This window comes from Metabacillus sediminilitoris (genome assembly GCF_009720625.1).
In the GTDB taxonomy this organism is placed as follows: Bacteria; Bacillota; Bacilli; order Bacillales; family Bacillaceae; genus Metabacillus; species Metabacillus sediminilitoris.
This window is the reverse complement of record NZ_CP046266.1, coordinates 490515-548185: the sequence shown is the minus strand read 5'-3', so window position 1 is coordinate 548185 and position 57671 is coordinate 490515. Positions and strand designations below refer to the sequence as shown.

Here is a 57671-nt window from a genome sequence, read left to right as displayed (position 1 = left end):
GGTTGTCCCTTATTTAAACGTTGAAGGGCAAACCATTCATAGAGAAATTGTAGAAGAAATCACTTCACGCGGCGGAATAAGCCGAAATGAAGCCGATTATACACATGGTTCAAAAATGCAATATGATTAAGTTCCAATCTGCCCTCTATACATTGAGGGCAGACCCTTTAAATATTTGATATATTTTCTGATGTGATACTGGAAATGCATATTTGTTTAATTCCTCTTCTGTTAAAGAAACGAGCATTTGATTTGGAGTATTTTTTAACTCTCCAAAATAAATAGAGATGTTCCAAATTAAATGTGAAAAAATATGTTCTACTGTCCCGGCTAATTCAGACAACTCAACCTTTGCATGATATTCTGATTGCAAATAATCTGAAAGTTGTTCCCGATATGGTTTTCCTACTTCAGCATTTACTTCAACATTTGGATGTTCCCAAAGATTGGCGAGCAATCCTGTTGATGGCCGTTTATGAATATAGACATTCCCATTTGCATCATATAAAACAGCGGCTGTTATTTGTAACGGTTTCGGTTTCTTTTTCTTACTTTTTATCGGCAGTTCAGTCTGAACTCCTTCTTCAAAAGCAGAACAATGCTCTCGTACCGGACATAATAAGCACGATGGCGAAGTTGGCGTACAAATTAATGCCCCAAGCTCCATTAGCGCTTGATTAAAGGAAGATGGATCATCTTTCGAAATGAGTTCATATGTTATATCTTCAAAAATCTTCCTTGTTTTTGGTTTAGCAATATCTTCCCATATTGATAAGATTCTTGATAGAACCCTCATGACATTTCCATCAACGGCAGGCTCGGGAATATTGTAGGCAATACTTAAAATGGCCCCCTTTGTATATGGTCCAACCCCTTTTAATTTTGAAATTTCTTCTGGAGATTTCGGTACTACTCCCCCATAGCTTTCTTTTACTTCTTTTACAGCCGCTTGAAGATTTCGTACCCGTGAATAGTATCCAAGTCCTTCCCATGCTTTTAGTACTTCTTCCTCATTTGCATCAGCTAATGCATCGATTGTCGGAAATTTGTTTATAAATGAAGTAAAATAGGGAATAACCGTATCTACACGAGTTTGCTGAAGCATAATTTCTGACACCCAAACTTTGTAAGGATCCTGATCTTTACGCCATGGCAGATCTCTTTTTTCAGCTAAATACCAGTGGATCAAATCTTGTTGAAATGCCTGTATTGGAAAGCTTTTAAGCTTATTTTTTTCTTCGTAAACCATGTTGTTTTTTCCTCCGGTAGTTAATTTCCATGATAATTGGGAAAATAGAGAATAAGGATATAGAGTTCAAGTTGCTTTTATTAGGATAGTACATGACTCACGATTAATAAAGCAGAGAAACTAAAAATGTTACATTTAAACGAATGCTCACATATAAATACAATTGAATTTTATTTCATTCGAGTAAATACAAGGAGGTACATTTCTTGGATACTGGAACACATGTCGTGATGGGTATTGCATTAGGTGGATTATCAACATTAGATCCAGCTGTAGGATTAGATAATCCAACAGCACATGCCGTGATGCTTGGTGCACTCATTGGATCGCAGGCACCTGATCTTGATACCATTTTAAAACTTAGAAATAATGCGAAATATATTCGAAATCATCGAGGAATCACCCATTCCATCCCAGCGATCTTTTTATGGTCAATTTTAATAACAGGTATGATTACCATTTTTCTACCTGAAAGTAATTTGCTCCATTTATATTTATGGACATTACTTGCTATTGTCCTCCATGTTTTTGTTGATATCTTCAATGCATATGGTACCCAAGCTTTAAGACCATTTACAAAAAAATGGATTGCGCTGGGCATTATTAATACATTTGATCCATTTATTTTTATCGCACATCTCGTTGGTATTTCCATTTGGTTGATAGGTGGTCACCCTGGTTATACTTTTTTAGGTGTATATCTCGTGCTAATTGGCTACTACGTGGTTCGAATCATGATGAAAAGGAATATCGTTCATAAGCTGCATAAGCTACTGCCTCACATTGAACAAGTAATCATTTCACCAACAATGAGATTTCGCAAATGGCATATTGCGATCATGACAAAGACAAGTTTTCATGTAGCAAGATCAGAAAATGGGGAAATCATCCTTTTAGATGAATTTGAACGTATACCTGTTCCCCAAACAGACATTATACGAGCAGCAGAAAAGGATGACAACATTTCCGCTTTTCTTTCCTTTTCACCTGTCTATCGCTGGGAAGTCGATGAGTATACAGATCATTATGAAGTTCGCTTTATTGACTTACGTTACCGCAGCAAAGGTTACTATCCTTTTGTCGCAATCGTACAGCTTGATCAGGATTTAAACATTGTAAGCTCATACACTGGCTGGATCTTTAGTGAAGAAAAACTTCGTAAAAAGCTTGAATTAATACCAGAGTAAATGTAAAGGCTGATCCTTAAGGAATCAGCCTTTTTTCGAAACATGATTAATGAATACATCCAGCATTGTCATGTCGGGCGTGTATAAAGCCAATTTAAACAAACGTTTATTTAATGCTTTACACCATCATCACTATTTAATAAATGACTATATTTTGGATTTGTAGCAATAAATTCGTGAAGCTTATCACCGTAATGTGTGATCAACTGTCTTACGACTTGTTCTGTTACTTCTTTCCCACGATATTCTTTGCCTGTTTTTGCATGAGTGGATTCAAAATCTTCCCAAAGTAATTCAATCCATGTTCTTGCTTGAGTATAAGACATGCTTTTGTTTTTACTTAATAATTCATTCGTTAATCGTTCAAAGTAGATTTCCATTATTCTCACCTCTAGGAAGGATTCGCTATTAATATTTTACCTTAAAGCAACCATACTATAAGTACGCTTCTTTTTAAGAAGCTAATGATGATTTGGAGGGATTGTGTTGCGCAATAAAGCTAAAGGATTTCCCAATCTGAACAACAACAAGTTGGAAGGCGAACCAAGAGCTAAAGCAGAATATGCTTCTAAACGAGCAGATGGTACCACTAATACTCATCCGCAGGAACGGATGAGAGCGTCTGGTAACCGTGAAAATCCTTACTCTTAATACGCTTCTACAAACTTGCGGAGGTGCTTTCGAATGGGTTCAAATCAGAAAAAAAGTTTTTATGATAATCTCTATTCTAATCCATTTAATCAGCCTTGGGCTAATCCGAAGCATGCGCAGTCTCAAGTTAATGGGCAAACACAACTAACTCAGCATAACATCATTCTAAAAAGACAAACTAGAAAGCAAGCGTAATTTTTAAAAGAGACTGTCCCTATTTAGGGCAGTCTGCTTATTTTACTTTTCCTTCATTAACATTGCAATTGGTAAGGCTTCTTCCACATTTGGGCTTGATAAACGATAGCCCCATGCAAAGATCCCGTTCATATAATTAATTTTAAATGATTCGCCTGGTGCTCCTTCGATCTCATATACTTCTTCTGGTTTATAGTGATTTGGATTCAGCGTATATGATTTAGCCATTGTAATTTTTCGTTCTAATACAGCAAATTCATTAACAATACCAAGCTGTTCCGCTTTACGTGCCTTCTCTTTAAGAGTAGCAATTTCATTCGTTAATTCAAATTCTGACATTTCACTATAACGTTTTTGATTCACTTTCATTATCCCCCTGCTATCCTTTAATGTTCGTCTAAATATCGTTCAATTAATTCGATCTCAAACCCTTTTCTGTATAAAAACTGCTTCATTTTCATTTTATATTGATAAGGTTCTTCATTCTGATATTTCTTTTTTGCCTTTTCAGCATGTTTTTGCAGGGCCATCCATTCTTCAGATTCATCCTGTTCAACGGACACTTCTTCTAAGGCAATAGAAATCACCGAATAAGAAAAACCTTTCCTCATTAAATGCTGCTCGATCTTTTGCTTTAGCTGTACTGTTGAAAGATTGTTGTTTTTTTTCAGTACTTTTTCAGCATGATTGATTGCTTCTTCTATTTGAGCCTCTTGATCATATTGGACTAAGGCTTGTTCGATCATTGCTTGTTCAATGCCTTTGCCGGCAAGCTCCCGTTTAATTACACTTGGCCCTTTTCCATTTGTTTGCCAATGTGTTTTCACAAAAGCTTTTGCAAACTCTAGATCATCCACATATTTATATTCTTTCAGCTTTAAAATGACTTCGTGAATAATCGCGTCATTGTATTCTTTTTTACGTAAATGGTCTTCCACTTCCTTAATGGAGCGCATGCGATAGCTCAAATATTCTATAGCTTTATTATACGCCTTCTTTACCGCATCCCCATATTGAATATCAAGAATCTCGAATTCATCAAGCTCTTTACCTTTTTTAAGCTGAAATCGTATGAGAACGTCCTGATCAACACTAAAAGCAAATTTTTCTCCCTTACCATCATCTATAAAAATATTATATCGATCATCAGTGTGTTTTTGAGAAGTAATTTTTGTAATAATCGCCATTTTTTCACCTGCTTCTATATATGAAGTTAGTCCGATCATAACATTAAAAGTGCTGCAGTTGAATTAGGAAGTGCGGCGGAGGATGTATATCGGCGAAATTCTGAATATATCAGCGATTTTATAATTATATCAGCGAAATTCCGAAGATATCAGCGATTTTTTTGAATATATCAGCGAAGTTCAAAATATATCAGCGTTCGCTGATATATCAAGTCGATCTTCCCTTTTCTAACAGACTATTCAGCACTCCTATACTCAATTTATACTTCCTTCCTTTGTTCATTCCTACAGTCTCTAAACCGATTGTCTGAAATAATCTTTTAACCACATCATGTGAAAGAACATGTAAATACTCCCTTGCCTCTTTGTTGCTTATTGTAGAATGAATCAAAAGAGAATAATCTTTTAAAGCAAGAAGGTGCGCATTCTCTGATTTCACCTCACATTTCATGCACAGCCATTTTCCATGAATTCGATTCATTGGGAACTTTAAACAAGATGGACACTGTACACCTTTTACAAGATCTAATGATGGTTGAATTTGATACTTTTTCAAAGGATTAGGAGTGAGAGGAACATGATCTTCAAGTAGAGCACCTATGATCATATCTAGCTCGTCTATCTTTTCATTAGAATATTTCTTCTCTAGCTCGAATATTTTATTTGGAATCATATAGGCTGGAATCACTTGCTTGGGGAATGTATGTTGGTTTGCAGTTTTAATGATGGAGCGTTCATTTGCGATGACAACTAAGGTTTCAATCGGGATCGAGGGGCAATCGTTATTATCAAGCCAATTTTTAAGCTGCATTCGATGACGTAACACTTGATTAACAGGATGGGGAAATGCCTCTTCCTTCTCTTCTGTTGTACGGACTAACTGATGGGAATCTGAATCAAAAGTGAGTGTACCCGCAATATTTTTCACTTCAATAATAAGAAAAAACTTCTTCGAAACAATCAATGTGTCCATTTGAAAAAAATGACAACCATCAAAAAGTCTTACATCATGCAAAATAAAGTATTGGTCTTCGCGAAGAAAGCTTAAAGGATAATTTATCGCTAACTCTCCCTTATATCCGCTTAACTTCTTATTATAATCCTCTAAAACATGCCTACGTTTCTGTTGATCATGATGCAAACGTCTAATCAGTGCCTCTAGATGTTCCAGCAAAATAGGTTTTTCGCGTTCTTTTACAATCATAGCATCACTCCCACATTTGTACTCCTTTTCTACTTCGTCTTCAAGATTGTAATCTCCTCCTTTCAATTGCAATTTCAGCGATATTTCCGATATATCAGCGAAAATCTGAATATATCAGCGATTTTCAAGATATATCAGCGGAATTTTAAATATATCAGCGATATTCGATATACAAGTAATAGCAAGCTAATTATAAAGTCTCACGCTCCTTGAAATTTATGAGATTTTACCTATTTATACAATCCATTTCCATTTGATACCATAATAACTAGACCAAACAAATAATAAGGGGCTGAAAACATTGTCCTATTTATCATATTTGCAATCACAACTAAGTGAAAAAAAGGAACAGTTAATTCGATTACAAAATTGCGTCTCAAAGTTAGACGGTTTGCAATCGGAATTTATTCAACATCAAAAGTTCATTAAAGACCCAGAACTTACCTCAACTACGTGGCAAGGAACATTAGCCACTAAATTTGAAGAGATTCGAGAAGACCTTTCTTTTTCCTACAAAGATATTTCACAAACACAATTGAACAACGCATTAACGACGATTGAAAATAAAATCGAAGCAATTCATGCCGAAATTCAGTCCTTACAAAGTAGTATTGCAGCTGAAAAAGCGCGAATTGAAATGGAAAGAAGAAGAGAAAGGGCTGAACAACGATGAGCCAGGAAATGAAAATTCGTTATGGAGATGTTGAAGATGCGGTCTCTAAAATGGAAGCTGCAGCAGATGCTTTTGAAACTACTTTAGCGAAAGATGTGGCAAGCGGGAATGAATTAGATGTTGTTACAAAATTAAATGAAATAAATAACCTGTTAGAAGAGATTGGTCAGACATATAAAAATGTATTAAAAGACAATAATCAGTCTGTGCTTAAAACCATACAAAACTTAAAAGAGGTTGATCAAGACATCTCCTCCTCTATTAAGTCACGTTAGGACGATTTAACAGCGATATTTGATATATAAGCGAAAATCGAAAATATAGTAGCGAAATGAAAGTATACCAACAAACACCCAAAAACGGCTTCCAACCAGGAAGCCGCCTTACCTATTATTTATCTGTTAAAATCCACATCTACTTTTGTATTATTAGCAAATTGAACTTTAAGATCCGCTTTTGTAATATCTGTTACTTCTACACCTAGTACATCCGATACTTGGTCTAAATATCCATTCCAAGTTGTATCATTTGCTGGGATAAGACCATCTTTTATACGATGAATTTCTTCAAGTGCAGCAGTACCTTTAAATGTTTTTAAGCCCTCTTCAGTCTTTTCCTTCACTAATGCTTGGATACCATTTTTGTTTAATAAAAAGCGAATGTGATAAAAGCTTCCATCTTTCGCTTCAAGTTTAGCGTCTAGCTTTTGAAGCTCATAAGGATTGATTACTTGTGTTTTTTCCCCTTGTTTGTAGGAGAATGATACACTTGCATGATTTGTTAGTGTGATATCTGCATCCGCTTTTTCTACTTCTGAAGGTTCAACACCTAAAGCAGCTGAAAGGCGATTAATCACTTCTTCCTTGCTTAGGTTTTTTGATAAATCAAGGTCTTTTACAAATTCAACGACTTTGTCGCTTGCTTCCTGACCTGTTACCTCTATCTCCTCTTTACCTGTTTCCTTCTTAATTTTCACATGAACGATTCCATCATTGTCATCGTAAGTAACTTTGTACTTTTCATCTTGAAGGACAACTGTTGCTTGAAATGTGTCAATTTGCTTCCAAAGATTATTTACATCAACATTTTGTACAATTGGCGCAGGTTGTTTGATTTCCTCTGCAGAAACTTGTCCAGTTACACTAACAGCTAAAGCAGTTACTAAAAGAGCAGATGTTACTTTTTTCATTATTTACACCCTTTCGAAATTAAGATTTTTTGACTGTATTAATGCTAAATTTTTATGATTAAAAAGATGCAACAAGTGATGTTTTGCTCTCTTTTTTACCATCCGGAATAACAGGTTCCCTGCCGATTGAGATATATTCAACATGGTATTTTTTTGCAGCTTCTACTGTATAACAGTTACGACCATCAAAGATAATCGGTTGATCCATAAAGAGACTTGATAGGATTAATGCTTTTTCAACAATCTCCTTCCAATCTGTTAAAAGGAAGACGATATCTGACTGTTTAATCGCATCTTCAATATAGTTAACATATGTAACAGATTCTGGGAGGACTTTCTTGGCATTTTCAATGGCAATTGGATCATATCCAATCACTTCAGCACCTTCATCTATTAAATTTCTAGCAACACTAATTGAAGCTGCCTCGCGCATATCATCCGTATCCGGTTTAAATGCAAGACCAAGCAGGGAAATTCGTTTTCCTTTAAGTGACCCGAAGCGTTCTTTGGCTTTTTCCACGAGGTTAATCTTTTGTTTTTCATTAATATCGATAACAGATTTAATGAGATGGAAATCATGATCAACTTCTTCGGAAATTTTAAGTAATGCCTTTGTATCTTTCGGGAAGCAAGAACCGCCAAAACCAATGCCGGCATTAAGGAATTTCGAACCGATCCGTTCATCTTGACCAATTCCTTTCGCAACTTCACTAATATCCGCACCAACTTTTTCAGATAGATTAGCAATTTCATTGATGAAAGAAATTTTCGTTGCTAAAAATGCATTTGCTGCGTATTTAATCATCTCTGCGCTACTAATACTTGTTTTTATAATCGGAAGACCAAAAGGTATATTCACTTCTTCTATTAAGTTAGCAGCCTCTGGATTATCTGCTCCGATGACAATCCGATCTCCATTGAAAGAATCATAAACAGCTGACCCTTCTCGTAAGAATTCAGGATTTGAGACGACTTCGACACTGTGATTTCCTTGTAGATTTAATAAAACTAATTCTTTCACTTTATAGTTCGTACCTAGTGGAACTGTGCTTTTTGTCACAACAACAACATCGCGGGTAATGTTTTGGCCAATATCTCGAGCAGCTTGGAAAATATAAGAAAGGTCTGCTGCGCCATCTTCTCCTTGTGGAGTACCTACAGCTATATAAACAACTTCAGCATCCTTCAATCCGATAATATGATTTGAAGTAAATTGAAGATTTCCAATCTCAATGTTTTTTACCATCAATTCCTCTAAACCCGGTTCATAAATGGGTGAAATCCCTTTTGCAAGAAGTTCGATCTTTTCGGGGTTAATATCAATACAAGTGACGTTGTGACCTATTTCAGACAAAGCTACACCTGTCACCAATCCTACATAGCCTGTTCCGATAATCGCAATTTTCATTAAAAACTCCTCCTTTGATAGAATTTCTAAAATGAACTTATTTACGATGCTGACATACTAATTAACCGTTGTTTGTTGCCATCAACGGAGTCTAATCGTTTTTCTTTTAATAAACCGGGTATCTTTAAGAAGGAATAGGATCATTTGCCATTACTACATCTCGTAAGTATGTTTTCACATCCGCACTTAAATCAGGTCTTTCTAATGCAAAATCAATTGTTGCTTTGACGAATCCAAATTTATCTCCGACATCATAGCGCTTTCCAGAAAAATTGTACGCTAATACAGTTTCTTTTTCGTTTAATTTTTCAATAGCATCAGTTAATTGAATTTCATTGCCTGCCCCTGGTGATAAAGTTGCTAAAATATCAAAAATATCCGGTGTAAGGATATAGCGTCCCATAATAGCATAATTTGAAGGCGCCTCATCAATAGCTGGCTTTTCTACAACTGAAGAAAGAGATAGTACACCTTCTTCTAACGATTTATTTGAAAGAGGATTTATAATTCCATACTTGGACACTTCATTACGATCTACATCCTGAACTCCTAGAACAGAGGTTTGATATTTGTCAAAAACGTCAATTAATTGCTTAAGACAAGGAGTTTCTGCTTTCACGATGTCGTCTCCTAGCAGCACCGCAAAAGGTTCGTTTCCGATAAAACTACTCGCACAATGAATGGCATGGCCTAATCCAAGAGGCTCCTTTTGACGAATATAATGGATGTTTGCAAGATTTGAAATTGCCTGGATTTCTGCTAATCTGTCATACTTTTCTTTTTTTAATAGAGTTTCTTCTAACTCATATGATTTATCAAAGTGATCCTCTATCGCTCGCTTTCCGCGACCGCTTATGATAAGGATATCTTCAATACCAGATCGAATTGCTTCTTCGACAATATATTGAATAGTGGGTTTGTCTACAATTGGCAGCATTTCCTTTGGCTGTGCCTTTGTGGCAGGAAGAAATCGAGTTCCCAAACCGGCAGCAGGAATAATTGCTTTACGAATTTTCAAATAAAACATCTCCCATCTTATTAGATAATAGATTGTCTATAGTTATAGCGAGACTTCCATAAAGCAGGGTTTTCTCCATCACCTGAAGATGGTAGTCCGAATTATCAAGCAGTTCCCCCCACCTTTGTTTCATTATTCTTGCTAAAAGGCGGGGATTTACTGTACGTTCATACCGATAAACGATTAACCTCTCGTTCCCCAAGAAGTTGAACGAAGTGTAAGTAACGCCCAAAAACGAAGAGGGCATAACAAGATTAAGAATAACAATCCATATAGCGGGGCCATTAAGAATGTCAGTGGCCTTTTATACGCATAAAATACGTTTCTGGCATAAGCCGAAATGATGACATAAGCTAAATAATAAATACCGATAACCCAGGCCATTGTAGTAGAAGCAATGTAAAAAGCCATAACCAATGAAACACCGAAAGCGATCCAAAGGAACATTTCGAGCAAGACCCAAATAAATACGTTAGGTTTTTTCAAACCGATTTTTAAGGCAATTAAACTTTCTCTAAAAAATGATTTATTCCAACGTGATTGTTGCTTAAGTAATGTTTTTAAACTAGTTGGTGCATCTGTAATACAACGGGCTGTAGATTGATATAATGTTTTTCCTTCTCGGATTGCATAGTTTGTTAAACAGCGATCATCACCTAATTGCACTTGTTGGCCAAGAAAAGTCTGAGTACCGTAATGATCAAGGTTTTTCATTACCACTTCTCTGCGGTAAGCACTTAAAGGACCGCTGCATACTAGTACATTATTTGTAACTGAGTGAGCAGCACGCTCTACACGAAACGCATTATCATAGCGCATATCAATTAAGCGAGTAAGAATATTATCTGTACGATTTCTAATGTTTACATGACCGGTTGTAGCAGTAACTTCCGGGTTATTCATTGGTTTTAATAATTCTCTAATCGCATCTGAGAATACTGTACAATCAGAGTCAACTGTGACAAACACATCACCAGTTGCACGTTCAAATGCCCAGATTTGAGCATGACGTTTCCCTTTATTTTTAGGAAGTCGGTGAACGATCAAGTTTGGCATTTTATATGGAGGTATTAGTGCTGGTGGTTCTCCTGATCCACCCATAAGGTTTTCCTTCAGTTTTAATACTGCTTCATATGCTGATATATCTTTGCTGCCATCATCTACTAAAAAGATCTCATGAATGGGATAATCCTGCTTTAAAATACTTTCGATTGTTCCTAGTACAGCTTCAGGGGCTTCATTGTAAGACGGAATGACAACCGATACCTTTAAATCCGGCGGGTCCATTGTTACTTCCGAATACTTAAATGAAAGAAGCATTTTTCCTAGTAAGTAGGCGATCATAACTGAACCATATAATCCGATAGTTAAATTCAATTTGTCAGATGCGGTCCAGTTAACAAAGAAAAGTCCAGCGACAGTAAAGAAAAATAATGTAATAACAAACGTTTTTTCTCTGTTCGACAACTTCTTCTGTGTACTAATATCTTCGTTGGCCGAAATAGGTACTTGAAGTTCTTGTTCTAATTTTGCCATTCTAGCACTCCTCTCAAAATTTATTTCAAGATCTTGTTTTTCAACATCATAAGCTTAATGAAACTTAGTTCTTTTTATCAATGTGTCGTTTTTCCTGTGACTAAATTCATTGCTTTTTAGCCCATCAATTGAAATCACTTGTCGTCTCAACAATGAAAGCGTTCTTATTGATTCGTTATAAATTATGTAAAATTTGTAACATTTTCTTGGTTTTTGCGAATAAGAAACGATTATCAGGGCAAATACCCCTTTATTTATAGAAGTTTCCAACTCTTGTAAAGAAAGTAACAAAAACTTCACATAAAAAACTCGAAAAATAGCAATTAAGTGACTTTTATTGAAAATAAAAAAAATTATCTAAAATTACCAGTAAAAATAAGAAATGCTATCTAGTAAAAAACACAAAAACCATCATTTTTTTACAAATTTAGATACTTTTATAGGGATTATTTCATATGAATTTTTTTTAAACACAATCTTATGGTAAAAAATGTAAATGTTTTAACGATAATCCTAATGATTTTCCGTTAATTTATGCCTATTAAACTCTTTCAGACGAATTTTGCTATGTTTGAAGATAGAGAAATCATGGTATTTAATGAGATTAGTAAAGTTTTACTTAATAGAAAAAATTGTTTTAAGAAAGGTGTTGGAGCATGATTGAGCTGGAACGTGTATCAAAGATTTTCTCTAGTGGAGATACCCCACACTATGCCTTAAATAACGTTTCGTTTAGGATTCAAAAACAAGAATTTATTGGAATAATCGGGAAATCGGGAAGTGGAAAATCAACTCTCCTTAATTTGATGAGTGGAATCGATTCCCCTACAAATGGATCTGTAAAAATTAACGGAACTGAAATCTCTAGCCTTTCCCATCGCGAAATGACGAAATGGAGATTAAAAAATATTGGGATTGTATTTCAAGACTTTCACCTAATTCCAACACTTACTTTATTGGAAAATATCATTCTTCCTATGGAATTTGCTTCTTCATTTCGAAAAAAGCAAAAACAAAAAAAAGCAATGAACTTACTTGAGTCTGTTGGTTTAAGTGGAAAAGGGAATCTCTTTCCTGACTATGCCTCTGGCGGAGAGAAACAACGTGCTGCAATTGCCAGAGCGTTAGCGAATGATCCACCGCTTATCTTAGCAGATGAACCGACAGGTAATTTAGATAGTGAAAATGCCCAACACATATTTAAACTGTTTGAGGAACTTGTGAAGAATGGAAAAACAATTGTCATGGTTACTCATGACCTGGACCTTTCAAAACAAGTCACACGAACATTAAGGGTAAAAGATGGAGAAGTAATAAACACCTTGTTTCAAGACAAGAAAGAGGGATTGGGGATGCAATGATACCTATCTATATGAAAAAAGCCGGTAAGGATTTGACCAAGCAGAAAACGAGAGCAATATTTATTCTTGTTTCTATTACAATTTGTCTTTCTACGATTGGAGCTCTGCTTAATACCAATTATCTATTTAATAAGGCGCTTCAACAAAATCTTGAAAACACTAACGCAGCTGAGCTCACTCTTTATACGTCACCATTTGAAGAGGATATCTCTTCTTTAGAAAAAGTGGATGGCATAAAAGAAGTGGAAGCAAAGCAGCAAATAAGAGCTAGGATTAAAATCAATGGTGAGTTTCGAAATTTTGAATTAATGGCTTATTCTGCTAATAAACCTTTTCAAATCAACAAAATTCGTACGGCAGGTCAATTAACTCCTTCAGGTCAAGGACTACTTCTTGAGAAGTCTACATTGGAGCAATTTAAGCAATCGATTGGTGATCATGTCATGATCTCACTTCCAGGTAAACAAACAAAAGAGCTTTCAATTGACGGTACAGTTGAAGATTTCTATCGAATCCCTACTAGGCTTAGCGGATTAGGTTATGGTTATTTAACAGAAGATGCATTAGAAAACTTAGGGCTGATCTCATCTAAAAATTTAATTCATGTCACCTTTGAATCGTCCAAATCAGAATCACAAGTAAACAAAATCATCCAGGAAGCAAAAGCTGATTTAAAAACGAAAAATATCACTGTTTCCCGAACAGAGCTATCAGAAGAATCATTGTTTATTCGCGAGACAGTTGTTAATGCCATCCTCCTTTTATTAGTCGTATTAGGAGTTGTCGCATTCTTACTTGGATTTTTACTTATTACCCATCTTTTTTATCGAATTGTATCAGAGCAGGTTATGGAGCTTAGTATACAGAAGGTTCTTGGCGCGACATCGTATCATATTTGGAAACAATACTCGGTTACGCTCATCTTGTTTGGATCAATTGTATTTTTAACATCTGTCCCTTTAAGTGGAGCCATATCATTTTATTTTTCCAAATTCACTGTTCAGGAATTAAATATAGGAAAAGTAGAATTTACATATTCACTAAAGGTTTTAATACTTACCTTGATTTTATCGTTTATTGTTCCAATGCTAGCAGCTTCCTATCCAATTCAGAAAGTGCTGAAAATACCTGTTATCAGAGGACTTAAAAATACTAGCAGGCCCTTTGTAAAGCAAAAAAAGAAACATTCAAAAAGATATTTTCATTTTCGCTTTCTTTCCATTCGAAATGCGATGATAAAAAAAGGGCAACTCTTGACGAACGTATTAATGTTATCCTTTGGCGGTGCGATCATTATTGCTTGTATTGCATTGAACAATTCCTTACTTCTGACTCTTAAAGATATGAATCAATTTTTGAACTATGACCGGGAATGGAGTATTCAAACCTCTTTGCCAAAGGAAGAACTTATACATTCCTTAGAAGAGATTAACGGAGTGGAACAGGCTGAGGCATGGACAATAAGAAATGCGATTATTTCACAGTCATCTTCAAAACATAATGTTCTATTAAACTCTGTACCAGCTCAAACAGATTTTATTCATCCTGAAATATTGGAAGGTCATTGGTTAGATAAACAAGTTCCAAATTCGATTGTTATTAGTTCTGATTTAAGTCAGAGTTTAGGAAATATAAAAACTGGAGACTCCTTAACGATCCAAATTGGCATTGAGGAAAAACAATGGAAGATAGCTGGCATCGTCAAAAGTCAATTAAAAGGACCTACTATTTATATGTCGCAAACTGACTATATTCAATGGCTTAATAATGAGCACATTAACCGTTTACTTATCAAACAAGATTCAAAATCAGATGTTCAAAATAAAGTGGAAAATTGGTTTAACGACAAAGATATTACTATTGAAGCCTCTGATAAGGTAGAAGATATAAATTCACGTCCTGAAGAAGTGATTAAACTGATCATTTATTCCCTTCTTTTTGTCGGCATTCTCATTTCAAGCGTTGGAGTGCTAAATATGACAACGGCAATGAGTATAAATGTTCTTGAAAGAAAGCAAGAAATTGGAATTATTCGCTCTCTTGGAGGTTCCAAGGGTAAGATTTATCAACTGTTCATTGGCGAAGGTATTTTTATTGCGGGAATGAGCTGGGTATTTTCCGTTATCATATCCTATCCACTTCATACTTATTTAAGTGAAAGGATCGGATCTATCCTATTAAATTCACCGCTTCATTCCGGGATGTCCTTAAATGGAAGCCTGCTTTGGTTAGGTTTTAGCATCTTAATCGGAATATTTGCAAGCTTTTTCCCTGCAAGAATAGCAGCAAGGCAGCCTCTTACTACATTACTGTAGGTATCTAATATAGAAATACAGTACATTTGTTTTATCGATAAAGTGAGACTTCCATCAGTGGGGGTTTTCTTCATCCCCCACTGATGGTTAGCGAGACTTATCACGCACAAAACGCCACATCGTGTGGCTTCGCCTGACTCGGACGTCAATCGCTCGTCGGATCTTTACGGGCAGTTATCTCCCACTTATCTTCTTTGCTTCTCTCGAATCTTGAAGTGGGAGTTTTACTGCCCGTTAAGGTGGGATAAATTAACAATAATGATGGTGGAGGATAAATATGAAAAAGATATTGTTATTACCTCTTTTTACAATGGAATCTGGTCATCACCGAAGTTCTAATGCACTAATGGAATCATTAAAAAAACATGACCCTTATATGCAATGTGAAAAGGTAGATTTTTTAAGCTATATGAATTCGGGGATCGAAAAATTTATATCTCACTTGTATTTAAATTGGATTAATAATATCCCCTCCGTATATAGTACTTTTTACAATCAATTTTTTAACAAGGAGTCAAAAATTCTTCAATCAACATATGAAGCAATCTTTTTAGAGAAAATGGAGCAGCTGATCGAGCAGAAACAGCCCGATTTAATTATTTGTACACATAGCTTCCCTTCTTTTCTCGTCAATAAACTTAAAGAATACGGTGTATGTAAAATTCCTGTTGTAAATGTATATACTGATTTTTTCATAAATGATTTATGGGGTAAAACGCATATTGATATGCACTTAGTTCCTTCCAAAGATACAAAGGAGCAATTGATAAAGGCCTCTATTCCTGAGGAAAACATTCTAATTACGGGAATTGTGACAAACGATAAATTTTTAAAACGAAAAAAGGAAAAGTCGGAAAAAGAGAAAGTTCATATTCTAGTTGCTGGAGGCAGCTTGGGGCTCGGAAAACAGCTATCTTCCCTCAAGGATTGTGTAGATAGCAAATTAGTTGAATATCGTGTCCTATGTGGTTCAAACAGCAAATTGTATGAGGAGATTGATTCTTTAAATAGCGATTCAATTAAACCTTTTTCTTATATTACAAGCCCTGAACAAATGAATCATTTATACAACTGGGCAGATGCCCTTATTACAAAACCTGGTGGTGTTACAATTAGCGAAGCCATTAAAAAGAAACTTCCTATTTTCATCCATTCTGTACTTCCAGGACAGGAAGAAGTAAATATGGACTACCTTGCTAAACGTGGACTAGTAAGAAAATTAAACAATAATATGTTAATAGAAGAACAAATATTGTCAGTGCTCAATAATCCTATTGCATTATTTGATATAAGAAAATCAATGCACCTTTTCCTTAGCGATATTGAGATAAATAGTTGTGAAGAGGTTGCTGAGTTTATTTTCAATAGAATGACAAAACGGACAATAAACAAGCGTGTTCAATATATTGATCATATCTTTTCCCGTCTTTACTACAGTCTTTAAGATTTTTTGCTTTTTGCGAAAATTTGATAATAGATGAAAACGCAACCTATAATTAATACAAAAATATGCATCCAAGTAAAAATAAAATGGAAAATTTCCATAAATGTCGCCATATAATTTCCTGCTTTCTTTTTGGTGTCTTTTACTAATAGTATTACGTAATTATTAAACGAAAAACGACTATGTTAAACATATTTTTAATAAGTGTAAATGAACTAAAATATTTATTCATCATTCTATGAGTCTTTCTCACTTACTATATCGGTCATTTCTTGTTCATTTTTACTAAGATGTAAAGAAATATTATCACTTAGGTACTATCAAGATTAAAATTACAGAAAATAAAATAGGTACCAAAAGGGTACCTATTTTATTTTCCTCGATATTTATATGCAAATTCAAATGAAATGATGAATCTTTTATCTCCTCTCACCTTGTATAAATTAGGCAAGCTGTTTTTTTTCCAGGTTCCCTTCTTCTGGCGGTGAAACATTCTTTACCTTTTTGATTTTGGGCACCGGGATCACAAAACTACTAAATGGGATCATTTGAACGACTCGAATAAAAATGACTGCAATGAGCATAACAGCTATAAACATAGCGGGTACGTAATTTACATGCCAATATTGTTCTGGTAAATGTCTTGCAAACAGATATAAGATCATAGGGTGAATCAAGTAGATACCCATTGAGTATTGTCCAATTAATGTTAAAGGCTTCTTTAAAACATTCCATTTAGAAAGCAACGGATACATTCCAATCACAGCAATACAAAGCAATGGTATATTGATCAAATTTGACGGTCTATTATTTGCAACATAACCATTTATCGTATACTCCACAACTGCACCAGCTGAAAGAATCAAAGCTAACACAAGCATTTTCCATGGACGCTTTGTGGCAAATTGGACAATTTCATCCCAAAAGTAAGCGAGAAAACCGCCAAAAGCAAAGTAAAAGATCCAGATAGGCATAAATGATTTACTAGCTAAAAATTCCCCTAGCGGTCCTTCTAAACCTGGATTAAAGCCATAAAGATTATAGCTTATTAACAACGAAACAAATGTCAGGATCAGCAAAAAGGTCTGGGTTCGAAAAATCTTTTGCAGAAAAGGAAAGATAAAATAGAATTGGATAACAATCACTACAAAATATAGGTGATAAAAAGAATTTCCGGTAACAATTTTCAAGACTTCCGCTCCAAGATCACCGAGTGATTGATTATCATACACGTATAGAAGAAGTCTGTAGGCCAAGCTCCAAATAAGGAATGGAAATAAAATCTTTGTTAAACGAGATTGAAAGAAATGCCCTAACTCAAAACCTCTTCTTTTCACTTGATAGAAAAGAAGAAACCCACTAATAACAGCGAAAATCGGGGTGCCAAATCGGCCAATTTGATTTAGAAAATAAGTAAACCAATTCCATGTGTCTTCATTCATCCCATAATTTGTAGCTGAAACATGTACACCAACAACTGCAAGACAAGCAAAGGCACGTAAAAAATGAATTTCATAAATATATTTCTTATTTTTTTGGCTGGGATGAATAGTAGTTATATTAGACATTCATTTTCCTCCTTCTTCAAAGTTCAACATCATTTTAATTCAATTACTTCTAAAGATGGGGTCATTTTATGAAAAGTAGTCTTTTGTCTTGGATTCATAAAAGGGACAATTTATTCATAAAATTTTAGATAATCACTCTATCATTTGCATCGAGCCGCTATGTTAATTTTCCTAAACAACTATTGAAAGGAAAATTTAATCAAAAGGTCTTATGCTTTTGCCAAAAATAATTTTCTTTTTTTTAATAACTTTTTAATATGCATCAGAATACTTAGAAATAGACAAATATATTTATCACTGCATCCCAAATATTAAAATCAAGAGAAACAATGTAAGGAAATCATCCTAAAAATTTAGAAGAAGGACAATATTTCAGCACAAATTATGAAATCATTTATCTATAAGGGTATTAATAGAAATGTAGAATACTATTAAAAGTATTAAATAAGAAAAGGAGTTTCATGGTGAAAAAAAAATTAACTATTTTTGCACTCTTGTTCGTCGTTTTGGTTATTTTGGTTAAGCTCAATTTCAGTGTAATTAACGTCAAAGATTATGGAGCTGTTGGTGACGGGGTTGTTGATGATACAAAAGCCATACAGAGGGCGTTACAGCAAGGTGCTAACCATAAAATTTATTTTCCTGAAGGCGAATATAAAATCACAAAGGAATTACATATTGGAGATCATACAGAAATCGATGGGAAAAATGCGAGCATAAAAGCAGCTTCAGACATGTTAACTGTTTTTAAAATTAAAGGAAGGAATATTTCCATTGATAACTTAACGATAAATGGAAATTTTTTATCATTACGAGGATTGACAATTGCTAATGGATCCGCTGATATTGAAATTACGAATAGTCGTATTCATAACTTTACACAACCGGATGACCCTGAGTTAAACCGATTAACAGTCAGTGCGATTAGAATTGAAGGCGGAACAAAACATATTACCTTAGAAAAGAATAAGATCCAAAATGTTATGGCAAAGAACCCGGTAAAAGGCTGGGATCATCTTATCGCAAGAGGGATATTAATAAGCCCAGCAAATGCAAAACAAAAAACAAGTAAACATATAAAAATCAGCAACTCAACCTTTACAAAAATAGGTCCAAAAGATGATGGAGATGGCATTGTCATACAAGGGTTTGAAGAACCAGTTGATGCTCAAATTCTGAACAATACCTTTCATTATAATTATAAACGAGCCATTAAGATCCAATCCCCAGGAGTTCTTATAAAAGAAAATAAAATCTATAATGGCTTTGATGAAAATAATTATTATACGACCTATTCATCAAATCGAAAATATGATATGTGGGCTGCGATCTCGGTATATGCAGACAACACAACGATCGAAAACAATAAAATAAGCGGGATTGGCAATTTCGGGAGAATTATTGATATAGCCAACGCTAGTCATATCAAAATAGTTGGAAATCACCTTGAAAATGGAATCAAGGGAAACTATAAGCAGTCTTCGATTGTTGCCATTACAAACAATATCTCAAACCATCTCTTAAAAGATTTTACGATATCTGATAATACATTTGTGAACGGGAAATTCGGGATCTATTCAAACAGCCAAATTACAAATTTCAAGGTTTGGGATAATAAACAAATCAATATTGGCGGCTAAAATGCTGTCATAAATAGATTTTATGGGCAGTTATCTCTCACCTTCTATCTAGGGGATGACTGCACGTTAATAAACAGCAATATCAAAGAAATATCAGCGATTTTTTCATTATATCAGCGAAAATTTTGATATATCAGCGAAATTCGGAAATATATCAGCGAAATCTAAAATATATCAGCGTTCGCTGATAAAACGACCTGCTAACTGGGAAAGGCCCCCTTCTATTCTGCATTCATAAGTGAAAAATAGATTAATCCTTAAGGAGTGAACGATCATGAAAATTGCAATCGCTGGTGGTACTGGTTTTATCGGTAAGCAGCTATCTCACTATTTTTTAAATGAAGGCCATGATGTGTTTATTTTAACGAGAAACAAAAAAACATCTTCAAATAAAAACTTACATTATGTCGAATGGCTATCAGACTCAGCAACTCCAGCAGATGCATTGGAAGGTGTTGATGCTGTTATAAATTTAGCTGGAAAATCGATAAATACCCGTTGGACGGAGAGCAATAAAAAAGAAATTATTGAAAGTAGATTGTCGGCAACAAGAGCCATCTATTCATTTATCAATAAACTAAATAAGAAGCCAGCCGTGTTCATTAATGCTAGTGCTATTGGAATATATGGCACATCATTAGTAAACACTTTTACCGAAGAATCTCAACAGATTGGAACAGATTTTCTAGCTGATACAGTAAAGGCTTGGGAAAAAGAAGCTGAAAAAGTGGCTGATTTACATGTTAGAACTATATTTGCAAGATTCGGTCTTGTCTTAGGCAAAGACCGTGCACTTCCTAAAATGATAACACCTTACAAATTTTTTGCTGGCGGCAGACTTGGCTCTGGTCAGCAATGGGTGTCATGGATACATATCGAGGATGTCGCAAGACTAATTGAATACCTCATACAGACACCAGATATTACTGGCCCAGTAAATGTAACCGCACCAAACCCAGTAAAAATGGATGAATTCGGTGAGACAATTAGCCATATTCTTCATCGCCCAAACTGGATTCCGGCTCCTTCAATTGCAATAAAAACATTATTGGGGGAAATGAGTATACTGATTTTAGAAGGGCAAAAAGTGGTACCAGAAAAGGCATTAAACCATGATTTTCAATTTTCATATCCTACTTTGGAAAAGGCCTTGTACCATTTACTGCAACCTTCTAATTGAAGCGGTTACTTTTTTGAAAATTAACAGCTTCACACAGTGAAAAACTTTGAATGGAGAAAGCTATGAAATCAACAATTTTTAGGCAAGCAACGGTTTATCCTGTTACTTCAGCGGTTAAGTATGAAACTGATGTACTTGTGGAGAATGGAAAGATCGCTGCCATAGGAAAAAATTTAACGATACCTGAAAACACAACTATCATTAATTGTAATGATTTGCATTTATTTCCCGGCTTTATTGATGTGCATACACATCTTGGTTTATATGACGAAGGTACTGGATGGGCAGGGAATGATGCAAATGAAACGACTGAACCACTTACTCCACATATTCGAGCAATAGATGGTGTTCATCCTCTAGATCCTGCTTTTAAGGATGCCATTAAATACGGTATTACGACTGTTCATGTTATGCCCGGAAGTTCCAATGTTATTGGCGGGACAACATCTGTCATAAAAACACATGGCTCTAACATCACAAAAATGATAATCCAAGAAACAGCTGGATTAAAAATTGCGTTAGGGGAAAATCCAAAGCGTGTGCACAGCCATGGAAATAAAGAATCGATTACAAGAATGGGAATTATGGGAATGCTTCGTGAAGCATTTTATAAAGCAAAAAAAAGTAAGGATTTCGATGACTTTCGTTTGATTCCCCTCCAAAAGGCACTCCGTCGTGAAATTCCTGTCCGCATTCATGCCCATCGTGCTGATGATATGATGAGTGCCATTCGATTTGCAGAGGAATTTAATCTAGATTTTCGTATTGAACATTGTACAGAGGGCCATTTAATTGCAGATGAATTAGTAGGCAAGCACGCTAAGGTTTGTATAGGGCCAACATTAACGAGAAAGTCTAAAATTGAACTTAAAAATAAAAGCTGGTCAACCTATCAAGCTCTATCTGAAAAAGGTGTCGAGGTGTCCATCACAACTGACCATCCCTACACCCCTATTCAATACTTAAATATTTGTGCTTCAATTGCTGTAAGGGAAGGGTTTAATGAACAAAAAGCTTTAGAGGGGATTACAATTGCTGCTGCTCGCAATTTACGAATAGCCGACCGTGTAGGTAGTATTGAGGTTGGCAAAGACGCTGATATCGTTATTTGGAATTACCATCCTTTCCATTATCTAGCTAAACCAAAAATAACAATGATAGATGGCGAAATAGTCTATTCATAAAAAAATAATTCTGCCATAAAATTATATTAGTATTAGAAACTACTCTTTACTACGGTTTGTCTACTCTTTTTAATACAAACCTTTTACTATAGTTAGGTAACGCGTTAAATGGTTAGGCAAGCGGACTATATTCCCACTTTTTCTGCCGAAAAAATAACATCGAAATGGCAGACTTCCTAGCGTAATAACTGCTATATTACGATAGGTAAATTTTTTTTGAAATTCGACAAAAAAGGAGTATCTTTTTTTTAGATTTTGACGTATTATACTTCATGGAGCAAGTTGAATAGACAATTTAATCTAGTAATGGGAAGGCAAATGGTGCGCCACCAGCTTTACTGGTTCTAGTGGGTTCGATTCCCACCCCGAAATTTTTTGAACGTAATAAGCTAACATAAAAAATTTCGAGGGTGGGTAAGACGCTACACGTGGAGTCTGCCCTCTATTGGAGGGATCCAAATGCTAAAAAAACGTGATATTCACGATTGCCATGCTCTTTATGATCACATGATTCACCCTGATGTCTTCCCTTTTGTCCGCCAAAAAGCAAATTCTTTTGAGGAATACCTTTTCTTAACCAAACAAACCATTGAAGCCGAAGAACGTGGTGAATTGATTTCACGTACAATTTTAGATGAATGGGGCTCTCCAATCGGTACGATTAGTTTGTTTGATATTCAAGATAATGCCGGCTTTTTAGGAACATGGCTAGGAAAACCATATCACGGAAAAGGCTATAACAAGCTTGCTAAAGATGCTTTTTTCGATGAGCTATTTTATGAATTAAATATCGATACAATCTTCTTAAGAATTCGCAAACAAAACATTCGCTCTACAAAAGCAGCTGAAAAACTGCCTTACGTTGTTAATGCAAATGAATCTAGAGCTTCTTTGCTTGAACAAATTAACAACGGAGAAGATTCATTTAACTTATTTGAAATTACAAAAGACCTTTATACTTTTTACACATATCACAATTCTTCTGAAACTGATGAAAATCAGCTTAAGGAAGCTTAAATATTTTACAGCTGGTGGGATCATGACGATCCCACCTTTTTATTTCTCTTCACTTAGTATGAATCAACTTCACCTTGTTAAAACTATTAATGAATACTATAATTTGGAAGGATGATTACATTGGCATCAGAAAAAAAGAAGCGTGACAGAATTAAGAGTACTCTTTCTAGCATGCAAGAAGTGACATATTCAAGAGAATTTAAAAATGCTGATCGTGCTGGTGGATACATAAGTAAACATAGGCACTAACTTCCAACATGAATTCATGAAAAAAAGCCATCCTAATCTTGAACAACATGTTCAAAGACATTAAAAGGGGGCTTTTTTCATGGGTCGTGGACACAAACATAAAACTCGTGATAAAAATAAAGGATCACTTCCTCAAGTACCTAAAAATTTAAAAAGAGATGGCGTTGACGAAGAATTTTCTCGTGAGCTTGCTGATCAAGCAGATTTAGAAGCACAAGCGCGAGCAAATGCCGCTAATCAAAGACAAAGTACGAATAGAAATCGTTAAATTAAAAAGGAGTGGCTATCCACTCCTTTTTCACATTTTGTGGATAACTTTACTTGAAAATTGTGAATATTGTTAATAAGTTGTTAATATCTCTACAAACCGAAACTAGATTATCCACATATTATCCTCAATTTTCAAAAAATTCATCTTCTTGACTGTGGACAATGTTAATTGTTAATAACTTGTCTTGCTTTCACATATCACCCTTCATCTTAATATACTAATAATGGATTGTATTCAAAAATGACTGGGGTGTATATTTGTTGACATACGAGATCACAAGAGACTATATTCGAACTGGTAATTCCCGCTCTGGGCAACGTATTGGAACTGTCCGCTTTATTGTTAGTCATGATACTGGAAATCCGGGTTCAACTGCATATGGCAATCGAAATTATTTTGATAGACAGCAACCTTCCGCATCAGCACACACCTTTATTGATGATAAATTTATTCTGGAAATCATTCCTTTAAGTGAAAAAGCCTGGCATGTCCGTTCCAATGTTACAGGTGATAATAGACGGTATGGTGCTAATTCAAACGATGCCGCAATTGGCGTAGAATTATGCCATGGCGGAAAAATTAACTTTGAACAGGCTTATAATCGCTACGTATGGTATCATGCATACTTATGCGAGAAATTTAACTTAAATCCTAATAAGGATATTGTTGCACATGCCACACTTGATCCATCTAGACGGACAGACCCAATTAATATTTTAAGATCACATGGAATTTCATGGTCAATGTTTATCGAAGATGTTTCAGAAACTTTGCGTAACTTTAATGGCTCAACACAAGAAGCTCCTCCTTCAGCTTCACCTCCTCAAACGTCTAAACCTGCTAAACCTGTAGTTAAAAGTTCGACAGTAAAATTACCTATTGGAGAAGGTGACTCAGGAGCATTTGTTAAAGATATTCAAGAAGAGTTAATAAAAGCAGGATACAGATTACCTCGTTATGGAGCAGATGGACAATTTGGAGAAGAAACTGAAAATGCAGTCATGAAATTTCAAAAGAACTTTAATCTTACAGTCGATGGATTAGTAGGACCTATTACATTAAATAAACTACAAGAAGTAAATCAACAAAGAAGATCTGCTACTGACTTCCCTTTACCATCTGGTGTCTTGCGCATAGGGAGCCAAGGTGAAGGTGTGAAACAAGTTCAAAGAGCTTTAAAGCAAATAAATTTCGATCCAGGAACCATTGATGGAATTTATGGTACTCGTACTGAAGATGCTGTTAGGAGATTTCAATCCTTATATGCTGCTTTAGCTGATGATGGAGTGTACGGTCCTAATACACGCAAATATATTAGAATGGAATTGGATGATTAAAACATGTCCTCAAAAAATATGTATAACGTAAGCAAAAGCCGCATAAAGTATTATTACATCAGAGAACTTACACCACGTTATGAAAGCACGCTGCTCATATAGAGTGGCGTGTTTTCCTGTCACACTTCATAAAAATAGGCCTGACTGAAAAAATGTCAGACCCTCCTGCTTATACTTCTACTAACTCACCCTTGTATAGTCTATTCTTCTTAAGGTTTATATTGAGTTCTTTCGCTAATTTCTTTAATTCTCTTTCCTCACGCTCCGTTACAAACGAAACAACTGTTCCAGAGGCTCCTTGTCTTCCAGTTCTTCCTGAACGATGAACATATTGTGTTGTACTCACAGGTACATCAAAATGAATCACATGTGAAAGATTCGCAATATCAAGACCTCTTGCTGCCACATCTGTTGCAAGTAAAAGACCTTGGTTATCAGATCTCATGCTCTTTAGTGCAGCTTCTCTTTCTTCCTTTTTCGTATCGCTGTGTAAAAGATGGATATCCACACCTTTAAATTCTAATTTTTCAGCAAGGACATCAAGGTTTCCAATATCTTTAACAAACACTAATGCTTTCATGCGGACAGTTTTCGCTATTCTTTCTAACAGCTCAATCTTTTCTCTTTGTTCACATAAAAGATAAATATGTTCCACATCACCCACTGGAATTTCATCTACCCCTACTTGAATGACCTCCGGGTTTTTCTTCATTAGATCTCTAGCTCTTGATTCTGTGCTTTCATTTAAAGTTGCTGAGAACAAAACAACTTGACGATCATTTAAGGTTGTTTTTATGATTTCTTTGATTGTATTTTTATGTTCAGGAGTAAGCAATTGATCTCCTTCATCTAAAACGATCGTGTTTACAGCATGCATTTTCAACTTTTTCATTTTAATCAATTCATGAATTCGACCAGGCGTTCCAACGATTATTTGAGGACTCTTCTTTAATTTTTCAACTTGACGTTTAATATTAGCCCCGCCGATAAGAGATGCACTTGTTAATCCGCTACCTTCAGCCCACTTTTTAATTTCCTCGAAAATTTGCATAACTAACTCTCTTGAAGGTGCAAGGATCACTACTTGAGCATTCTTTTTATTCGCATCGATATTATTTAATATTGGTAACACATATGCAAGTGTTTTTCCCGTTCCAGTTGGAGACTCCGCAATTATATCTTTTCCTTCTAAAATAAGAGGGATCGATTTTGTTTGAATGGCAGTTGCTTCCTTGAAATTCGCCTTCTCCCAATTCGATTGGATAAACGGTTTTAAATCCGCTAAAAAATTCATTTGTGTCATTAATAGTAATCTCCTTTATCTAAATATAAAGCTTATGTATGGTTAATATTTGCCTTCACGAGCAAATTCGTACTGTATAAAAAACGATTGAAAGTCACCCATTATAGTACAGCTAAATAACAATAAAAGCAAAACTATTCTCTTTATCGTTTTCCATAGCTCTTATCACTACATTCTCATCTCTTTCTTTGACATGTTTCTTTATGAGATGGTATAACTGCCTTGTTAAGCATAGCATGGATAACGGATCATTCGTCATATTTCCCCAGAAATAATTGTCATTCCTCAAAATAGTAGAATGATTGACAGATTAATAACTAGTTTTCACCTCTATCTTTCTCCAATATTCCCAATAACTAGAAAGATGCACTTTCACCAGCATTCTCTCTACTGCTGTTTTCAAACTCCTTGTTACGAAAACATTGTTTTTAGTCCTACTTAAGGATCAAGAGCTGATGTGTATCTTAGCTAGTCTTTGCTCCCTTTTTAAAAAGAGGAAAAAAAGGAAAATACGAGTGTGCATGTATAAACATTCTTAAAAAATAGACTGCCACATAAGAGCTTTCCTGACAGTCAATTTCCTAAGTGAGAACCTATTTTCTAAGACTGTTTTTTTATAAAAACTACTTTTAAATAGTTTCCTTCTTTAAATTCTTTTATTGTCTTAAAATCCTGCGGGAGGCTAAACTCTTCGAGAATTTCATATGTCTCACCAGACTCATGAAAAGCCTTTTCGATAAAGCCCTTGAATTTATTCATTCCGAAGGTGCTGCAGTTTGATGAAGCAACAATCATACCATTTTTCTCTGTAATAGCAATCGCTTGCTTTAATAGATCGGGATAATCCTTCCCTGCACTAAACGTATGTTTTTTTGAGCGGGCAAAGCTTGGTGGGTCTAATATAACCATATCGAATAGCAAATTCTTTCTTACAGCATATTTAAAATAATGAAACACATCTTCAACGATGATATCATGTGCTTCATAATCAAGACCATTTACACTAAATTGTTCAATTGTTTTCGCTTTACTGCGATTTGCAAGGTCAACACTCGTTGTTTTCGCTGCACCTCCTAATGCAGCAGCGACAGAAAACGCCCCTGTATAAGAGAACGTATTTAACACAGTTTTCCCTCTTGCATATTTATCTCGAATCGTTTTCCTAACATCTCTTTGATCAAGAAATACTCCAACCATTGCACCATCATTTAAATAAATGGCAAATCGAATTCCATTTTCCTTCACAATAAGCGGGAAATTTGCTCTTTCTCCGACTACAAAATCATCATCTTCTATATACGTCCCTTTGACATCAAAGCGCTTTTTTTCATAGAGCCCTTTAAACTCTATTAAATTTGTTAAAGACTGAGTCACAGCTTCTTTAAAATGATAAATCCCTTCACTATACCAACTCATAACAAAATAACCATCATAATAATCGATCGTTAAGCCGCCAATCCCGTCGCCTTCACCATTAAAAACTCGAAAGGCCGTTGTGTCAGGATCTTCAAAAAGAAAATGGCGTTCTTCTAATGCTCGTCTTATTTTTTTTTCGAAGAAAGCTTGATCAATCACCTCATGTTGATTTCTCGATAAAACCCAACCTCGGCCTTTGTTTTGTTTCCCATAGTATCCCTTTGCAAGAAACTGATTTTTCTCATCATATAAATCGATAATTGTACCTTCTACTTTTAAGGCATCACTATTTTTAATGGCATCCTTGTTGATTAGCGGGTTGCCTGCTTTCATATATTTCACAAAATCTGATTTTACCTGTAATCGAACTGCATTCTTCATTTATCCACCCAATCATTCTTATATAATTTAAAATACGAATCTTTACCATCATACCCATTTTCTATAAAAAAATAAAACCCCTCTTGAATGTCAAGAGGGGAAGAATCATCTTATACCCACCACATTTGTGATGGTGTTTCATTAATTAATACACCTTTAAGATTCGTTACAGCTCGTTCAAAGCCTTCATCAATCGACATGATTGGATCTTCGTGCTCAATGCTTACGACATAATCATAGTTGTACGTACGAAGTGCACTCATGATGTCATTCCACTCAGTTAAGCTATGACCGCATCCAACAGATCGAAATGTCCAAGCTCTTGTCTGTACTTCACCGTATGGCTGCATATCTGTTAAACCATACATATTGACATTATCCTGATCAATATAAGTATCTTTCGCATGGAAATGGTGAATCGCATTTGCTTTTCCTAAAATTTTGATTGCAGCAACTGGATCAATTCCTTGCCACCACAAATGACTTGGATCTAAATTTGCACCGATCGCATCACAAGTTGCCTCACGAAGCTTAAGCAATGTATAAGGAGTGTGAACTAAAAATCCGCCGTGTAATTCCAACCCAATTTTTACATTATGCTCTTGTGCATATTGGCCAACTTCTTTCCAATAAGGAATTAATTTTTCTTCCCATTGCCACTTTAACACATCACCATATTCATTTGGCCATGGTGTAACTGGCCAGTTCGGATATTTAGCACCTTCATGGTCACCTGCTGTGCCCGAGAATGTATTAACAACCGGAACGTTTAATAAGGATGCTAGTTTAATTGTTTTTAAAAGTGTTTCATGACTGTCGTTTGCAAATTCCTTATCAGGCGAAATGGGATTTGCATGACAGCTAAACGCACTAATGATTAAGTTTTTGTCCTGTATCTTTGCTGCATATTCGTTACGCTTCTCTTCACTCTCTAATAATGCATCTAAATCACAATGGCTGTTTCCGGGATACCCTCCTGTACCGATCTCTACTGCATGAAGTCCTGAAGCTTTTACGCGATCTAACATATCCTCAAATGATTTATCATTAAAAAGAACTGTGAATACACCTAGTTTCATTGAAACTCCTCCTTATTTTGCGTCAGCGGATTTATAAATTTCATCAATAATTTGTGAAACTTGCAATGCCTCTTCAGGCTTTACGATCAGTTCAGCTTGACCAAGGCAAGCATCAATGAAGTTTTTCGCTTGGGCGAGACCTGGATCATCCTCACCTGGCACCCAAGCAGGCTGACTATTCATGAGCATGCCATTCTTTGCCGTATAAAGTTCAAGCGGGAAAACACTTATTCCACCTTCGACACCTGAAATACTCACATGTTCTTGGTCATCTAAAATATTGGCCGCCCAAGATGTTTCAAGTAAAAGAGATGCCCCATTTTCAAATTTAATATAAGCAGTTACATGATCATCAACATCAAATGTTTCATGATCAAATGCTCCCCATTGATTTACACTATTTGGTGTTTTACTTAACATATTATACGTACTACCATTGACTGAAATATGTTTCGGGCTCCCCATTAACCATATGGCTAAATCAAGCAGGTGGCAGCCGTAATCAATTAAACTGCCTCCGCCTTGAAGAGATTTGTTTGTAAACACACCCCAGCCAGGCACTTTTCTGCGGCGCAATGCTTGAACTCTTGTTACAAGCGGCGTTCCAACCTCTTTCATCAATTGTTTTGCAGCTTGGGAATTTTTCATAAAGCGATAATGGTAGGCAATCGCAAGTACTTTATTTGAACGCTGTGATGCCTCAAGCATTTTTTCACATTCTTCTGCAGACAATGCCATTGGTTTTTCACATAGAACGTGTACACCTGCTTCGAGTGCAGCAACTGTTATTTCAGCATGAAATTTGTTCGGTGTACAAATAATGACGGCATCTACTACGTTAAACATATCATGATAATCATCAAAAACATGTACAATGTTATACTTAGCAGCAACTTCCTGTGCCCTTTCCTTGTTCACATCACTTACTGCTGTAATGACGCATTCTTCCTTTAACGCCTGAAGTGCTGGGATATGTCTTCCTTGGGCAATTCCACCCACACCGATGATTCCGAATTGTAACTTACCCATTGATATCACTCAAATACTTTTGCAATCGTCTTCGTATCGTTTGATTTGATTGCTGCAAGAATAACCGCTAATGATCTCATACCTTCTTCACCACTAATGAGCGGCTCTGTATTTTGAGTAACGGAATCTACAAAGTGATCAATAACATGTGTTGTTTTTTGGCCGCCTTCATCATTTGATTGGATTTTACCCAGTTCATAATTTACAACTTCACCATTTGAATAATGAACAATTAATGAATAAGTTGGATGATCTTCTAAACGGATAATGGCCTTTTCTCCATAGATAATTGTTGAATTATCTTCTTTTGCTGTATAAGACCAGCTCGCAGCAAGTGTGCCAATAATTCCGCTTTCTGTTTTTAGCGCACAAACAGCAGTATCATCGACATCAGCAAAGTCCTTCGCAGTTGTTTCAATAAATGCTCCAACTTCAACAATCTCTTCATCTAGTAAATAGCGCAGCAAATCTGTTTTATGAACACCTAGATCCCCCATTGCACCGATATATGCTTTTTCTTTTTGGAAGAACCAGCTATCTTTTCCATCAACACTCCAACCCTCTGGACCAGGATGACCAAATGCTGTGCGGAAGCTATAAATCTTTCCGATTGAACCGCTTTCAATTAATTGACGAGCAAGCTGATGAGAACGGACAAAACGTTGGTTATGTGCAATCATAAGTTTTTTGCCGCTTTTCTCTGCTGCTTGAATCATTGCCTCTGCTTCCTCTCTAGAAGTAGCCATTGGCTTTTCACATAATACATGTAATCCGTTATTTAGCGCTTCAATTGAAATTGGTGCATGAAGATAATTTGGTGTACACACACTTACAGCATCTACTTCACCACTTTGGATAAGTTCTTTATAGTCTGTATATGCCTTCGCTTGATATTTGCTTGCTATTTCCTTTACTCTGTCCTCAACTATGTCACAAACGGCAACTAATTCAACGTCTTTGTTTGCCGCATATTCTAAAAGATGACGATGTTGGGCAATACTCCCACATCCAATTACTCCGATTCTTAATTTAGCCATTTCCATCATTCCTCCTGTTTTATATGAAAATATAAGTTTCCTCTTTCATAAATGATTTGTTGCTAATAAACCTTTAAAATATATGTGTTTTCATTTCTGGATCATGACATGGTACTTCTGCTTCTCTCCGTTATTTTGCAGAAATCGTCTCTAATGGCTGTGCATTTCCATAAACAGGGCGGTTTCTGATTACTGGTTTTACGTATTTCACAGCGTTCTTAATGACTTGTTGTACTTGTTCATTGTGATATGTCGGATATGTTTCATGACCTGGACGGAAATAAAAAATCTTTCCATTTCCGCGCTTGAACGTACATCCACTACGGAAGATTTCTCCACCTTCGAACCAGCTTGTAAAAATCAATTCATCAGGTGCTGGAATATCAAAATGTTCACCATACATTTCTTCTTGTTCTAATTCAATATACTCACCAATACCTTCAGCTATCGGATGTGTTGGATCAACTACCCAAAGGCGTTCTTTTTCATCTGCTTCTCGCCATTTTAAGTCACAGCTTGTTCCCATTAACACTTTGAAGATTTTTGAGAAGTGGCCTGAATGAAGAACGATTAGCCCCATTCCATCTAGCACTCGTTGTTGGACCTTTTTCACAATTTCATCTTCAACTTCTCCATGAGCAAGATGCCCCCACCAAACTAATACATCTGTATTTTCTAATACTTCATCTGTAAGACCATGCTCCGACTCATCTAGAGTTGCTGTTCTTACGTCATTGTTATCTGCTTGAAGAAATTCAGCAATTGCGCCGTGAATTCCTTTTGGATAAATCTCACTTACTACTGGATTTTTCTGTTCATGTCTATTTTCATTCCATACAGTAACTTTTGTCATAGTATCCACCCTAATCTATTGTTTTTTATTTAGGCTGTTTTCGCATACTTTGTTGCTTTTTACCAAGTAGTGGGGTTTGGTTGATTGCAGCGAGAGATGCACGATGACCGCGGGGCGGGCGGTGAGCCTCCTCGGCGTTAACGCCTGCATGAGTCTCACCTGTCCGCTGCTCCCGCTGGAGTCTCGCAATCTGCTCCAATCAACCTTAAATAGTATTCGTTCTAAAAGCAACAATCTCTTAGAAAAGAGCCTTTATTTAATAGGAAAAATAAATAATTTAACCGGTTAACTTTCCATACTTTATGACGAGATTAGATGAAATCACCTCCTTAAATGCTTGCTGTCGAGTCTCGAATAACAAGCTCTACAGGCAGCATGATTCCTTTTATTTCTTTATCATTATTCTCAATGGCTTCAATCGCGATTTGTGCAGAAACTGCTCCTTTACGAAAAACATCCTGACGAATCGTTGTTAAACTTGGTGACGTATAACGACTAATCATCAAATCATCAAATCCAACAATTGAGATATCGTCTGGAACTTTAATTCCATTATCAGTTAGCGCTTTCATAATTCCAAACGCAGTGATGTCTGCAGATGTAAAAACTGCTGTCATTTCTAGATTTTTCGCCATTTCATATCCTAGTTTATAGCCGTTTTCAAAGGAATTCGTTCCGCCTTCAATAATCATGCTCGGTTTGAACTCAATATTTGCTTCAGATAAGGCACGCTTAAATCCTAAAAAACGTTGCCCGTCGACATCGCGATCGATTCTCCCATTCGGAACAAATCGGATCTGATTATGTCCTAGATCGATTAAATGCTTTGTTCCTAAGTATCCACCTAATTCATCATCGATTCGGATATTATGATAAAGATTTGTATCACTTTCAAACGAATCGACAAACACTAACGGTAAAGATAACGTTTTCATTTCTTTGTGAACTTTTTGCGAAAACTTTCCTATCACAAGCAGAGCGTCTAAATTGCGTTTCATTACCCAGCTTTTGCATTCTTCCGCTTCTGAGATACCAGAAATAAGAAAATCAAATCCATTGTTCCTGCATTCATATTCAACTCCGCTAAGCAACTCACTAAAATAATGATTTTCTTTAAAAATCGGTGCAAGTGAACCGCCTACTAACGGCAATATGATGCCAAGCATCTTAGATTTTCTTTTCGATAAGCTAATAGCAGTGAAATCAGGTTGATAGTTTAGTTGTTCGATAGATAATAAAACTCTTTCTTTCGTGTCCTCTGAAACCTTTTTTACACCATTTAGAACATAAGATACTGTTGCAGATGACACACCAGCGTGTTTTGCGACGTCACGTATCGTTATTTTTTGTTTCATAGTTCCTCCAGTTAAGCGGTTAACTAACGTTAAATTCATTATATTATAGGCGGCTTAGAAGATCAATAAGGTAATATGGTTGTTTCAAAAGTTTTTTATAATGTTAGTAGTGCGGATAAGTCGAGAACCGAGTTGTTCGATCCTTCCAAAGGCTAAAATCCTTTCCTCCCGTTCTACTTCTAAACTTGTATTCATCGTATGTATAGAACCCAATTTTTTGGAAATAATGTTTCTATACTTTATAGATTGTGAGGTTACTATAATGAAAAATGTGATTCCTGCCACTTTATTAGTGTTTTTTACTCTTGTTGGTTTTAGTGTGTATTTTCTGTATCAGCTTTGTGTATTTACCGTTAATGTAATGGTTTATTCGCTTTAAATTTCACACCACTACGAATGAAGTTACTGAGATTTTGCATAATAAGAATCCCATCGTCTGATGGGATTCTTCAAAGGAACCTATGCCTCAAGTGCCCCGGCAACATCATATAGACTTAAATCAATTTCTAAAGGCTTATCAAGTGCAAGCTTTGCTAGTTCAGCACCAAGATATGGACCACTTGTTAAGCCTGATGCTCCTAATCCATTTGCAAATAAAAGGCCTTGATATGTCGGTAATGCCCCAATGACAGGTAAGAATCCAGGTGTGAACGGGCGGAAGCCTACCCTTGTTTCAAGCATCGTGCCATCTGCTAAACCTGGGGCAATGGTTAAGGCCTTGCTAAAAATTTCGTAAAGTCCGCCTGCTGTTACTCGGTAGTCAAGACCTGCTTCATCTTCATGTGTTGCCCCAATGACGACCCGTCCATTTTCAAATGTAAGGATATATTGGTCATTTGGCGGCATGACAACTGGCCATTGACTCGTATCAGTATTCTGCATTTCAAGATGAACGATTTGAGCTTTCTGCGGCGAAACTAAAAATTGAACACCTAATGGCTGTAATAATTCCTTCGCCCATGCTCCTGCTGTGACAAGTACTTTGTCAGCTACTATCGTTTTGCCCTGCAACTTGATGCCAGTTACTTTATCATTAGTATGGATAAGTTTTGCATCCCCATAAAGAACTTTAGCTCCATGCTTTTTTGCACCATTAACTAAAGCTTCACGAAGTGCTCTTCCATTCACACGTGCCCCTCCGCTTACATGGACAGATCCATAATCCTCTGCTAATAGCGGAAACAATCTTTTTGTTTCCGCTGCTGATAAAATGGTAATTTCCCCAATTTCTGGTGCATCCTCACGGCGTTTTCTCGCTCGCTCAGCCATCTTTTCTAACTTATCAGCATCATGGTGGATACTTATTGCACCTACACGTTTATATCCTGTATCTGTTTCTCCATCTGCTTTTAATTGCTCAACCAATTCCGGATAGTATCTCGCTCCGCCTTTCACTAGTTGATACCACGCTTTATTTCGACGCTGTGAAAGCCAAGGACAAACAATACCTGCTGCAGCATCTGTTGCTTGTCCTTGATCTTGACGATCAACAAGCGTCACGTCACTACCTAATTTTGCGAGATGATAAGCGGTTGATGCTCCGAGTATCCCCGCTCCAACGATGACGAATTTTTTCATATATTAAACACCTTTTCGTTTGTCAGTTTTTTATGTTTTCTTTATTTTACTAAACAATGGAATGCTACTCAATTCACTTGCGATTATGCTCCTGCCTTTCAATTTAAAAAACCAACTGAATCTTTTTCAGTTGGTTGGCTTAGAATCTACACCATTCTATAAGATTCCTCTTTTAAGGAGTTTTTTCAAACTAGGCAACTAACCTAACTTGCTAGCATCAATATTGAAATCCTTTAAATTAAAACAAAAAATCCCCACCAATAGGCAAGGGGAACTGCATTTTGATTATTCATCTACCTTTTCGACTCGACCGTTCCATTCTTTTTATTATACAACTTTATCAAAAATTCGTGTCTATCTTTTGCATTACCTTCAACAATAATGTCTACTCCACTATCTATAAAGGAATCTACCTTTTCTCCTTTTGTCACCTTCAAGGCAGTTTCAACACTTAGGTATCCCATATCATAAGGATTTTGGGCAACGGTGCCTGGAATCGTTCCGTTAAGGATTAAATCAATCATTTCTGTTATACCATCTGCCCCGATGACTGGTATATTTAGACCCTGATTTTTAATTTCTTTTAATACTTCTAATGCCATCGTATCATGTGTTACTATGACACCTTTTATAGAGGGATAATCATGCAACATCTTTGCAACTGTATTCTTTATTGTTTTTTCCTCATCAGATATGCCAAATCTTTCAACTGCGATATCGATTCCTGCTTCTTTTAATGCTTCTTTGTTTCCTTGTATTCTTTCAGCAAAAACTGAGAAATTTGGATCCCCGCCAATAAGAGCCACTTGATCTCCGGGTTGAAGCTGTGAAGCAATAAATGCTCCAGCCGTTTCCCCTAAATCTATGTTATTTGTACCAATATAAGAGGTTTTATTTACCCAGGGAAGATCTGTCGATACAAGTAAAACTGGAATTTTATTATTAACGAATTTTTCTAACTCAGGAATATAGTTAAGTGATTGTCCCGAGACAATTAGTGCATCTGGTTTTTCTTTTTGGATACCTTTTAATATTTCAATTATTTCTTTATCAGTACCATTTTTTGATGCAAGCACTTTTCCTTCAATCCCAAAGTCCCTGAATCCTTTTTCAGCGCCTGCTTTAATCGTGTTCCAATATTCTATATTTAAATTATCCAACACAACAATTACTTTAGGCTTATCATCTGCAAGTGACTTTGTAATAAACCCACCTAATATAACCACTATAATCAACATAATAAGAATAAATGCTTTGTTTTTTTTCACTAATTCCCCTCCTCTCTTCAAGAATATAATGAAACTTATTACTGTTGAATGACGGATTAATGTAGGTTGAAACGAACTGAGAAAGTTGTCCCCTCGTTACTTGTGTCTATATCTATTTCAGCATGATGTCGTTCAGCTACACTATAACAAATTGCTAAACCTAATCCTGTTCCCTTTTCTTTTGTAGTAAAGAAAGGTGTCCCTATTTTCTCCAACACTTCAGGACTCATTCCTTCACCTTGGTCTGTTATTTCTAATATGACAGATCGTTCTTCTGCATATGTTTTAATGATAAGCTTTCCACCAGAAGTCATGGCATCTAGCCCATTTAACGCAATATTTAAGATAAGCTGACGTATTTCTTTTTGATCTATGAATATATGAGGACATTTATTTAGTTCTAGTTTAATTTGTTTACTAGAACGTAAGGCTTCTGCTTGAATGAGTGGAAATAGTGCTTCAATAATTGCATTTAAATTTTGTTGCTTTTTAACACTAATTTTATTTTTCGCTAAATTTAAAAATTCTGTAATAATTGAATTCGCTCTGTTTAATTCTTCTAACATTAAATCAACTATCTCGATTGATAGACTATCAAAATTCGTTTTTGATAATTGTAGAAAGCCGTGAACTGTCGTCATTGGATTTCTTATTTCATGAGCAATTCCCGCGGCCATCTCACCAATTAGATTTAACCGATCTAATCGATACATCTCCTTCTCCAAATGTACCCTTTCTGTAATATCGGTCAAAGCAATTAACGTACATGGCTCAGAATGGATATCAATTTTCTCAGTGGATAATAGGCCTGAGCGAATATCCCCTTTTTTCGTTCTGTAACTAATTTTTTGATTTCGAACGATCTGCTTAAGGTCAACTTGGTTATCGTCAGATTCATCAATAAAATGCTGGAAATCAATTTTTTTATTAACCAGTTCATTGTAAGAGTAACCAGTAAAGTTCACCCAGCTAGTATTAACATCAATGAAAATCTGATCTTTTTGAGAAAAGATCGCCATCAAGCATGGACTGGACTCGAATATTTTCTGAAATCTTTCTTGGGATAAAAATAGATGGTCAGAGATCTTATTTCGTTCTTCAATCTCCTTTTGTAAATTCTCATTGGCTTTTAAAAGCTCTAGTGTTCGTTTTTCTACAATATGTTCTAGATTATTAACTTTTTGCTTTTTAACTTCCTCGATCTGCTTTCTTTCTGTTACATCACGAATTGTGCAAACAAAAATTTGGTGGTTTTCGACTTTCGTCTCTCCAATTTGAATATCTGCATAAAAATAACTTTCGTCTTTTCGTTTTGCTATTGATTCAATTATCTTTCCTAAGCCTACAGCTTGTTTAATAGAGGAAAAGAAAGCAAACGAAGAATCTTTAACATGATCACCTTTTACTTTTTTTAAGAGCATCACAATATGTTTTCCAATTAGTTCATCCGGATTGTAACCAAACATATTTTTAACTGCTGGATTCACTGAAATAATAGAGCCTTGTTCATCAAACGTTACAATCGTATCGCTGATTGTTTCACCAATGACCTTGGCCAATGCCTCAGTCCTTCGCAAATTTAGCGTCGTTCGATCTAACTTTTTGTTTACTTCATTAAGTTCAACTGTATATTCTCTATCAGTCTGAATAATGTTCTCTTCATGATTTTGTTGAATTTTCACAAACTGTTCTATTTTCTGCTTAAGTGTTTCTGGGTGAAAAGGTTTAAATATATAATCAATCGCTCCAACAGAATATCCTTTGTGGACATGTTCGATATCTTGACTAATTGCAGTAATAAAAATAATTGGTATATGTCTCGTTTTTTCTCTAGCTTTAATTAGTTTAGCTGTTTCAAATCCATTTAAACCAGGCATTTGAACGTCTAGTAAAATTACAGCAAAATCTTGTTTCAGCATGCATTTTAATGCCTCTTTACCTGAATTTGCACTAACTAAGTGATAGTTTGGAGAGTTGAGTACAGCCTCCAATGCAAGCAGATTTTCTGGATGATCATCTACCATTAAAATATTAACCTTTTTTGGAAGAGTTCTATTTATTTTTTCGATAGAGTTTTTCGGATGCATCGATTTCTCCGTAACAGTTTTCATAACTAGTAAATTTAATCCCCTCTCTTTTACCTAACCCCAGGAAACCTGATAGGCTTAGACTTTCATAAAACAACTTATGGACCTCATTTTGTAGATGCTTATTAAAATAGATAAGGACATTTCGGCAAATAATGATATCGAATTCGTTAAACGAATGATCTGTCACCAAATTATGTTGAGCAAATACAACATTTTTCCGAAGGAAGGGATGGAAGAAAACCTTATCGTCAACTGCCTTATAATATTCCGAAAAGGCCCTCTTTCCACCTGCTTCAAAATAATTTTTCGTATACAGTTGCATTCCATCTAGTGGGAAGGTACCTTGTTTGGCCTTCTCTAAAATACATGTGTTTATATCTGTTGCAAAGATTCTCGTTTTATCATAAATTCCTTCTTCATGTAAGAGAATAGCCATAGAATAAACTTCCTCCCCAGAAGAACAGCCGACATGCCAAATCCTTATATCAGGGTAATCCTTTATGATTGGAACAACCTTTGTGCGAAATGATTTAAAAAAGGAAGGATCACGAAACATCTCGGTAACATTGATCGAAAAATCAGAAATTAAATGAGACATGACCATAGGGTCACGTAATACTTTTTCTTGTAAAGCTGATATACTTAATAAATTTTCTTTAAGGACACGATGACGAATTCTTCTTTGAATAAAAGGCAAGGCATAGTTTCTAAAATCATACCCATAATATCGAAAAATGGCTTCCAAAAGTAAATCTATTTCTATTTTTTCAATTTCTTCTAACTGAATACGATCATTCGTATTTATTGCAGTCTCTTGTGTTATCTTCTAGCCCTCCTTGCTATACAACCAAACTTGCATGAGTGAGAATAATTGATCTAAATTAATAGGCTTACTTATATAGTCTGTAGCTCCAGCATTTAGACACTCTTCTCTACTTCTTTTCATTGCTTTTGCTGTAAGAGCGATAATTGGTAGCGATGTAAACTGTGGTATTTTACGTATTCTTCGCATTGCTTCAAATCCATCAATCTCAGGCATCATAATATCCATTAAGACCAAATCTGTATCTGGATTTTCCTTTAATACCTCAATCCCTTCACGCCCATTTTCTGCTACTATAATATCCATTTGAAATTTCTCAAGAGCAATCGTTAAAGCATATACATTACGTATATCATCATCAACGATGAGAATTTTCTTGTTTTTCAGCAATGATCTCCCATGTTGTATCATACTCTCTTCTTCTATTACTTTTTCAGAATCTCTCAAAGGATAATGTTGTTCAAGACTGGCAGCTACTTCTTCAATAGCTAATTTTCCAGTTACATGACTGCTCGATGGTAAGTATGGCAAATATAAGGTAAAGGTACTTCCATTCCCCTTTTCACTCGATACTTCAATAGCTCCACCTAATAACTGAGCATATTCTCGACTAATTGAAAGTCCTAATCCTGTTCCGCCATATTGACGACTTGTCGTTCCATCTGCTTGTTTAAAAGCTTCAAATATTGTCTCTTGTTTTTCTTCGTCTATGCCGATTCCTGTATCAATCACTGAGAAAGCAAGCATCGATTTTGGTTGATTTTCCCCTTCACCAGTCTTCCATCCAATTCCTTCTTTAAGTACCTTACGAATAATTAATGATACGCGACCACTATCAGTGAATTTAAACGCATTTGACAAAAGGTTTTTTAAGATTTGCTGTAATCGCTGTTCATCCGTATAGAATGTTTCTGGTAGATCGTGCGCTATTTCAACATTAAACTGGACTTTTTTATGACGGGCAAGCGGAGAAAATTGATTATATATATATTCTTGCATACTATGAAACTCTACTTCTTTAGGTAGTATATCTATTTTACCAGATTCTACTTTAGCTAAATCTAAAACATCATTAATCAGAAGAAGTAAATCATTTCCAGAAGAATAGATCGTCCTAATATACTCCTCTTGTTTAGAGGTAAGATTTCCTTCCTTGTTTTCAGAAAGTATTTGCGCCAATATTAGTAAACTATTAAGCGGCGTTCTAAGTTCGTGAGACATATTAGCTAAAAACTCTGATTTATATTGAGAGCTAATTTCTAATTGTTGTGCTTTCTCTTCAAGTGCCTCTCTAACCTTTTCAATTTCCTTTTTCTTATGTTCAGAGGCTTCATATTGTTCTTCAAGTTTTTCATTCGTTGTTCTTAATTCCTCTTGTTGTAATTGCAATTCTTCTGATTGTGCCTGCAGTTCCTCTGTTAAACTCTGAGACTCTTGTAATAATCTTTCTGCTCTCATGCGGTTTGAAATACTATTTAGCGTTATACCAATATTATTATTGACTTCTTCAAGCAGCTTTAGTTGTGACGGGCTAAAGGAATCAAATGAGGCAATTTCTAATACAGCAAGAACATCACCTTCAAATTGAACTGGCAGGATGATCACATTTTTCGGTGAACCATTACCTATTCCAGAGCCAATTTTTATATAATTCTCAGGTACATTGTCTAATAAGATGGTACGTCTCTCAATGGCACATTGACCGACAAGTCCCTCTCCAAAGTAATAACGATCATGCTCTTTCTTTTCATCTATCAATGCATAGGAAGACATTCTTCGTAAAAAGTACTGCCCGTTTTCTACATCTTTTACATAAAATATCCCACAACTCGCTCCTACCATAGGTACAAGCTTAGAAATTAATAATTCTGCTAACATTTGTACATTTTCCACTTCAGGGTACATCGTAGCAATATCAGCTATTTTTGTTTTTAGCCAGCTTTGTTCTTCAGCTTCTTCTTTTAATTGCTTCTCGAGCTTGCTATGATCTTCAAGAGCTTGTGCCATTTTATTAAATGCACCTGCGATTTCACCTATCTCCCCTTTATTGGAAATCTTTATTCGAGGCAGTGAATCAAAATCGCTTGTTGTTACACTCTTCATAACAGAAGTTACAGTATTAAGGTTATCTGTAATTCGTTTAATGATCCATATCGTCAACCCAATTCCAATCGTTAAGGCTATTGCTAGATAAATGTAAATAATCGTGACGGCCCAATTGTAAGTTTCTCGAGATCTTAACAGCTCATTTTTCATCTCTTGTTCTTGTAATCCATGAAGAAGGTCTGCAATTTGGAGCATCCTCTTCCTAGTAAGTTCAGCTTCATCCCATAAGGAAGGTGGAATATCAGCTTGACTATCTATTTTTATTGTTGTCATCACTTGATGGGACAAATTTTCATAAGTATCATGTAATGTTTTATACTTCGCAATTAATTCTTGCGATTTTTCCTGTGTATCTTTTTTTTCAAGTTCTTCAATCGCAATTTGGATATTTTTACGAGATTCTTCCCAAGCATTTACCTCAGCTTGGACCGCTTCATCAGAATGTCGTGTCGTTATTTCCCTTGCCTCTCTACCAATATTCAAGGTCTCGTACTTAATGATTGAGGCCATTTCTGTTCGTTCATATAACTCATTAACAACAACATTCATATTCACTGTTGATTGCTCAAGCATATTCATTAAGATAACGACAATAATTGATATTAATAATAGTAATGATCCTATACTCGCATAGAGCTTTGTTTTGAATTTCATATGGCCTCCGCTTAACATGTATTCTATCTATGATTATAACGTGATCTATTTAAATTTTCAGATAACTACCAATATTTACTATTTTTTTAAACAAACGTTTATTTTTTACATATTTTGTTTCTAATATACTTTATATTCTTTTAGATCGTCTACCCATTATTTTATTCCACTTGAAAAATAATGAGATTTCTCTAGAAGATACTTTCCGTTGAGATATTTTTAGCTTTCAATGAAAAGTATCTAATAGTTGGATTTCTATCCCTAAATGACTATGAGCCAAAGTAAAGGCCCAGTCCTATGACTGAGCCTAAATATTCCAAATTATTTTATTCTTCTTGCAGCTTGCTGAAGCGGATCCCATACACCATTATACGGAGGAGCGTAAGCTAAATCTAAATCTAGCAATTGCTCGGTTGTCATAGAATGAAATAAAGCTGTTGCAAGTACATCGATTCTTTTATCAATCCCCTTTTCTCCAATAATTTGTCCGCCGAGAATTTTATGTGTTTCATTATGTACGACTAATTTTAAGGTCATTTTTTTAGCATTTGGATAATAGCCTGCAATATCTGACGTTTTAATCGTTACGGTTTGATATGGAATGTTTAATAATTTTGCTTCTCTTTCTGATAACCCTGTCCTTCCAAGTGATAAACGGAAAAATTTTATAATTGAAGATCCTACTACACCCTTAAAGGTTTTTGGAATATTGATCATGTTTAGTCCTGCGATTTGCCCTTGCTTATTTGCATGTGTTCCTAGTGCAATATGGTCATCCTTTTCTTTGATTCGATGATATTGCGTGGCACAATCACCTGCTGCATAAATATCTTCAATATTAGTTTGCATATACGCATTTACCTGGATTGCACCATTAACACTTGTCATAATTCCAGTCTTATCTAAAAAGGATGTATTAGGCCGCACGCCAATTGCGATTAGTACAAGATCTGTCTCAATCTCACCTTTATCAGTCTTAACATATTCAATATGTTTTTTACCGAGAAACGCTTCTACAGATTCTCCCATTCTAAGAACAATGTTATGATTTTTTGCTTCTTCATGGATAAGTTCTGCCATCTCTGCATCGAATATTTTTGCTAATTGTTCATTTCGTTCAATGATTGTTACCTTCTTACCCAATTCCACAAAACTCTCAGCCATTTCAAGGCCAATATAACCGCCGCCAATAACTGTAACATTTTTTACATTGCCTTGAAGGGATTCCATGATTTGCTTTGCATCTGGAATTGTCTTTAAAGTGAAAACACCTGAAAGTTGCGCACCGTCCCACTCAGGTATTACTGGACTTACTCCAGTTGCGATAAGGAGTCTGTCATAAGATAAGTTGAACTTTTCACCATTTGCATGGTTGATTCCATTCACTTGTTTATTTCTTGTGTCAACTTGACGAACTTCATGTAAGATTCGTGCATCAATTCCGTATTTTTCTTTAAATTCAAATTGTGTCCGAGCAATTAATTTATCTGTTGAATCAATTTTATTACTAATCACATAAGGGAGTCCACATTGACCATATGAGTATACTTCTCCCATTTCAAGAACAGTTATCTGATGTTCTGAGCTATTCCTTACAATTTGCATGGCAGCACTCATTCCCGCTGCATCTCCGCCAATAATAATAATCTTCATCTTTATCCCTCCACTTGCTTATTTTCCCTTTCCACTTTACTTTTTAAACGTAAAATGTTGCGGTGAGCACACATTTAGGGACAACATACACACAATGATTGCTTTAAATAGCTCTGGATGAATATTCCTACATTATTATATAGAATTAGTGCGCTTAATTTGCTGAATGATAAAAAAACAGATCCCGACTATTAGATCTGTTTTAAAATCCTTTCTCTTTGTTGAAAAGTTGCTATATGTGAAACACCTAATTCCTGCAAAAACTTCTTGTTTTCTCTTACATATTTGCCAAGATCATCGGGATAGTGCGAATCAGATGATAGGGTAATTGGCACACCATTCCTTACGATTATCGATAAAAAATCAGCAGATGGACACATTTCTTTGACAGGATAACGATAAAATAAACCTGCGTTCACTTCTGTTGCCGTATTTGTTTCAACTAATGCATCAGCTATGCGCTCATACCATTTACGATTAAATGTTTCATTGTTCACTTTGTAATTAAACACTTTTAAATTATCTAAATGCGCGACAAAATCAAACATATTTGAACGAATCATATGTTCAACCGTCACATAAAAACGAGTATAAAGCTCTTCTAAATTACTTTTTGCAAACCGAGATGCTGTTTGCGGATTATCAAATCCCCAGCCGTCAACATAATGAACAGAACCAATAACATAGTCCCATGGTTTTCCTGCTAATAGTCCTTCAAGTTCTTGCTCTTGTCCTATAAAATAATCAGCTTCAATTCCTAACTTTAATAATACACCTTGTTTTTCCCAACGTTTTTTTGCAGCTAAAATCGCTTCAACAAATCGATCCATTCTTTCTGTCATGACATTCTTTAACCAATATGATTGCAATTCACCAATTGGATCTGCAGGATCAAGAATTAACGCTTTTTCAAAATAATGTTGAGTTTCTTTAAAACGGTATAAATGATCGACGATCCCGACCTCTTTCAAGCCAATTTGCTTAGCTTTCTTCAAATATAAATCAAGCCACTCTTCGCTGTAACAACCAGAAGAAAGCCTTTTTTGCAGCTGATTTACTTGATATTCGACTTTTTCCCTTGACCCTTTTTCTAATTCTTCATTTGTTTCAAAATATCCGAGTGCTTTTGCCGTACGTTCAAGCCAGTTAAACGAATACGGACCTTCCTCTAGATGTACATGATAATCAATTAACATTTGATTAACTCCCCTTCGCTATCGTCCATCGTTTATACCATTCATTCCATTCCTTTGGACAAGGCTTATCACTTATAACTTCGTTAAAATGTCTTGCCTCTCCAAAGGAATAAAAAGATGGAATACCTACTTTTGATGAATCAGCAAGTAATATATTATACTTGCTTCTTGCCATCATTTTCGCTGAAACAAGTGATTCATCTAAATCATAATCATAGATTGACTCTGCAACAATTCCCCCGCAGGATATAAATGCTTTATCCATATACATGTGATTTAACCATTCAAGGGTCATTGCACCGGAAACCGAGGATTGGGCAGGATTTGTAAAGCCTCCTAACAAGATAACCTTTCCAGTCATCCTTTTCTCTTCAATTGCTAGATTAAAACGATCTGCTGCAGCAATTGAATTGGTTACAACGGTTAGGTTTTGAATATCTTGGATGTAATCGGCTAGATGAACCGTCGTCGTCCCAACATCGACAGCGATTGTATCACCATGATTGATACGTGTGACTGCTTCAATCGCTATTTGCTGCTTTTCTTTTCGATTAATATCCAGCTTCCGCAAGTATGCCTGCTCTTTTTCTAATTTTGAATATAAGGTTGCTCCGCCATGAACCCTAGAGATCTTTTCTTGTTCTTCCAACTCTGTTAAATCTCGTCGAATTGTTTCAGGTGTCACCGAAAACTTCTTTGCCATTTTTGCAACTGATACACGTTTCTCCTCATTTACCCATTGAATAATTAACCGATGACGTTCTTCCTTGAGTTGGCTCATGATAAAGCGATGACATCCTCTGGTTCTACGAATAAATTATATTCCAATCCTTTCTCAAAGGAGAATGCACGATGATGTAATTGCTCTGTTGTAAATTGTTTGTCATCTGTATGAAAAACAGTTCGGATGACATTTCCATTCATGATTGAATCACCTGCAACAGCACGTAATTGGTATGAGGAAGGGTGAATGTCAAAATGAATTGACTCTGGGCGAATCGCATATTTATCTGCAGACACTTGTAATTGATTCCCGACTAATTTTGCTAATTGTTCTTTTGAAAAAACATTATAATGACCAATAAAATTAGCAACAAACTCTGTATTAGGTTTTGTATATATTTCAGCCGGTGTACCTTCTTGTGCAATTTTGCCATTATTCATAACGAAAATACGATCTGAAACCGTCATAGCTTCTTCTTGGTCATGTGTAACAAGGATCATCGTCATCTTCAATTCACGTTGAATTTCACGAAGTTCAACTTGAAGATGTTTACGAATTTGTGCATCAAGGGCACTTAATGGCTCATCAAGCAACAATACGTTAGGGCGTACAACGAGAGAACGAGCTAACGCAACCCGTTGCTGTTGACCACCAGAAAGCTCATGTGGATATGCATGCTTCTTCTCTTCTAATCCAACAAGCTTTAGCATTTTATCAACTTCAATTGCCACTTCATTAGCAGGTTTTTTCAACATTTTTAAACCGAAAGCTACATTTTCAAATACACTCATATTCGGAAATAACGCATACGATTGGAACACCATTCCAACTTTCCGATTTTTTGGTGCAACATTTTTCATGTTTTTGCCATCAATTAAGACTTCACCTGTTGTTAAATCTGTCAAACCAGATAAAATACGCAAAATTGTGCTCTTTCCACAGCCACTTGGTCCTAATAACGTAACAAATTCACCGTCTTTTATTGTCATATCGATTCCTGAAAGAACATCTGTATCTTTGTATCGTTTCACAACGTTTTTTAATACTACATCACTCATGCACTTGTCATTCCTTTCGCTTTTTTCGTTAATGCCGCCATTACGATCGTTAAAATCCCCATCAACACAATGTAAACAAACACAATCGCACTAGCAAGATGACCACTTGTGCTCAATTTTTCCATTAAATAGATTTGAACGGTTTCAAAGCGGGAACCAACAACAAGATTAATCAAAACAAATTCACCAAATAAAATAGAGAAAGATAATAACACCGAAACAAATAATCCTGGATAAACAGATGGCAGCAACACTCTTCGGAAAGCTTCTACTTTTGTGGCACCTAATAACTCAGCTGCATCCATTAACTGTCGTCCTTGAATGTTTCGTAAGCTATTTCTTGTTCCTTGATACATATAGGGAAGAACACTAATGACGTATACTCCGATAACAGCGATAATCATCGGCAAGCTTGTTCCTGAATAAAAACGGATTAACCCGACTGCTAAAATAACACCAGGAAAGGCATACACCATTACAACACTTGCTTGAAACCACTTTTCCAATGATGGGTAGTATAAAACGATAACGAAAATCGCCGGTACAATAAACAAAATTGAGATCAAAACTGCTCCACCTGAAAGAAGAATAGAACGACCAAATGCTTCGATAAAACGTGAATCTTGAAATAAAGCTGTCAACCACTCAACAGTTAATCCCTCAGGTAAAACTGTTTTATTCCATTCTGTAGAAAATGCATATAGCGCAGTCGCTACTATTGGCAAGGTTAAATAAATTCCAATCAGAATAAGCATAACGATTGTCAATTTTTTCATCGTCCTGACAAGTCCTTTCTTGTTTTCTTAATAAGCCATTCGTTAAGCAGCATTCCGACAATCATAATAACTCCAAGTAATACGGCAATCGCACTAGCAAGTTCAGGTTGTGCAAAAATATCTCCTTGAATAAGCGCCCCAATACGAATTGCTGCTAGATTATAATTGCTGCCGGTTAATGCATATGCAGATGCATAGGCACCAAATGCATTTGCGAACAAGATCGTAAATGTCCCGATAACACCAGGAAATATAATCGGCAGTCCGATTTTTTTCCAAAACATAAATGTAGAAGCGCCAAGTAACGCTGCAGCCTCTTTCCATTGCATCTGTATCCCAAAATAAATTGGATATAATAGCATGACTGCGAGCGGAAGTTGAAAATAAATATAAATAAGCAAAAGACCTGACCAACTATAAAGGGAAAAAGATAAATCCCAGCCGAATTTTTCCATTGCTAATGTAAAAAGTCCGCTATTACCAAGTAAAACGATAAATGCAAAAGCAAGTGGAACGCCTGAAAAATTAGATGTTAAATTTGAAAGGACCAATAATCTTTCACGTACTTTTTCGGAAAAGGATGTCATTGCATAAACACCCAGCAAGGAAGCGATTAATGCAATCAATGCTGACACAAAGGAAAGAACTAAACTATTCTTAAATCCTTGCAAAATATATGAGTTTGTTAACACTTCTTGATAATGTTCAAATGTAATACCCTCACTATTTGAAAAACTACTAACCAGCATATAGATAAGTGGTACTAGGAAAAAGAATGTCATCAACAAAGCGAACGGAACTATTATTAAAAACACACGTTTATTTCCATTCATCATGCAGTCTCCCTTTTGAAATTTGTAAAAGATTTAAAGCTTTAATTAGAACAGCTCTCAAATCTGGAAATGATATTTTAATAGGGGAGCAATCGGCTTTTCACCGATTGCTTTTGTTATACTATCAGAATTTATATTTTAATGTTGATAGTATGAGAAAAACTAAGGCTTTCGCCATTAGGGCTTGGCGATAAGCCAAGTTTTTCTAATGTTCTCTTTTAAACGATTATTCTAGAAATGAGTTTTACTATATTCAACTAGTCCAGGTATGGTGAGCGGGACCATCGCTTCTGAGGGATCAATTCCAAGTAAATGACAGGCTAACGGCGCTACTTGAAGCTGAGAAATCAACTGCTCTTGCACAACTGGTTTTACTTTATTTGAAGCAATAAATAACGGTACATGGCGATCACTAGCCGTATTGCCACCATGGTTTCCATCAGACGTCATCCCATGATCCGCTGTCACAATAATGTCATATCCAAGCTCCATCCATTTAGGTAATGTAAGAGCCAGTAATGCATCTGTTGCTAAAACTCGATTTCGATATTGAACAGAATCTGCTGTAAATTTATGTCCATCATCATCGACATTCATCGGATGAATATAGAGAAAATCAGGTTCTTTCTCTGAAACAAGCCACTCAGCTTCTGCAAATAAATGACTATCAGGATAATGATCTTCAAAATAAAACAGGCCATTCTCAATAGGTGCGTGCTTGTCCAATTGAATACGATCGATCCCATGTCGAAACGGTGCATGATTATAGAGCTCACTTACCCAATAATAAGCAGCTGCAGCAGTTACTTTCCCGCTGCGTCTAGCTAAATGAAATATGCTTTCCTGTGTTGATAAGCGAACAACACCATTGCCTACAATTCCATGGAGGATTGGCGGCGTTCCGGTTAAGATCGTTTCATAGAGAGGTCTTGATAATGAAGGAACCTCTGATTTCACTTCATAACGTGCAACTTTGCCATGTTCAACAAGATGTTGCATAAACCCCATATGTGAACACGCTGTATCATAACGAAGCGCATCCACAACAATCATAATTAATCGATTATTTAACATGGATCAATACCTGTTCTTGCCAAATTTGCGGAATGTTTTTTGTTGTTTCTTCCCAAGCCTTTTGATCAGCCACTGGTTTTGCATTTTCATACATTTCATCTGGTAATAGAAGTGATTCTACATCTTCTGATAATTCAACATTTTCACGAATTGGGCGTGCATAGCCTTTTGCTAAATTTTCTTGACCTTCATCCGAAAGAATGTATTCACGAGTCAACATCGCAGCATGCGGGTTTTTAGAATATTTGTTAATAATTGTTGCATAACCTGAAGTGACAGATGCCTCTTTTGGAATCGTCACATCAAATCGCTTTGCATCAATTTGTTCACGATAGCCTAATGCATTAAAGTCCCACATTAATGCGACATCAACTTCACCTTTTTCTAAGTTTGCAACACTTGGATCAATCGATGTTAATCTACCTTTCTTTGCTAATTCCGCAAAGAAATCGATACCAGGTTGTATATTGTTCTCATCTCCACCGAATGCATAGGCAGCTGCTAAGATAGCGAATTGGGCTTGGTTTGCTGTTAATGCATCACCAATACTTACTGTGAAATCGCCATTCTTAATATCTGCCCAAGAAGTTGGTGCATTTTTAACATTATTCTTATCAGTCATTACTGCCATCGAACCTGTATAACCAACAACCCAGTCTCCATTATCATCCTTTGCCCAATTTGGAATTTCATCCCAGTATGAAGTTTTATATGCTAGTGTCAAGTCTTGGTCCTCAGCAATTGGTCCGAAGGCAATCCCAACATCACCAATGTCCGCTGTTGCGTCTTCTTTTTCTGCAGCAAATTTTTGTAATTCCTCTGCACTAGACATATCTGTATCAGTATGTTTTAATTGATATTTTTCACCAAGCTCGTTCCAAGTTTCCACCCAGTTTGCCCAAGTATCAGGCATTCCAACTGAATTTACTTCCCCTTCTGTTTTTGCTTTCTCTTCTATTTCAGCTAATGTCAGCTTGTTATAATCAGTTCCTTCGCTTGAACTAGGTTCATTTGATGTATCATTTGATGAACATGCCGCTAACATAGAAACTGTCATAATACCAATAATTCCTTTTTTCCAATTATGATTCCAAGACATTGTTTGTTTCCTCCTAAATATGTTTGTTTTATATTTGTTTGACACTCTGAATATACTAAACAAATATTAAGCAAACATATTGCTTGTCCAAATCATTTGTAAATCTCTATTTACAATTCATTTACATCCAACATGAATACTAGGAGGAGCATAACTTAGTTTCCTTATATCAAAAAAGACAACCTCCAAAATTGGAAGTTGTCTTTTTATACTATATTTATACTATATTCCTGAAAACTTAATTCTCAGCTAATTTAGATACTGCCGGTTTCCCTGAAGGATTTCCCTCTATAGTATCTTCTTGTTTTGCTCGTTTAATAAAGAACGCTAGAATAAGTGCTGCGACAGCAATAAAGGTTGATACAAAGAACGAATAATTAATTCCTTCTAACATAGCATTCATACCAATCTGTTGTTGCATTTCAGCCAGTGCTGCTTCTGTCGGCTGTCCACTTGCATTTTTCATCGCATCTTCTGTTAATTGCTTTGCAATTGTTTCTGTATGGTTTGACATCACCGTTACTAACAATGCTGTTCCAATAGCGCCAGATACCTGGTTTAATGTATTGTTCATAGCAGTACCATGCGGATAGAATTGCTTTGGCAATTGATTTAAACCATTTGTTGAAACAGGCATCATCACCATCGACATTCCAAACATACGAATCGCATGTACAATCATTAGGTATTGGTAAGAAGTATCTAAAGTTAAGTTACTGAATAAATACGTCGCTATAGCTGTAATCGATAAACCAACAATCGCTAATATACGGCCGCCAAACTTATCAAATAATCTCCCTGTAATAGGTGACATGACTGACATCAAGACCGCCCCTGGCAACAGCATTAACCCCGCATCTAGCGGGGAAATACCGCGAATTGTTTGAACATAAATAGGCAATAGTAAAAATCCGGAAAACAGAGCCATATTAACGATAATCGTGATAGATGATGATAGAGAAAACATTGGGTATTTAAAAACATTGAAATTAAGCATTGGATTGTCAAGTTTTCCTTGACGTAAAATAAACCAAACTAAAGAAATAATCCCTATGATAATCGTTGCATACACATGAGGACTATCCCAGCCCCTACTGCCTGCTGAACTAAAACCATAGAGCAATCCTCCAAAGCCTAAGCTTGATAGGAGAAGTGAGAAGAGATCAAGACTGATACTAACGTTCTCTTTTTTATCCTTAAGCAAGAAAAAGCCGATCAATAGAACCACAATAGCAATTGGCGTTATAAAATGGAAAAGCATTCTCCAATCATAATGTTCCACGATCCATCCTGATAATGTCGGTCCAATCGCAGGTGCAGACATTAAGATTAAACCGAAGACACCCATCGCCGCTCCTCTTTTTTCCACTGGAAAGCTTACTAACATTACATTCATTAATAATGGCATTAAGATTGCTGATCCAGCAGCTTGAACCATCCGTGCAGTTAATAAGATAGGAAAGACATGGGCAACACCAGCAATTAATGTACCGGCTGTAAATAATCCCATGGCAGTTAAGAATAGATGGCGAACAGAAAATTTTTGAATTAAGAAAGCTGTCGTTGGAATTAAAATACCATTCACCAACAAATAACCTGTCGTCAACCATTGAACGGTCGATGTATCTATATCCAAATCCACCATAATAGACGGAAGAGCGATGTTAAGTAATGTACTATTTAAAAACGCAATAAAAGCCCCGATCATTAAAATAGAAAGTATTCCGTAAGGGGGGCGTTCAAACGTATTTATGGAATGATTCACTGTTATTCCTCCTCTATACAAACAGTTCATTTTTTAGACTTTGATTTCACACAGACAATATCATATACTATGAGTTCAAATATTGCAATCAAAAAAACCCTTGATTTTTCTATGTTTGTATCAAGAAAAGAAATCGTGTACTATAACTTTTATACAGGTAGTCTAATAAAAACTAAAGGTGATTATATGAACGACAGGAAACAGCATGTAATTAAAATGGCTCACCAATTATTTATCGATAAAGGATTTCAAGCTACATCCATTCAAGATATATTGGACTATAGCGGAATTTCTAAAGGAACATTTTATAATTATTTCTCTTCTAAAAACGAGTTATTAATGGAAATTTTCAAAACTCTTTACCAGAAGATGGATAAAGAACGTAGTGAATTACTCATCGGTCAAGATCCTTCTAACATTGAAGTTTTTATTAAACAAGTTGAAATGCAAGTAAATATGAATCGAAAGAATATGTTAAGTTCTCTTTTTGAAGAAGTAAGCTTTCTGAGTGATGCTGAACTTAAACAATTTTTTAAAAAAGGTCAGTTAAAAATGATTCGCTGGCTATACAAACGATTTATCGATATCTTCTCAGAAACCAAGAAACCCTATTTGTTAGATTGTGCCATCATGTTCATTGGTATCCTCCACTTTAACCTAAAATATAATGCAATGGCACATGGGTCAAATGGAGATGTCGATCAAGTAGTTCGTTACAGTGTTGAACGAGTAGTCAAAATGGTCAACGAAGTATCAGAAGCAGGTAAACAATTAATTCAACCTGAGCTTTTAGAACGATGGATGCCAGAAAATAATAGTAATTTAGCCTTTAATCAAAGATTGTACCAAATAATCTTTACATTAAAGAAAACATTTACTAGTACAGAGCAATCAAAATACATTGAGTTATTGGACTTTATACAAGATGAACTATTTCATTCTAAGACTCCACGTAAATTCTTAATCGAAAGTGCATTATTTTCTCTAAAAGCAAACGAAGCATTAATAAATCAAACGGAATTTAAAGAACTTGATCAACTCGTTTCAGATTATATAGCAAATTGTTAACAATTTAAAAACGCAAACACTTTTTACGATTCTAAAGGTGTATGCTTCTGGAAATTATCAATTCTTCCAATAGTAAAAGGAATCCTTGCAGTGGATTCCTTTTATAATTTACTAGCAGTATTCTTTTGGTTAATATTGTTTTTTCAGTAAATTCATCGAAATAAGCATAGTAAATGAGATGAGTAAAATGATAAACACCCACAGCCAAGCTAATTTCATATTACCAGATTCCATCGCCAAATAAATTGCCGTTGGAATGGTTTGTGTCCTTCCTGGAATATTTCCGGCGAACATTAAGGTTGCCCCGAATTCTCCTATTGCCCGTGCAAAGCTTAATATTGCACCTGAAATAATTGATTTTGATGATAAAGGCAGTGTCACTAATAAGAATACCTTTAACTCGTTTGCTCCATCCACTCTCGAAGCATCCTCAATATCGTGATCGATCGTTTCGAACCCCGTTTTAGCCGATTGATACATAAGTGGAAAAGCAACAACAGTAGCAGCAATAACTGCAGCCCACCAAGTAAAAATGATCGATTGGTTAAATGCCCATTCAATCAATTCGCCAATAAAAGAGTTATTCCCAAACATGACGATTAATAAAAAACCAACAACAGATGGAGGGAGAACTAATGGTAAAAGTAAAAAAGTATCAATAACCGATTTCCCTTTAAACTTTTTATGTGCCATCATTTTTGCCGTAACTACGCCAACTATTAATACAATAATGAGAGAAAAAATAGCAACTTCAAGCGATAATTTAACTGGTGACCAAAATAATTCCGTATCTGTCATGTTAAGAGTGTTCCTTCTTCTTTAAGTGTATTTCTTTTAAATGTAGTAAAAGATTATATTTTTTATCGTTTATTTGTGATACATGAGAACATGTTAGGTTCTCCATTATGCTTGTCTGAATTGATACACTCATTTCTCCTACAGCATGTTTTTGACTATCCATTTTACCCATTCACTTAAACTCTTTTTCTGTTCATGATGTGAAGTCTAAAAAATACATTTTACGAGATAATCATAATAATGGTTGTTAATTTTTATTGATTTTTTATAAACAAAATCCATTTTCTCATAAAGTCTACGTGCTTTCACATTTTTCTTATCTACATTTAAGGAAATTGTTCTGTAACCCTGCTCTTTTGCTTCATAGATTACACCTTTAAGCAGGTCTGTCCCAATTCCTTGACCTCCAAAAAGTGGATTCACACTTAATGTGTCTAAATAGTAATCTGCAATATCTGCTTCACTATCTAGTTTAACCTCTTTGCTCGTTATATTTTTTAAATGTTTACGAATTGATTCATCAAGCTTCCATGCATCCTTTCCGTGATATGCAATGGCAATACCAACAGGTTCATCATCAATAATTTTAACAAGGCAATTGTGATAACTTAATCGATTTACCTCTTGACTGAAGTATAGCTCTAACCTCTTAAGGACTTTGTGCTTTTCCTTTTCCCCTGTTAATACATCTGCGATATCATCAATTGCATCATAAATAAGCACAGCTGCTTTTGCACTGTCCTGCTTTATAGCTTCTCTAATTGTTATGTTAAACACCTACTTATGCATTTTAAAACCATCATCTTTTACGTTCTTATAATGGCATAGAGAGAAATGGAAACAAATAAAAATCCAAATAGTAATAAAACCAACCATCTCTCCCCCTTTATCTATTCCTTAGGAAAGTGAACCTATGATCATGCCCATTTTTGCAAGTCAATACAAAGATTCCTGTATGCATCTGATTCATGTTTCATTCCTAATTCCCCATAGATTTTAGCCAACCATTGCAGCGGTTTTGGATCACTAGGATACAGTTCCATTTCCCAGCTAAAGCATTCTATCGCTTTATCAAATTGTTTAAATTCATAATACAACTCTCCGAGGATATTCATTTGATCAAGAGATTCACTCAACTTAATCATTGTATTAATTTTTTCGAAAAGTTGAAGATTTCCATGCGCTTCTTTAAATGAATCCAGCCAGTTTTTAATAAAATCTAATTCATTTGTTTTAAGTAATGAAATGACATATTTAGTAAGAAGCATATCCGCTTTTTCAGGAAACAAGGAAATAACAGCTTTTATGATGCTATTAAGCACTTCTGGGCGTAAAGAATGAGCATCTAAATCCATAATCTCTAACATTTCTCCAAAGGAATGTACTTGTGCATGACTTAGCTTGAAGTTATGGTTATTCATCATAGTAAAGGCTTTTTGGACTTTTTGTTGTTTGACATAATTGTAAAATAAATCTTGTTGTAGTGGAAGGAAGACAGGTAATTGATCCGATAACTGTTCTAAAATATATTCAGTTTCGGTTTCATTAAAATGCTGGTCAAGTAGTTTTGTAAGATATTGATAGTAGTCAATAGAAGGGGTTATTTGGAGCTTAGACATCGTTACAGCAATCACATCGATCCATCTTGCTTCTTTTTCTAAACGGTCGATAAGCTGCTGAAAACTGATATCGTTTTCTAGCTGAGAATACAGTATTTTTTCAGCAAAAATACCATCTGTTGCAAGTACTTCCTCAGGCTTTCTACTGTATAAAACAGCATATTTATTAAAATTCATGTCACTTGCAAGCGATTTTACCAAGCTATGCTTTGGCGCGAAATCCATTAAAATTCGAATAAGCTGATAGCCTAATAACAGCTGGCCATTACGACGGTATTTATAAAAATCAGTTTTTATCTCATTAAACAACTGCTTTTTTGGAATAAACGATTCAAAGAAAGTTAATATAAATGCTTTTTCATATGGGGAATAATACATTTCTAATTTTTTTAATAATTGCTTGAAGCTGATCATTTGACAAGGGTGATTGGAAGAAAGTAAAGCATGGATGAACGGGTGGGGGAAATCAAAAACCATACCTTCTTTAAATGCATGCTCAATGTATGATTGACGTCGAAGTTTTATCGCTTTAGCTGCTGTTAGGAAATGATTTTTATAAAAAAACAGGTAGTACAATTCATTGTTATCACTATATGCTTCAATGATTTCACCTTGCATATAGATCACAGCTCTTTCTGCTTGAAGTTGAATCGGCTTTTGATGATGATAAATGAAAAATTGCGCTTGTTCCATAGTGGATTCCCCCTTTTATAAATTAACTATAACATAGTTTAGTTGGAAACTCATTTTTGCCGGAATTCTTAGGCACGACATGCCCAACACAAATGCGGGCTTTTTTTATGGTCCAAAATGAATGAATCCTCTTGCTTAAAAACTTGCGCTTTTATGGTATTTTATTTATATCTCATACAAATTTATGATAAGCAGGTGTACGAAATTGGATATCAAACATTTACAATACTTTATTGAGGTCTCAAACCATAAAAGTTTTTCACGTGCTGCTGATCATTTATTTATTACACAACCAACCATTAGTAAGATGATAAAGAACCTTGAATCGGAGTTAGGTGTAGAACTCTTTGACAGGTCAAGAAAGCAATTAATCTTAACAGATGCTGGACACATCATTTTAGAGCAGGCAAAATTAATTGATAAAGCCTTCCAGAATTTAAAAGTAGAATTAGACAATCTTACAGGACTTAAAAAAGGTCATATCCGTATCGGTCTGCCGCCAATTTTTGATGCACATCTTTTTTTAAAAGTCGTAAGTATTTTTCATGAAAAATATCCCGGAATTACGTTTGAATTAGTGGAGAACGGTTCTAAAAAAATTGAAGAAGATGTCGAAAAAAATCTTCTTGATGTTGGTGTCATTGTGCTTCCGACAAATGACGAGGTATTTGATCATTTCTCTTTAATGAAAGAAGATTTAAAGCTAATCCTCCATCCTTCACATCCACTAGCAGAGAAAGAGAAAGTTAATTTAGAAGAATTGGCAAATGAATCATTTATATTGTTTAATAAGGACTTTGTCCTAAATGATCGAATTATTCTATCTTGCAAAAAGGCAGGATTTAATCCACATATTATTTCAGAAAGTTCACAACGGTCTTTTATCGAAGAAATGGTTGCTAATAAGTTTGGAGTTTCCCTTTTGCCAGCAAGTATTTGCCATCATCTCCACAAAGATGTTAAATCAATTGATATTGTAAATCCTTCTATCAGCTGGAACCTTGCAGTTATTTGGGTCAAAAATGGATATTTCTCCTTTGCTGCCAGAGAATGGATACACTTTTCGAAGGAACAACTCAAACAGTGTTATCAAAAAAGTTAATACATTTTATCTATAAAAACGACTCTTATTAGTGTGAGAGCCGTTTTTTTAATGATACTGTCAATACTTGTAAGCATTTACATAGATAAAAGCTATATTTTATATGAATTCTAACCATTTTACTAATAGTACAATGCGACTTACACTTGTTACAGGTAAGAAAAACCTTTTAATAACA

General features: G+C 35.5%; 52 protein-coding genes and 1 pseudogene (1 of these 53 only partly in view). 19 read left to right on the top strand and 34 right to left on the bottom strand.

Annotation, left to right across the window (positions count from 1 at the left end):
• Positions 1 to 130 carry the 3' portion of a hypothetical protein gene (locus tag GMB29_RS02770; protein WP_136356052.1) on the top strand. It extends 95 nt beyond the left edge of the window, so 130 of the gene's 225 nt are visible here — the last part of the coding sequence; its start codon lies beyond the left edge, outside the window; it ends in the stop codon at positions 128 to 130.
• A 15-nt stretch (positions 131 to 145) separates the two neighbouring features.
• Here GMB29_RS02770 and mutY read toward each other — a convergent pair whose 3' ends face one another.
• Positions 146 to 1249, bottom strand: coding sequence for an A/G-specific adenine glycosylase (gene mutY / locus GMB29_RS02765; RefSeq protein WP_136356050.1), 1104 nt, complete (start codon positions 1247 to 1249; stop codon positions 146 to 148).
• A 206-nt stretch (positions 1250 to 1455) separates the two neighbouring features.
• Here mutY and GMB29_RS02760 point away from each other — a divergent pair, with 206 nt between their 5' ends.
• Positions 1456 to 2436 carry a metal-dependent hydrolase gene (locus GMB29_RS02760; protein WP_136356048.1) on the top strand — a complete coding sequence of 327 codons (981 nt, stop codon included), beginning with the start codon at positions 1456 to 1458 and terminating at the stop codon, positions 2434 to 2436.
• Positions 2437 to 2546: 110 nt separating this feature from the next.
• Here the strand turns inward: GMB29_RS02760 and GMB29_RS02755 are convergent, their stop codons facing one another.
• Complete coding sequence (locus GMB29_RS02755; RefSeq protein WP_136356046.1) at positions 2547 to 2816, bottom strand: YfhJ family protein; 270 nt, start codon at positions 2814 to 2816, stop codon at positions 2547 to 2549.
• 106 nt (positions 2817 to 2922) lie between these two features.
• On the opposite strand from GMB29_RS02755, the gene GMB29_RS02750 reads away from it, so the two are divergent.
• Both GMB29_RS02750 and GMB29_RS02745 read left to right on the top strand, forming a co-directional pair.
• Positions 2923 to 3087, top strand: coding sequence for a small, acid-soluble spore protein K (locus GMB29_RS02750; protein WP_136356044.1), 165 nt, complete (start codon positions 2923 to 2925; stop codon positions 3085 to 3087).
• Between the two features lie 33 nt (positions 3088 to 3120).
• Positions 3121 to 3282, top strand: a complete 162-nt coding sequence (locus GMB29_RS02745; protein ID WP_136356042.1) for a YpzG family protein — start codon at positions 3121 to 3123, stop codon at positions 3280 to 3282.
• 42 nt (positions 3283 to 3324) lie between these two features.
• Here the strand turns inward: GMB29_RS02745 and GMB29_RS02740 are convergent, their stop codons facing one another.
• The 3 genes from GMB29_RS02740 to GMB29_RS02730 all read right to left on the bottom strand — a co-directional run bounded on the left by GMB29_RS02740 (position 3325) and on the right by GMB29_RS02730 (position 5673).
• On the bottom strand, positions 3325 to 3651 hold the full coding sequence (locus GMB29_RS02740) for a YfhH family protein (RefSeq protein ID WP_136356040.1): 327 nt from the start codon (positions 3649 to 3651) through the stop codon (positions 3325 to 3327).
• Positions 3652 to 3668: 17 nt separating this feature from the next.
• Positions 3669 to 4469, bottom strand: a complete 801-nt coding sequence (gene recX / locus GMB29_RS02735; RefSeq protein ID WP_136356111.1) for a recombination regulator RecX — start codon at positions 4467 to 4469, stop codon at positions 3669 to 3671.
• 208 nt (positions 4470 to 4677) lie between these two features.
• A complete protein-coding gene (locus GMB29_RS02730; protein ID WP_155443823.1) occupies positions 4678 to 5673 on the bottom strand; it encodes a nuclease-related domain-containing protein in 996 nt (331 codons plus the stop codon).
• A gap of 301 nt (positions 5674 to 5974) precedes the next feature.
• Here GMB29_RS02730 and GMB29_RS02725 point away from each other — a divergent pair, with 301 nt between their 5' ends.
• Together GMB29_RS02725 and GMB29_RS02720 are read left to right on the top strand one after the other, a co-directional pair.
• Complete coding sequence (locus GMB29_RS02725) at positions 5975 to 6346, top strand: YwqH-like family protein (protein ID WP_168733904.1); 372 nt, start codon at positions 5975 to 5977, stop codon at positions 6344 to 6346.
• Positions 6343 to 6621, top strand: coding sequence for a DUF5344 family protein (locus GMB29_RS02720; RefSeq protein WP_136356034.1), 279 nt, complete (start codon positions 6343 to 6345; stop codon positions 6619 to 6621). The genes GMB29_RS02725 and GMB29_RS02720 overlap by 4 nt, the downstream gene beginning before the upstream one ends.
• Positions 6622 to 6740: 119 nt before the next feature.
• On the opposite strand, the gene GMB29_RS02715 is transcribed toward GMB29_RS02720, so the two are convergent.
• From GMB29_RS02715 to GMB29_RS02700, 4 genes are all read right to left on the bottom strand, one after another.
• Positions 6741 to 7535: a YusW family protein gene (locus tag GMB29_RS02715; protein ID WP_136356032.1), complete on the bottom strand. Its 795-nt coding sequence runs from the start codon at positions 7533 to 7535 to the stop codon at positions 6741 to 6743.
• A 58-nt stretch (positions 7536 to 7593) separates the two neighbouring features.
• Positions 7594 to 8943 carry a UDP-glucose dehydrogenase family protein gene (locus GMB29_RS02710; RefSeq protein ID WP_136356030.1) on the bottom strand — a complete coding sequence of 450 codons (1350 nt, stop codon included), beginning with the start codon at positions 8941 to 8943 and terminating at the stop codon, positions 7594 to 7596.
• Between the two features lie 124 nt (positions 8944 to 9067).
• Positions 9068 to 9961, bottom strand: coding sequence for a UTP--glucose-1-phosphate uridylyltransferase GalU (gene galU / locus GMB29_RS02705; protein WP_136356028.1), 894 nt, complete (start codon positions 9959 to 9961; stop codon positions 9068 to 9070).
• Between the two features lie 183 nt (positions 9962 to 10144).
• The gene (locus GMB29_RS02700) at positions 10145 to 11497 is read right to left on the bottom strand and encodes a glycosyltransferase family 2 protein (protein WP_136356026.1); all 1353 of its coding nucleotides are present in this window, start codon (positions 11495 to 11497) and stop codon (positions 10145 to 10147) included.
• A gap of 656 nt (positions 11498 to 12153) precedes the next feature.
• Here GMB29_RS02700 and GMB29_RS02695 point away from each other — a divergent pair.
• From GMB29_RS02695 to GMB29_RS02685, 3 genes are all read left to right on the top strand, one after another.
• The gene (locus GMB29_RS02695) at positions 12154 to 12858 is read left to right on the top strand and encodes an ABC transporter ATP-binding protein (RefSeq protein ID WP_136356024.1); all 705 of its coding nucleotides are present in this window, start codon (positions 12154 to 12156) and stop codon (positions 12856 to 12858) included.
• Positions 12855 to 15173 (top strand): ABC transporter permease, encoded by a 2319-nt coding sequence (locus tag GMB29_RS02690; RefSeq protein ID WP_136356022.1) that lies wholly within the window; start codon positions 12855 to 12857, stop codon positions 15171 to 15173. Before GMB29_RS02695 ends, GMB29_RS02690 begins: the two co-directional genes overlap by 4 nt.
• A 277-nt stretch (positions 15174 to 15450) precedes the next feature.
• Entirely contained in the window at positions 15451 to 16617 is a 1167-nt protein-coding gene (locus tag GMB29_RS02685) for an MGDG synthase family glycosyltransferase (protein WP_136356020.1), read from the top strand.
• 443 nt (positions 16618 to 17060) lie between these two features.
• Here GMB29_RS02685 and GMB29_RS02680 read toward each other — a convergent pair whose 3' ends face one another.
• Positions 17061 to 18185, bottom strand: coding sequence for an acyltransferase (locus GMB29_RS02680; protein ID WP_136356019.1), 1125 nt, complete (start codon positions 18183 to 18185; stop codon positions 17061 to 17063).
• Between the two features lie 464 nt (positions 18186 to 18649).
• On the opposite strand from GMB29_RS02680, the gene GMB29_RS02675 reads away from it, so the two are divergent.
• The 8 genes and pseudogenes from GMB29_RS02675 to GMB29_RS27165 all read left to right on the top strand — a co-directional run bounded on the left by GMB29_RS02675 (position 18650) and on the right by GMB29_RS27165 (position 25063).
• The gene (locus GMB29_RS02675) at positions 18650 to 19825 is read left to right on the top strand and encodes a glycosyl hydrolase family 28-related protein (RefSeq protein ID WP_168733901.1); all 1176 of its coding nucleotides are present in this window, start codon (positions 18650 to 18652) and stop codon (positions 19823 to 19825) included.
• A 274-nt stretch (positions 19826 to 20099) separates the two neighbouring features.
• Complete coding sequence (locus tag GMB29_RS02670; RefSeq protein WP_136356015.1) at positions 20100 to 21005, top strand: TIGR01777 family oxidoreductase; 906 nt, start codon at positions 20100 to 20102, stop codon at positions 21003 to 21005.
• A gap of 62 nt (positions 21006 to 21067) precedes the next feature.
• Positions 21068 to 22189 carry an amidohydrolase gene (locus GMB29_RS02665; RefSeq protein WP_136356013.1) on the top strand — a complete coding sequence of 374 codons (1122 nt, stop codon included), beginning with the start codon at positions 21068 to 21070 and terminating at the stop codon, positions 22187 to 22189.
• Between the two features lie 459 nt (positions 22190 to 22648).
• Positions 22649 to 23206 carry a GNAT family N-acetyltransferase gene (locus tag GMB29_RS02660; RefSeq protein WP_136356011.1) on the top strand — a complete coding sequence of 186 codons (558 nt, stop codon included), beginning with the start codon at positions 22649 to 22651 and terminating at the stop codon, positions 23204 to 23206.
• Positions 23207 to 23326: 120 nt separating this feature from the next.
• On the top strand, positions 23327 to 23455 hold the full coding sequence (locus GMB29_RS02655; RefSeq protein ID WP_227551478.1) for a YfhE family protein: 129 nt from the start codon (positions 23327 to 23329) through the stop codon (positions 23453 to 23455).
• Between the two features lie 79 nt (positions 23456 to 23534).
• Entirely contained in the window at positions 23535 to 23723 is a 189-nt protein-coding gene (locus GMB29_RS02650) for a YfhD family protein (protein WP_136356007.1), read from the top strand.
• Positions 23724 to 23983: 260 nt separating this feature from the next.
• Positions 23984 to 24511: pseudogene (locus tag GMB29_RS27170) on the top strand (peptidoglycan recognition protein family protein); the annotation flags it as partial.
• Positions 24497 to 25063: a peptidoglycan-binding domain-containing protein gene (locus tag GMB29_RS27165; RefSeq protein WP_406600330.1), complete on the top strand. Its 567-nt coding sequence runs from the start codon at positions 24497 to 24499 to the stop codon at positions 25061 to 25063. The pseudogene GMB29_RS27170 and the gene GMB29_RS27165, both read left to right, overlap by 15 nt.
• 169 nt (positions 25064 to 25232) lie before the next feature.
• On the opposite strand, the gene GMB29_RS02640 is transcribed toward GMB29_RS27165, so the two are convergent.
• The 21 genes from GMB29_RS02640 to GMB29_RS02540 form a co-directional block, all read right to left on the bottom strand.
• Positions 25233 to 26366, bottom strand: coding sequence for a DEAD/DEAH box helicase (locus tag GMB29_RS02640; protein ID WP_136356003.1), 1134 nt, complete (start codon positions 26364 to 26366; stop codon positions 25233 to 25235).
• A 600-nt stretch (positions 26367 to 26966) separates the two neighbouring features.
• A complete protein-coding gene (locus tag GMB29_RS02635) occupies positions 26967 to 28163 on the bottom strand; it encodes a class I SAM-dependent rRNA methyltransferase (RefSeq protein ID WP_136356001.1) in 1197 nt (398 codons plus the stop codon).
• Positions 28164 to 28273: 110 nt separating this feature from the next.
• Positions 28274 to 29242: a sugar phosphate isomerase/epimerase family protein gene (locus tag GMB29_RS02630; protein WP_136356000.1), complete on the bottom strand. Its 969-nt coding sequence runs from the start codon at positions 29240 to 29242 to the stop codon at positions 28274 to 28276.
• Positions 29243 to 29254: 12 nt separating this feature from the next.
• Positions 29255 to 30271, bottom strand: a complete 1017-nt coding sequence (locus GMB29_RS02625; RefSeq protein WP_136355998.1) for a Gfo/Idh/MocA family protein — start codon at positions 30269 to 30271, stop codon at positions 29255 to 29257.
• A 5-nt stretch (positions 30272 to 30276) separates the two neighbouring features.
• On the bottom strand, positions 30277 to 31308 hold the full coding sequence (locus tag GMB29_RS02620; protein ID WP_136355996.1) for a Gfo/Idh/MocA family protein: 1032 nt from the start codon (positions 31306 to 31308) through the stop codon (positions 30277 to 30279).
• Between the two features lie 130 nt (positions 31309 to 31438).
• Positions 31439 to 32161 carry a ThuA domain-containing protein gene (locus tag GMB29_RS02615; protein ID WP_136355994.1) on the bottom strand — a complete coding sequence of 241 codons (723 nt, stop codon included), beginning with the start codon at positions 32159 to 32161 and terminating at the stop codon, positions 31439 to 31441.
• Between the two features lie 329 nt (positions 32162 to 32490).
• Complete coding sequence (locus GMB29_RS02610; RefSeq protein WP_136355990.1) at positions 32491 to 33516, bottom strand: LacI family DNA-binding transcriptional regulator; 1026 nt, start codon at positions 33514 to 33516, stop codon at positions 32491 to 32493.
• A gap of 459 nt (positions 33517 to 33975) precedes the next feature.
• The gene (locus tag GMB29_RS02605; protein WP_136355988.1) at positions 33976 to 35094 is read right to left on the bottom strand and encodes an NAD(P)/FAD-dependent oxidoreductase; all 1119 of its coding nucleotides are present in this window, start codon (positions 35092 to 35094) and stop codon (positions 33976 to 33978) included.
• Positions 35095 to 35387: 293 nt separating this feature from the next.
• Positions 35388 to 36362: a sugar ABC transporter substrate-binding protein gene (locus GMB29_RS02600; protein ID WP_136355986.1), complete on the bottom strand. Its 975-nt coding sequence runs from the start codon at positions 36360 to 36362 to the stop codon at positions 35388 to 35390.
• A 56-nt stretch (positions 36363 to 36418) separates the two neighbouring features.
• A complete protein-coding gene (locus tag GMB29_RS02595) occupies positions 36419 to 38449 on the bottom strand; it encodes a PAS domain S-box protein (RefSeq protein WP_136356109.1) in 2031 nt (676 codons plus the stop codon).
• Positions 38415 to 39275 carry a CheR family methyltransferase gene (locus GMB29_RS02590; protein ID WP_227551699.1) on the bottom strand — a complete coding sequence of 287 codons (861 nt, stop codon included), beginning with the start codon at positions 39273 to 39275 and terminating at the stop codon, positions 38415 to 38417. The genes GMB29_RS02595 and GMB29_RS02590 overlap by 35 nt, the downstream gene beginning before the upstream one ends.
• A gap of 3 nt (positions 39276 to 39278) precedes the next feature.
• Entirely contained in the window at positions 39279 to 42035 is a 2757-nt protein-coding gene (locus tag GMB29_RS02585; protein WP_168733900.1) for an ATP-binding protein, read from the bottom strand.
• A 321-nt stretch (positions 42036 to 42356) separates the two neighbouring features.
• On the bottom strand, positions 42357 to 43688 hold the full coding sequence (locus GMB29_RS02580) for a CoA-disulfide reductase (protein ID WP_136355980.1): 1332 nt from the start codon (positions 43686 to 43688) through the stop codon (positions 42357 to 42359).
• A gap of 191 nt (positions 43689 to 43879) precedes the next feature.
• Positions 43880 to 44884: a histidinol phosphate phosphatase domain-containing protein gene (locus tag GMB29_RS02575; protein ID WP_136355978.1), complete on the bottom strand. Its 1005-nt coding sequence runs from the start codon at positions 44882 to 44884 to the stop codon at positions 43880 to 43882.
• Positions 44885 to 44888: 4 nt separating this feature from the next.
• Entirely contained in the window at positions 44889 to 45665 is a 777-nt protein-coding gene (locus tag GMB29_RS02570) for a DeoR/GlpR family DNA-binding transcription regulator (protein ID WP_136355976.1), read from the bottom strand.
• Positions 45662 to 46666 (bottom strand): ABC transporter ATP-binding protein, encoded by a 1005-nt coding sequence (locus tag GMB29_RS02565; protein ID WP_136355974.1) that lies wholly within the window; start codon positions 46664 to 46666, stop codon positions 45662 to 45664. The genes GMB29_RS02570 and GMB29_RS02565 overlap by 4 nt, the downstream gene beginning before the upstream one ends.
• On the bottom strand, positions 46663 to 47442 hold the full coding sequence (locus GMB29_RS02560; protein ID WP_136355972.1) for an ABC transporter permease: 780 nt from the start codon (positions 47440 to 47442) through the stop codon (positions 46663 to 46665). Before GMB29_RS02560 ends, GMB29_RS02565 begins: the two co-directional genes overlap by 4 nt.
• Positions 47439 to 48278 (bottom strand): ABC transporter permease, encoded by an 840-nt coding sequence (locus GMB29_RS02555; RefSeq protein ID WP_136355971.1) that lies wholly within the window; start codon positions 48276 to 48278, stop codon positions 47439 to 47441. The genes GMB29_RS02560 and GMB29_RS02555 overlap by 4 nt, the downstream gene beginning before the upstream one ends.
• Before the next feature lie 228 nt (positions 48279 to 48506).
• Positions 48507 to 49349, bottom strand: coding sequence for an alkaline phosphatase family protein (locus GMB29_RS02550; RefSeq protein WP_136355970.1), 843 nt, complete (start codon positions 49347 to 49349; stop codon positions 48507 to 48509).
• The gene (locus tag GMB29_RS02545; RefSeq protein ID WP_136355969.1) at positions 49339 to 50448 is read right to left on the bottom strand and encodes an ABC transporter substrate-binding protein; all 1110 of its coding nucleotides are present in this window, start codon (positions 50446 to 50448) and stop codon (positions 49339 to 49341) included. Before GMB29_RS02545 ends, GMB29_RS02550 begins: the two co-directional genes overlap by 11 nt.
• A gap of 238 nt (positions 50449 to 50686) precedes the next feature.
• A complete protein-coding gene (locus GMB29_RS02540) occupies positions 50687 to 52243 on the bottom strand; it encodes a DHA2 family efflux MFS transporter permease subunit (RefSeq protein WP_136355968.1) in 1557 nt (518 codons plus the stop codon).
• Between the two features lie 156 nt (positions 52244 to 52399).
• On the opposite strand from GMB29_RS02540, the gene GMB29_RS02535 reads away from it, so the two are divergent.
• Positions 52400 to 53281 (top strand): TetR/AcrR family transcriptional regulator, encoded by an 882-nt coding sequence (locus GMB29_RS02535; RefSeq protein WP_136356107.1) that lies wholly within the window; start codon positions 52400 to 52402, stop codon positions 53279 to 53281.
• A 129-nt stretch (positions 53282 to 53410) separates the two neighbouring features.
• Here the strand turns inward: GMB29_RS02535 and modB are convergent, their stop codons facing one another.
• From modB to GMB29_RS02520, 3 genes are all read right to left on the bottom strand, one after another.
• Positions 53411 to 54079, bottom strand: a complete 669-nt coding sequence (gene modB, locus GMB29_RS02530; RefSeq protein ID WP_136355966.1) for a molybdate ABC transporter permease subunit — start codon at positions 54077 to 54079, stop codon at positions 53411 to 53413.
• 207 nt (positions 54080 to 54286) lie between these two features.
• The gene (locus GMB29_RS02525; protein WP_136355964.1) at positions 54287 to 54856 is read right to left on the bottom strand and encodes a GNAT family N-acetyltransferase; all 570 of its coding nucleotides are present in this window, start codon (positions 54854 to 54856) and stop codon (positions 54287 to 54289) included.
• 140 nt (positions 54857 to 54996) lie between these two features.
• Entirely contained in the window at positions 54997 to 56391 is a 1395-nt protein-coding gene (locus GMB29_RS02520; RefSeq protein WP_136355962.1) for a tetratricopeptide repeat protein, read from the bottom strand.
• A 205-nt stretch (positions 56392 to 56596) separates the two neighbouring features.
• Between GMB29_RS02520 and cidR the strand changes: the two genes are divergently transcribed.
• Positions 56597 to 57493: a cidABC operon transcriptional activator CidR gene (cidR, locus tag GMB29_RS02515; protein ID WP_136355960.1), complete on the top strand. Its 897-nt coding sequence runs from the start codon at positions 56597 to 56599 to the stop codon at positions 57491 to 57493.
• The last annotated feature ends 178 nt before the right edge of the window (positions 57494 to 57671 follow it).

Excerpts from the sequence above, each read along its gene's own strand:
- GMB29_RS02720 (WP_136356034.1), top strand. The coding sequence starts at position 6,343 with ATGAGCCAGGAAATGAAAATTCGTTATGGAGATGTTGAAGATGCGGTC.
- GMB29_RS02650 (WP_136356007.1), top strand. The coding sequence starts at position 23,535 with ATGGGTCGTGGACACAAACATAAAACTCGTGATAAAAATAAAGGATCA.
- GMB29_RS02610 (WP_136355990.1), bottom strand. The coding sequence starts at position 33,516 with ATGAAACAAAAAATAACGATACGTGACGTCGCAAAACACGCTGGTGTG.
- GMB29_RS02630 (WP_136356000.1), bottom strand. The coding sequence starts at position 29,242 with ATGAAACTAGGTGTATTCACAGTTCTTTTTAATGATAAATCATTTGAG.
- GMB29_RS02745 (WP_136356042.1), top strand. The coding sequence starts at position 3,121 with ATGGGTTCAAATCAGAAAAAAAGTTTTTATGATAATCTCTATTCTAAT.
- GMB29_RS02695 (WP_136356024.1), top strand. The coding sequence starts at position 12,154 with ATGATTGAGCTGGAACGTGTATCAAAGATTTTCTCTAGTGGAGATACC.
- GMB29_RS02710 (WP_136356030.1), bottom strand. The coding sequence starts at position 8,943 with ATGAAAATTGCGATTATCGGAACAGGCTATGTAGGATTGGTGACAGGT.
- GMB29_RS02755 (WP_136356046.1), bottom strand. The coding sequence starts at position 2,816 with ATGGAAATCTACTTTGAACGATTAACGAATGAATTATTAAGTAAAAAC.
- GMB29_RS02680 (WP_136356019.1), bottom strand. The coding sequence starts at position 18,185 with ATGTCTAATATAACTACTATTCATCCCAGCCAAAAAAATAAGAAATAT.
- GMB29_RS02715 (WP_136356032.1), bottom strand. The coding sequence starts at position 7,535 with ATGAAAAAAGTAACATCTGCTCTTTTAGTAACTGCTTTAGCTGTTAGT.
- GMB29_RS02685 (WP_136356020.1), top strand. The coding sequence starts at position 15,451 with ATGAAAAAGATATTGTTATTACCTCTTTTTACAATGGAATCTGGTCAT.
- GMB29_RS02670 (WP_136356015.1), top strand. The coding sequence starts at position 20,100 with ATGAAAATTGCAATCGCTGGTGGTACTGGTTTTATCGGTAAGCAGCTA.
- GMB29_RS02640 (WP_136356003.1), bottom strand. The coding sequence starts at position 26,366 with ATGACACAAATGAATTTTTTAGCGGATTTAAAACCGTTTATCCAATCG.
- GMB29_RS02615 (WP_136355994.1), bottom strand. The coding sequence starts at position 32,161 with ATGACAAAAGTTACTGTATGGAATGAAAATAGACATGAACAGAAAAAT.
- GMB29_RS02555 (WP_136355971.1), bottom strand. The coding sequence starts at position 48,278 with ATGATGAATGGAAATAAACGTGTGTTTTTAATAATAGTTCCGTTCGCT.
- GMB29_RS02690 (WP_136356022.1), top strand. The coding sequence starts at position 12,855 with ATGATACCTATCTATATGAAAAAAGCCGGTAAGGATTTGACCAAGCAG.
- GMB29_RS02700 (WP_136356026.1), bottom strand. The coding sequence starts at position 11,497 with ATGGCAAAATTAGAACAAGAACTTCAAGTACCTATTTCGGCCAACGAA.
- GMB29_RS02740 (WP_136356040.1), bottom strand. The coding sequence starts at position 3,651 with ATGAAAGTGAATCAAAAACGTTATAGTGAAATGTCAGAATTTGAATTA.
- GMB29_RS02565 (WP_136355974.1), bottom strand. The coding sequence starts at position 46,666 with ATGAGTGATGTAGTATTAAAAAACGTTGTGAAACGATACAAAGATACA.
- GMB29_RS02535 (WP_136356107.1), top strand. The coding sequence starts at position 52,400 with ATGAACGACAGGAAACAGCATGTAATTAAAATGGCTCACCAATTATTT.
- GMB29_RS02665 (WP_136356013.1), top strand. The coding sequence starts at position 21,068 with ATGAAATCAACAATTTTTAGGCAAGCAACGGTTTATCCTGTTACTTCA.
- GMB29_RS02545 (WP_136355969.1), bottom strand. The coding sequence starts at position 50,448 with ATGTCTTGGAATCATAATTGGAAAAAAGGAATTATTGGTATTATGACA.
- GMB29_RS02580 (WP_136355980.1), bottom strand. The coding sequence starts at position 43,688 with ATGAAGATTATTATTATTGGCGGAGATGCAGCGGGAATGAGTGCTGCC.
- GMB29_RS02625 (WP_136355998.1), bottom strand. The coding sequence starts at position 30,271 with ATGGGTAAGTTACAATTCGGAATCATCGGTGTGGGTGGAATTGCCCAA.
- GMB29_RS02540 (WP_136355968.1), bottom strand. The coding sequence starts at position 52,243 with ATGAACTGTTTGTATAGAGGAGGAATAACAGTGAATCATTCCATAAAT.
- GMB29_RS02660 (WP_136356011.1), top strand. The coding sequence starts at position 22,649 with ATGCTAAAAAAACGTGATATTCACGATTGCCATGCTCTTTATGATCAC.
- GMB29_RS02560 (WP_136355972.1), bottom strand. The coding sequence starts at position 47,442 with ATGAAAAAATTGACAATCGTTATGCTTATTCTGATTGGAATTTATTTA.
- mutY (WP_136356050.1), bottom strand. The coding sequence starts at position 1,249 with ATGGTTTACGAAGAAAAAAATAAGCTTAAAAGCTTTCCAATACAGGCA.
- modB (WP_136355966.1), bottom strand. The coding sequence starts at position 54,079 with ATGACAGATACGGAATTATTTTGGTCACCAGTTAAATTATCGCTTGAA.
- GMB29_RS02585 (WP_168733900.1), bottom strand. The coding sequence starts at position 42,035 with ATGAAATTCAAAACAAAGCTCTATGCGAGTATAGGATCATTACTATTA.
- GMB29_RS02595 (WP_136356109.1), bottom strand. The coding sequence starts at position 38,449 with ATGCATCCGAAAAACTCTATCGAAAAAATAAATAGAACTCTTCCAAAA.
- GMB29_RS02575 (WP_136355978.1), bottom strand. The coding sequence starts at position 44,884 with ATGTTAATTGATTATCATGTACATCTAGAGGAAGGTCCGTATTCGTTT.
- GMB29_RS02620 (WP_136355996.1), bottom strand. The coding sequence starts at position 31,308 with ATGGCTAAATTAAGAATCGGAGTAATTGGATGTGGGAGTATTGCCCAA.
- GMB29_RS02635 (WP_136356001.1), bottom strand. The coding sequence starts at position 28,163 with ATGAAGAATGCAGTTCGATTACAGGTAAAATCAGATTTTGTGAAATAT.
- GMB29_RS02730 (WP_155443823.1), bottom strand. The coding sequence starts at position 5,673 with ATGATTGTAAAAGAACGCGAAAAACCTATTTTGCTGGAACATCTAGAG.
- recX (WP_136356111.1), bottom strand. The coding sequence starts at position 4,469 with ATGGCGATTATTACAAAAATTACTTCTCAAAAACACACTGATGATCGA.
- GMB29_RS02570 (WP_136355976.1), bottom strand. The coding sequence starts at position 45,665 with ATGAGCCAACTCAAGGAAGAACGTCATCGGTTAATTATTCAATGGGTA.
- GMB29_RS02605 (WP_136355988.1), bottom strand. The coding sequence starts at position 35,094 with ATGAAAAAATTCGTCATCGTTGGAGCGGGGATACTCGGAGCATCAACC.
- GMB29_RS02550 (WP_136355970.1), bottom strand. The coding sequence starts at position 49,349 with ATGTTAAATAATCGATTAATTATGATTGTTGTGGATGCGCTTCGTTAT.
- GMB29_RS02520 (WP_136355962.1), bottom strand. The coding sequence starts at position 56,391 with ATGGAACAAGCGCAATTTTTCATTTATCATCATCAAAAGCCGATTCAA.